Source organism: Lacibacter sp. H407, from assembly GCF_037892605.1.
Lineage (GTDB): Bacteria > Bacteroidota > Bacteroidia > Chitinophagales > Chitinophagaceae > Lacibacter.
Genome location: NZ_JBBKTU010000001.1, coordinates 2710560 through 2768230, shown reverse-complemented (window position 1 = coordinate 2768230; position 57671 = coordinate 2710560). Strand labels below are relative to the sequence as shown.

41 protein-coding genes and 1 pseudogene (1 of these 42 only partly in view) are annotated in these 57671 nt (G+C 39.8%); 7 read left to right on the top strand and 35 right to left on the bottom strand.

The window, feature by feature from the left end; genetic code table 11:
- Positions 1 to 794: the 3' portion of an alginate export family protein gene (locus WG989_RS12010; RefSeq protein ID WP_340429688.1), read on the top strand. 586 nt of this gene lie to the left of the window's left edge; only the last 794 of its 1380 coding nucleotides appear in the window; its start codon lies off the left edge, out of view; the stop codon is at positions 792 to 794.
- A 25-nt stretch (positions 795 to 819) separates the two neighbouring features.
- A complete protein-coding gene (locus tag WG989_RS12005; protein WP_340429686.1) occupies positions 820 to 1644 on the top strand; it encodes a pirin family protein in 825 nt (274 codons plus the stop codon).
- A gap of 42 nt (positions 1645 to 1686) precedes the next feature.
- Here the strand turns inward: WG989_RS12005 and WG989_RS12000 are convergent, their stop codons facing one another.
- From WG989_RS12000 to WG989_RS11960, 9 genes and pseudogenes are all read right to left on the bottom strand, one after another.
- Entirely contained in the window at positions 1687 to 2061 is a 375-nt protein-coding gene (locus WG989_RS12000) for a hypothetical protein (protein WP_340429685.1), read from the bottom strand.
- A gap of 6 nt (positions 2062 to 2067) precedes the next feature.
- Positions 2068 to 2550: an SRPBCC family protein gene (locus WG989_RS11995; protein ID WP_340429684.1), complete on the bottom strand. Its 483-nt coding sequence runs from the start codon at positions 2548 to 2550 to the stop codon at positions 2068 to 2070.
- Positions 2551 to 2607: 57 nt separating this feature from the next.
- A complete protein-coding gene (locus WG989_RS11990) occupies positions 2608 to 3186 on the bottom strand; it encodes a Crp/Fnr family transcriptional regulator (RefSeq protein WP_340429682.1) in 579 nt (192 codons plus the stop codon).
- 483 nt (positions 3187 to 3669) lie between these two features.
- Positions 3670 to 5856 carry a hybrid sensor histidine kinase/response regulator gene (locus tag WG989_RS11985; RefSeq protein ID WP_340429680.1) on the bottom strand — a complete coding sequence of 729 codons (2187 nt, stop codon included), beginning with the start codon at positions 5854 to 5856 and terminating at the stop codon, positions 3670 to 3672.
- A gap of 35 nt (positions 5857 to 5891) precedes the next feature.
- A complete protein-coding gene (locus WG989_RS11980) occupies positions 5892 to 6323 on the bottom strand; it encodes a response regulator (protein ID WP_340429679.1) in 432 nt (143 codons plus the stop codon).
- Entirely contained in the window at positions 6310 to 9120 is a 2811-nt protein-coding gene (locus WG989_RS11975; protein WP_340429678.1) for a PAS domain S-box protein, read from the bottom strand. The genes WG989_RS11980 and WG989_RS11975 overlap by 14 nt, the downstream gene beginning before the upstream one ends.
- 322 nt (positions 9121 to 9442) lie before the next feature.
- The gene (locus tag WG989_RS11970) at positions 9443 to 10081 is read right to left on the bottom strand and encodes a hypothetical protein (protein WP_340429677.1); all 639 of its coding nucleotides are present in this window, start codon (positions 10079 to 10081) and stop codon (positions 9443 to 9445) included.
- 161 nt (positions 10082 to 10242) lie between these two features.
- Positions 10243 to 10695, bottom strand: a pseudogene (locus WG989_RS11965) (S41 family peptidase).
- A 123-nt stretch (positions 10696 to 10818) separates the two neighbouring features.
- A complete protein-coding gene (locus tag WG989_RS11960) occupies positions 10819 to 11742 on the bottom strand; it encodes a LysR family transcriptional regulator (RefSeq protein WP_340429676.1) in 924 nt (307 codons plus the stop codon).
- 92 nt (positions 11743 to 11834) lie between these two features.
- Here WG989_RS11960 and WG989_RS11955 point away from each other — a divergent pair, with 92 nt between their 5' ends.
- The 3 genes from WG989_RS11955 to WG989_RS11945 all read left to right on the top strand — a co-directional run bounded on the left by WG989_RS11955 (position 11835) and on the right by WG989_RS11945 (position 14046).
- Positions 11835 to 13271 (top strand): NADP-dependent isocitrate dehydrogenase, encoded by a 1437-nt coding sequence (locus tag WG989_RS11955; RefSeq protein ID WP_340429675.1) that lies wholly within the window; start codon positions 11835 to 11837, stop codon positions 13269 to 13271.
- Between the two features lie 13 nt (positions 13272 to 13284).
- Positions 13285 to 13569: a hypothetical protein gene (locus WG989_RS11950; RefSeq protein ID WP_340429674.1), complete on the top strand. Its 285-nt coding sequence runs from the start codon at positions 13285 to 13287 to the stop codon at positions 13567 to 13569.
- 198 nt (positions 13570 to 13767) lie between these two features.
- Positions 13768 to 14046: a hypothetical protein gene (locus WG989_RS11945; RefSeq protein ID WP_340429672.1), complete on the top strand. Its 279-nt coding sequence runs from the start codon at positions 13768 to 13770 to the stop codon at positions 14044 to 14046.
- Positions 14047 to 14235: 189 nt separating this feature from the next.
- On the opposite strand, the gene WG989_RS11940 is transcribed toward WG989_RS11945, so the two are convergent.
- A complete protein-coding gene (locus WG989_RS11940; protein WP_340429670.1) occupies positions 14236 to 14703 on the bottom strand; it encodes a RidA family protein in 468 nt (155 codons plus the stop codon).
- Between the two features lie 368 nt (positions 14704 to 15071).
- Here WG989_RS11940 and WG989_RS11935 point away from each other — a divergent pair, with 368 nt between their 5' ends.
- Positions 15072 to 16133, top strand: coding sequence for a hypothetical protein (locus WG989_RS11935; protein WP_340429668.1), 1062 nt, complete (start codon positions 15072 to 15074; stop codon positions 16131 to 16133).
- Between the two features lie 214 nt (positions 16134 to 16347).
- Here WG989_RS11935 and WG989_RS11930 read toward each other — a convergent pair whose 3' ends face one another.
- The 4 genes from WG989_RS11930 to WG989_RS11915 form a co-directional block, all read right to left on the bottom strand.
- Positions 16348 to 17298, bottom strand: a complete 951-nt coding sequence (locus WG989_RS11930) for an alpha/beta hydrolase family protein (RefSeq protein WP_340429666.1) — start codon at positions 17296 to 17298, stop codon at positions 16348 to 16350.
- Between the two features lie 209 nt (positions 17299 to 17507).
- Positions 17508 to 18014 (bottom strand): VOC family protein, encoded by a 507-nt coding sequence (locus WG989_RS11925; protein ID WP_340429664.1) that lies wholly within the window; start codon positions 18012 to 18014, stop codon positions 17508 to 17510.
- Between the two features lie 720 nt (positions 18015 to 18734).
- Entirely contained in the window at positions 18735 to 19457 is a 723-nt protein-coding gene (locus tag WG989_RS11920) for a DUF6250 domain-containing protein (protein WP_340429663.1), read from the bottom strand.
- Between the two features lie 153 nt (positions 19458 to 19610).
- On the bottom strand, positions 19611 to 21650 hold the full coding sequence (locus WG989_RS11915) for a glucosidase family protein (protein ID WP_340429662.1): 2040 nt from the start codon (positions 21648 to 21650) through the stop codon (positions 19611 to 19613).
- A gap of 195 nt (positions 21651 to 21845) precedes the next feature.
- Between WG989_RS11915 and WG989_RS11910 the strand changes: the two genes are divergently transcribed.
- Positions 21846 to 23378, top strand: coding sequence for a hypothetical protein (locus tag WG989_RS11910; protein WP_340429661.1), 1533 nt, complete (start codon positions 21846 to 21848; stop codon positions 23376 to 23378).
- 191 nt (positions 23379 to 23569) lie between these two features.
- On the opposite strand, the gene WG989_RS11905 is transcribed toward WG989_RS11910, so the two are convergent.
- The 21 genes from WG989_RS11905 to WG989_RS11805 all read right to left on the bottom strand — a co-directional run bounded on the left by WG989_RS11905 (position 23570) and on the right by WG989_RS11805 (position 57517).
- Complete coding sequence (locus WG989_RS11905) at positions 23570 to 25183, bottom strand: sulfatase (RefSeq protein WP_340429659.1); 1614 nt, start codon at positions 25181 to 25183, stop codon at positions 23570 to 23572.
- A gap of 18 nt (positions 25184 to 25201) precedes the next feature.
- Entirely contained in the window at positions 25202 to 26728 is a 1527-nt protein-coding gene (locus WG989_RS11900) for a sulfatase family protein (protein ID WP_340429657.1), read from the bottom strand.
- Between the two features lie 37 nt (positions 26729 to 26765).
- The gene (locus WG989_RS11895) at positions 26766 to 27683 is read right to left on the bottom strand and encodes an alpha/beta hydrolase (RefSeq protein ID WP_340429655.1); all 918 of its coding nucleotides are present in this window, start codon (positions 27681 to 27683) and stop codon (positions 26766 to 26768) included.
- 187 nt (positions 27684 to 27870) lie between these two features.
- Entirely contained in the window at positions 27871 to 29751 is a 1881-nt protein-coding gene (locus WG989_RS11890) for a heparinase II/III domain-containing protein (protein ID WP_340429653.1), read from the bottom strand.
- Positions 29752 to 29839: 88 nt separating this feature from the next.
- On the bottom strand, positions 29840 to 30484 hold the full coding sequence (locus WG989_RS11885; protein ID WP_340429651.1) for an SGNH/GDSL hydrolase family protein: 645 nt from the start codon (positions 30482 to 30484) through the stop codon (positions 29840 to 29842).
- A 185-nt stretch (positions 30485 to 30669) separates the two neighbouring features.
- Entirely contained in the window at positions 30670 to 32379 is a 1710-nt protein-coding gene (locus WG989_RS11880; RefSeq protein ID WP_340429649.1) for a pectate lyase family protein, read from the bottom strand.
- Between the two features lie 42 nt (positions 32380 to 32421).
- The gene (locus WG989_RS11875) at positions 32422 to 33939 is read right to left on the bottom strand and encodes an alpha-L-fucosidase (RefSeq protein ID WP_340429647.1); all 1518 of its coding nucleotides are present in this window, start codon (positions 33937 to 33939) and stop codon (positions 32422 to 32424) included.
- Positions 33940 to 34082: 143 nt separating this feature from the next.
- Entirely contained in the window at positions 34083 to 35597 is a 1515-nt protein-coding gene (locus WG989_RS11870) for a sialate O-acetylesterase (RefSeq protein ID WP_340429646.1), read from the bottom strand.
- A 196-nt stretch (positions 35598 to 35793) separates the two neighbouring features.
- On the bottom strand, positions 35794 to 37152 hold the full coding sequence (locus WG989_RS11865) for a Gfo/Idh/MocA family protein (protein ID WP_340429644.1): 1359 nt from the start codon (positions 37150 to 37152) through the stop codon (positions 35794 to 35796).
- 90 nt (positions 37153 to 37242) lie between these two features.
- Entirely contained in the window at positions 37243 to 38619 is a 1377-nt protein-coding gene (locus WG989_RS11860) for a 3-keto-disaccharide hydrolase (RefSeq protein ID WP_340429642.1), read from the bottom strand.
- 32 nt (positions 38620 to 38651) lie between these two features.
- Positions 38652 to 39797, bottom strand: coding sequence for a glycoside hydrolase family 88/105 protein (locus WG989_RS11855; RefSeq protein ID WP_340429640.1), 1146 nt, complete (start codon positions 39795 to 39797; stop codon positions 38652 to 38654).
- Between the two features lie 49 nt (positions 39798 to 39846).
- Positions 39847 to 41421 (bottom strand): hypothetical protein, encoded by a 1575-nt coding sequence (locus WG989_RS11850; protein WP_340429638.1) that lies wholly within the window; start codon positions 41419 to 41421, stop codon positions 39847 to 39849.
- A 13-nt stretch (positions 41422 to 41434) separates the two neighbouring features.
- On the bottom strand, positions 41435 to 43003 hold the full coding sequence (locus tag WG989_RS11845) for a glycoside hydrolase family 28 protein (protein WP_340429637.1): 1569 nt from the start codon (positions 43001 to 43003) through the stop codon (positions 41435 to 41437).
- Between the two features lie 26 nt (positions 43004 to 43029).
- A complete protein-coding gene (locus WG989_RS11840) occupies positions 43030 to 44454 on the bottom strand; it encodes an alpha-L-fucosidase (protein ID WP_340429635.1) in 1425 nt (474 codons plus the stop codon).
- Between the two features lie 165 nt (positions 44455 to 44619).
- The gene (locus tag WG989_RS11835) at positions 44620 to 46008 is read right to left on the bottom strand and encodes a polysaccharide lyase 6 family protein (protein ID WP_340429633.1); all 1389 of its coding nucleotides are present in this window, start codon (positions 46006 to 46008) and stop codon (positions 44620 to 44622) included.
- A gap of 15 nt (positions 46009 to 46023) precedes the next feature.
- The gene (locus tag WG989_RS11830) at positions 46024 to 47259 is read right to left on the bottom strand and encodes a glucuronyl hydrolase (RefSeq protein WP_340429632.1); all 1236 of its coding nucleotides are present in this window, start codon (positions 47257 to 47259) and stop codon (positions 46024 to 46026) included.
- 8 nt (positions 47260 to 47267) lie between these two features.
- Complete coding sequence (locus WG989_RS11825; RefSeq protein WP_340429631.1) at positions 47268 to 49142, bottom strand: alpha-L-fucosidase; 1875 nt, start codon at positions 49140 to 49142, stop codon at positions 47268 to 47270.
- Entirely contained in the window at positions 49143 to 50315 is a 1173-nt protein-coding gene (locus WG989_RS11820) for an alginate lyase family protein (protein WP_340429630.1), read from the bottom strand. It lies immediately after the preceding gene.
- Between the two features lie 22 nt (positions 50316 to 50337).
- The gene (locus WG989_RS11815) at positions 50338 to 52488 is read right to left on the bottom strand and encodes a glycoside hydrolase family 31 protein (protein ID WP_340429628.1); all 2151 of its coding nucleotides are present in this window, start codon (positions 52486 to 52488) and stop codon (positions 50338 to 50340) included.
- Between the two features lie 9 nt (positions 52489 to 52497).
- On the bottom strand, positions 52498 to 55074 hold the full coding sequence (locus WG989_RS11810) for a glycoside hydrolase family 95 protein (RefSeq protein ID WP_340429627.1): 2577 nt from the start codon (positions 55072 to 55074) through the stop codon (positions 52498 to 52500).
- A 4-nt stretch (positions 55075 to 55078) separates the two neighbouring features.
- A complete protein-coding gene (locus WG989_RS11805) occupies positions 55079 to 57517 on the bottom strand; it encodes a glycoside hydrolase family 2 TIM barrel-domain containing protein (RefSeq protein WP_340429626.1) in 2439 nt (812 codons plus the stop codon).
- Between the last annotated feature and the right edge of the window lie 154 nt (positions 57518 to 57671).

The window sequence follows — 57671 nt, the reverse complement described above, 5'->3', positions numbered from 1 at the left end:
ATTTCTTAGCAGTAACACCTGTGCTTTCGAAACAATTTGCGTTTGATGATGTTTCGTTTAAAGATTACGTGTGGGGCGTGTATGGAACGGAGTATGTTATTCCAAAGAAATTATCAGTTGACTATTACTTTTTAAATTTCACATCCAATGGCAGGAGGTACAATTTTGTTCCGGGAAAAGAGAACCGGCAAAGTTTTGGTGTGCGTTTGTTTTCACAAAACAAGGGATTCAATTATGAGTTAGAAAGCACTTACCAAACAGGCAGTTTCAATGATCTCAACATTGCTGCTTACGGTTTGTCGGCTGATATAAATTATAAGCTTAATTCAAAACTGAATTTCATAACAGGTGTGAGTGCCAATTACATTTCAGGAGACAAAAACAATACAGATAATAAACTGAATACCTACAATTTACTTTTTTCAAAACCATCCTATGGTTTAGCTGCGCCCATTGGGTCATCAAACATCATAAACATCAATCCTTATCTGCGAATCAATCCCTTAAAAAAACTATCTGTATATACGGGAGTTTATTTTATGCAGCGCCAAATCAACCGGGACGGAACCTATTCGCCGGGCATGGCACAGGTACGGCCTTCACCTGCCAACCTATTTGAATCTGCTGAAAAGAACATCGGCACCCAATATGCTATAGAAACCACTTATGAATTAAACCAACATTTTTCATTTGCAGCTGATGCTGCTTTTTTTAAAGCAGGTAACTATGTAAAAGAAACCGGCAAAGGATTAGATATTTCCTATTTCGCATTTAAAGCGGCTTTCAAATTTTAATCGATCAATTTAAAAACATCAAAACATGCAAAAGGCTATTAAAAAAATTACGAAACAGGTATTACAACCCAATCACATGGGCTTTACATCGGTAGATATGTTTCACACAGAGTTTGACTTTGAACCTTTTCTAGTATTTACAGAGTTCCACATGGACAAAGCAATTTTCGGCCCTCACCCTCATGCAGGTGTTTCCGTTATGACTTACATGATGCCTGACAGCAAAGGATCTTTTTTAAACCGGGACAGCCGTGGCGATCACAGTATCATTGAGCCGGGCGGCATACATGTCACTCAAACCGGAAGCGGCATCAAACATGATGAAGTACCAACAATAGAGGGCGTTGACTGTCATGGATTTCAAATATGGATCAACCATGCTGATAAAGACAGGCTGGTGGAACCAAAAGCTTTTCATGCTTTCTCAAATGAGGTTCCTGAATACAATAGTGATGATATTAAATTAAGAGTGATACAAGGCTCCTACCAACAGGTTACATCACCGATTGATTTGGTTACAAAAACAATCCTGTTTGATGTTACATTGAATCCAAACGCAACCATTGAACTTGATGCAAAAGAAATGGCATTTATTTATCTGATGAAAGGAAGTATAACCATTGCAGGAAATGAAATCAGCAACACAGCAATGCTAAGCTTTGAAAAAGCCGGAGATAAGATTACTATCAATACCGGGAATGAAGCTGCACATTTCATCTTTGCGTCGGGTACTCCACACAATGAGCCCATTGTACATGGCGGACCTTTTGTAATGACTACTAACGACCAAATGAAAGCTACACAGGAACGATTACGACGTGGAGAAATGGGGGAATTATATTCATTGTAAGCGGCGATAAAAGAAGTAAGAATGAATCAGTCATCAGGTATATTACAAAGTAAATAAGTAGTTCCAATCAATGATGCCTGGCAATACAATCATCCAAACAATAAAAAATAAAGCCATCCCTTTTGGATAAGGCAAATTACTGAGTATTGCAGGTAAAGCAACAAATAAGATCCACGTAGTTTTATATAAAAGCTGGAAAAGCAAAACCAATTGCATCTTTTGTGGAAACCATAATCCCAAAACCGATAAGATAAATATCGCTCCCCACAATGCACCTGTTAATCGTATCACCTCTGAATAAGCAACACTATTGCTGAATATCGTTTTCTGTGCATGTAATGGAAAGAAGAGACTGACAATGCTAATCCAGCCTGCCACTAAAATATTTGCTAAATAAATTGTTTTCAACGCCAACATCAGATATCAATATTCAGCTTCTGCAATTAGTTTGATATTCTCCATAACTGAGGGGAGCATTTCCCTGTATCGTTTACCGATCTTATTGCCTAACAGTTTCCGTAACATACCGGTAAATTTCACATCGTGTGTAAACGTGACCATACCATCTTCGTTTTTCATATAACGGCTTACGATCAACCATCCGAACGGAATTTTCGTTTTTAATTTATAGGACCCGTTTTCATGAACATCTTCAATTACAAATTTTGACCCGGGGCCTTTATCAGGCAACAATTTTCCCTTGGCACCATCTTTAAATACGCCGACAAGGCGGGCTTCTTTTAAACCGGAATCCCATGCCTTCCAGTTTGGAACATCGGTCCATACTTTCCAGATTCGTTCAAGGCTTGCCGTTGTTGCAATGCTATGACTGAAATGATAGTTGGTTTGCTGCGCATGTGCTGACATACCCAAAATGATTAAACTGATTGAATAAATGAATTTCATTTTCTTAATTTGAAAAACAAAAATCAACCAGCTACCAACTAAATCACTTCACCTATGTTAACTTCTGGAGGCTCCAACGATTTTTTTCCGGATTCTGCTTAGCGACTGAGGAGCAATACCAAAATAAGAAGCCAGATATTTAAGTGGTATTCGCTGTACAAAACTGCTGTTGTTGATCAGCATTTTAGAATATCGATACTCAGCAGTTTCAGTTTGCAACTCTTGTAAAATTGATTCGGTATAAAACTGTACTTCCTGAATCAACTTCCGTATAAAAGTATTCCATGATTTAAGTTCCAATAAACTGTCAGCTTCTTGAAGTGCTATCTGCCAAACTGTAGATTGTTCAATAGCCTGGATGCTTTCAGTTGCCGGCTTCTCACTTGTAAAACTAAACTGTGATGTAAAACAATATGGAGCATGGGTAAAAAACTTAGTTACATCCTCACCATCCTTTGAAATGAAATATCGCATCAGACCGGTTTCTAAAAAATATAAATACCTGCATATTTTCCCTTCGCACAATAATATTTCATCTTTTTCAATAACCCTTTGCTCAAAACAATGGAAGATGACATTCCAATCTGAATCAGTGAGAGATACGTAACGTTCAATGTATTGCCGGAATGCGTGCATAATTTTCGGTTGCTTGAATTTATCAGACATAAATATATCAGAGCAAGAAGCAATAGTAATTACCCTTACATTATATTCAACTTTTGTTTATTTTAAAGGCACCCCCTGAATAAATAAACTAAACAGCTTCTACGATACTGGCGCAAATACAATGGAACAAAAAACCAAATATTGCCGTGGTTTGGATGTCATTTCACGTGTTAAAATTTAAGCTAACAAAACAGTCATCCCATAAAACAGAAACAGTAATAAATCACATAAAAAAAGAGATGTAAGAACCTTCTTATACCCACCAGGTTTCATATAATGAACCGCTGAGATTTTAATGAGCTAAATCCCAATGTTTGTTGCGACAGATATCAAGTCAACGGAAAATTTCCGAAATAATCCTGATTACATTACAATAGAATATAACTATTAATACAGCACTACTACATTTATAAAAATCACAAAGCAGTTTTCCGGAATATTTCTAAAAAAACATTACAATTTAAACTGAAGTATGAGTGAACAACCTTCCCCCGGTGCGCTTTTTAAAACCATAGCACCGTTGGAGATCGATGCTCTTGTTTGAATATTCAGGAAACCAACTCCTGCACTTTTTTTGGTGCTGTCAAATCCAATACCATCATCCTTTATCAATAATGTCAATTCATTCTTTTGCCTGACTGTTTGTATCACCACATTTTTTGCCTGTGCATATTTTAAAATATTGTTCAGCTGTTCCTGTACCGTCCGGTACATGGTAAGCTGAATTGCCTGAGAGATGTTGGAGTAATCGGTATCCCGGTATTGTTTTACAAATCTTATTTCTGTTTCATTTTCAATAAGCGTTACGATCTGTTCAATGCCTTCACTAAAATCAGTAATATCGAAACTTGGAGGTATGAGTGAGTGGCATAGTGAGCGGATTTCCTGAATCGCTTTTCCTACCAGATGATCTGCGTTTTGAATCGTCTCAGGAGAAATTGTTTTTTTCGAAAGACCAAAATAAAGCCGAGCCGAGGCGAGTATCTGGTTCACATTATCATGTAACTCTCTGCCGATGAATTCTTTTTCATTTTCCTGTGCGGTAATCACCGCATTCGTTATTTCTTTTTCTTTTTGAAGACGTTCTTCTTCGAGCTCCAGTTCGAGCATCTTTTTTTCAGTAACATCAATTGCGATAGCGAGAATGGCCGTTCTGTTTCGGTAGGTGATCCTTTGCGATGAAACCTGCATGTAAATAATTTCGCCGTTTTTCTTCAGGTGCTTCCATAAACGGGAAACATAAAATTCCCCTTTTTTGAGGGCCGATTTTGCAAATGCAACAATCGCAGGTATTTCTTCTTGCGGACGAATTTCCTTAATCGTCATTGTTGCCAGTTCTGCACGGCTATAACCGTACACATGAACAAACGTTTCATTCACTTCGGCAAAAGTAAAATCATCAATATTCCAGATAAATATCGACGCAGGATTATTATCGAACAGAAAACGATATTGTTCTTCCGATCTTTTCAACGACTCATCGGCTCTTTTCTGAGCAGAAATATCGCTTTGTATAGAAAAGTATTCCTGCAGGTTACCGTGCTCATCAAAAATCGGTTGCACCTGAAGGCTAATCCAGTATTTCGTTCCGTCTTTCCGGTAATTGATCAGCTCCGTTTCAAAGCTTTTTTGTTTTCGTAATTGTGATCGCATATAACCAACTTGCACGGAGTCGGTTTCAGGCCCTTGTAAAAAATCACCCGGTTTGCGTCCTTTAATTTCCGTTAACGTATATCCGCTAATTCGCTCAAATGCATTATTCACCCACTCGATACAATGATTTTTGTCAGTAATGATCACACCGTTTTGAGTTTCCTGAGCAATTCGTGATAGCTTTTGCAACTCATTGTTGATTTCCTTTTGCTGTGTAATGTCCTGTGTAGAGCCTATAATTCGAATAGCTTTCCCTGTTTCATTGCGTACGATATACCCTCTGTCAAACAGGCAAATGTATTGGTCTTCTCCATTTAGAAAGCGGTATTCCGATTCAAATACTTTTTGTTGCGGGTCTGAATGAAAAGCATGTACAATTTGCTGCATTTCCTTCAGGTCATCCGGATGTATGCGTCCAAACCAAAATTCATCAGCAAGGTCCTTCATCGTTGCAGGCAACTTTAACATCCGGCAAAATTGTTCTTCATTTCTGTAAACGGTATTACTGAGAATATCCCAGTCCCACACCATATCGTTCGTTGCCTGGCTTACCAGTGTATATCGCTCAACGCTGGCTTTCAGCTCTTCAAGGTTTTTTTTACGTTCTAAACTGTAATGCATCGAACGTGAAAGCAGCCTCTCGTCAAAATCACCTTTTAATAAATAATCCTGTGCACCCCTTGCAATTGCCTGCACTGCCACTTTTGCATCTTCTATTCCGGATAAAATAATAATAGGGATGGCCGGTTGAAGTTGATTAATCTTTTCAAATGTTTCTATACCCACACAATCAGGCAATGTCAAATCAAGAAGAATAATATGCGGATTGAATTCGCTGAGCATGACCACAGCAGTTGAAAGGTCGTCGGCAATGCGGATTTTTTTTGTGTCTGTTACAATCGACTTTAATTGCGTTGTAAGCAAAAATTGATCGCCGGGATTATCTTCAACAATCAAAACATGCAGATCAACTTTTTGAGATAGCATAGAAACAGATTAATAAATGAAAAATGTATACCTGCTCATGGTAACGTAACGATGCTGATCCAGAAATTTTCAATTGACTTTACCACTGAAATAAACGACTCCAGTTTTACAGGCTTTACAATATAACAGTTGGCATAACCGCTATACGACTCGAACACATCTTTTTCCGAAGAAGATGTAGTAAGCATAACAACCGGTATGGTTTTAAAGAGAGAGTGGTTCTTTATTACCCGCAACACTTCTTTTCCATTCATTTTCGGAAGATTGATGTCAAGCAAAATCATGTCGGGAGTTGTAGCATTGGTAAATGGCTCTTCTTTTAACAAGTATCTGATCGCTTCTTCTCCGTCTCTTACAATTGATAGCTCGTTATTGAATTTGTCTTGTTTAAACGCTTCCTGCGTCAGGTAAATATCACCTTCATTATCTTCAACCAATAAAATCTGTACAGGTTTAGTTATTGTCATCAGACTGTTCGTTTTTGTTTTTAAAAAAAGTGAGGAAAAACGTACTTCCTTTACCAGGCTCCGATTGTACCGATATCTTTCCTCCGTGCAAATCCATAATTTTTTTACAAATAGCTAAACCAATACCCGTTCCCGAAAATTGGTTCTGGTTATGTAAACGTTGAAAAATCATAAACACTTTTTCACTGTATTTCGATTCAAAACCAAGGCCATTGTCTTTGATGGAAATTTGTATTTCAGTTGAAGTAGTAATGCTTTTGATTTCAATGCGGGGCGAAGCGCTGCTGTTATACTTCAGCGCATTACCGATAATATTTTGAAGTAGTTGAAACATTTGTACTCTTCTCGTTTCAGGGAGTATGGGCAACTGTTCAACTTCGATGGTTGCGTTACGTGTTTGAATTTCCTGTTGATATATTTCAATCACGTCCTTTACTACATCATTCATATCTGTGTTACCCAGTTCGTCGAGGCTTCTGCCAGACCTCGAGTATTCCAGTAAATCGTGGATGAGGCGTCTCATTCGTTCTGCACCATCAACCGCAAAATGAATGTACTTATCGGCTGTTTCGTCAATTTGGTTTTTGTAGTTTTTCTCCAACAGCTGTAAAAAACTGCTGATCATGCGAAGCGGCTCTTGCAGGTCGTGCGATGCTACGTATGCAAACTGCTCTAAATCTGCGTTGGATTTCTCAAGTTCCTCTGCCCTTTTTTCCAATGTTTTGTTTAACTCTTGTAGGCGTTGGTCGGCTTTTTTCTGTTCTGTAATATCTTGTGTAGCTCCTATTAAACGAACCGGCTTTCCCGTTTGGTCACGCATAATATAGCCTTTGTCAAAAACATACGCATACTCTCCGTTTGCTTTTAAAAAACGATATTCATCCCACCAGTTTTGTTCGTTCGGATTTTCTAGCAATTCATTACGTCGTTTGAGAACTCCCTCAATATCGTCGGGATGCACTCGTTGATGCCAGAAATCATTGTTTTGCGATGCCTCCTCCGAACTGTAACCAAAATATTTTTCCAGTCCGGCGCCCAAACGTATTACCTGGTCTGTTGTTAAGTCCCAATCCCAAATCGCATCATTTGTTGCTTTGGCAACCAGATTGAAACGCTCATTGCTCTCTTCAATTTTTTGCTGATTGTTTTTCATTTGGGTGATATCTTCAATCATGCATAAGTGACGGGGTGATTCGCTTTCACGATGCACGATCGGTACGATCGACATTTGAATCCAAACAATGGATTGATCAGGCTTGATGTAGCGTTTTTGCATAGTAAAGCCAGGGATCTTTTTTTCATTCAGCAGTTTCATGTTGTCCAGGTCTTCCTGTATATCATCGGGATGTGTGATCGTCATCCAGTCAATTGACTTCAACTCTTCAATTGACCGGCCGGTGATAAAAGCAAACTTTTTATTTACATCGAGGATGGTGCCGGAGTAGGAATCGATTAACGCTATACCCAATGGCGCTTCTTCAAACATAATCCGGAATCGTTCCTCACTTTGCCGGATGGTTTGTGCAGAAAGTTTTGCAGTTGTAATATCTCTGCCGTAACAGGCAATACCAATAATATTGTTCGTTGAATTGAGAATAGGGTTAATGGTGGCTTCGGACCAACGTTCGGGCAAACCATTTATTGGCGGCACATAAATTTCAAAGCTTATCGTTTCACCCTTTAATCCCTGATCATATTTTTCCTTCCAGAAGGCAAGATAATCGATCGAAAAAAAATCGTTATTCAGCAAACGATCGCCGGTTTTTAACACCGTTCCCGTGTACGTCTTCAAGCGTTCCAAAAAAGCATGATTGGCTGTGATTAATTCGTAATTCGTATTCACGCTCCAAATAAGATCTTTGGTGGAGTTGATAAGAGCTTCCTGATTTAATCGTTCATATTCTTTTTCCTGACTCGCTTTTTTCTGCTCGGTAATATCATTTGAAACTGCAATAATTCCTGTTAGTTCTCCATCTTGATTTTTGATAGGAGAATAGATGCTGTAAACATGAATAACGTTTTGATGTTTGTTTTCAAGGGTAAGTTCTCCATACCAGCTTTTTCCGCCGGATAATGTGCGTATTAATTCCTCTTGTATTGCTTCAAATGCGGGGGTGCTGCTTGTGTTGATTGGAACCTGTTTGCCATTTACTTCATCTCTTGTCCAGCCGTATAATTCTTCTGCCTGATTATTCCAGTAAAATACGTTTCCTTCAAGATCGGTGGCAAACACCGCTTGCTCTATATGATTCAGCAAGTTTGATTGCAGGCGAATGAGTTCTTTTGTTTGCACTTCTTCGCTTACATCTCTGCTTATTCCAATAATACCTGCGATGTTTCCCTCTTCATCATAAAAAGGCGAGTCATGCACATGTACTTTAAAACTGTGCTGATCTTTGTGTTTTACGATGTACTCCCCCGACCATGTTTCTCCTTCCTGCAACTTTTCCATAATAGCCATGCCTTCGGCGTAAGTGAGATCAGAAGAAACAAACGCCATTACATTCCTGCCCATTACCTCTTCCCTGCTCCAGCCATAAAGAGTGGTTGCAAAATTGTTCCAGTAAATAATATTACCGGCTATATCTGTAACAATAACGGCTTGCTGAATCAGATCGGGAATGAAGGATTGAAGCGAATCAGAAACGCTGAGCTTTTCCTGCCGTTCTGATTGCAGTGTAAGCAGTTCTGTTTTTAAGTCTTGTATTTGCTTACGGTAATTGTGTAGAAGTATATCTACTTCATCTTTCGATAAATTATTCGATTGATTGCTACTATTTGGAGATCTATCATCCATTTCGGAGAAGTGCATTAATCCAAACCAGCTTGTGTGGCAGTTTTTGGGTATATACAAGGTAGCAAAATAACTGCCGGCTACAATTTTTTTTCAATCGCATTTCTTGTAGAACGGATACTACAACAAGTGTTAACTTTTATATGTTGTTGATAGTAATTTTTGTGTTTTCCTTTATGAAGTTATTATTGATAAAATAAATATGAAAGCAATGTTCCGCAGAACATAGTAATTTTTTTCAAAAAAATGGTGAAGACATTGCGCAACTTAAACACCTCATCAGCTAATACAAATCCTTGCGTCTGACTCCTGCCAACAATCTCGTTTATAAATAAATAACTTTTAGATAATCAATTACCAGCCCCACCTTCCGGCCGGCTCCAACACCAATTAAATTTCCATAAAATGGAGAAAAAGGCATACTGTAAAATTCTGCTCCGTTGATAAAAAACGTATACGTTCTTCCTGTTTTCCGGATCGTATACACATTAAACTCATTGGGATCAAGTTTCGTTTGTTGCAGTGAGCCTGGCTTAACCATACAACTATTCTGATTCTTACTGTTACAGACTTCGATCGACGCAAAACCATCTTTGGCAAATGTAAAATAATAGCCAACCATTGCTGCACGCCCCCAAAAGAGCATGCTGTAATAATCCTTATGTTCCGATTTGCCACTTACGATTTTAACACGTGTTTCAATCTGAAAATTTTTACGGGTATCAATTTTTATTTCCTGTGCTTCTCCATATGCATGTCCTAAAGCAGTTAAATAATAAAACCCACCTTCCATTTTTGCACTTGCTTCTTTGTTGGTACCAACAGTCCAGTTATGTTTATTATTATCAAAATTATCAAAGAAAATAATGTTTGATGACAACGTATCTGTTTTGTCTGCTGTAACTGTTTGTCCTGAACATTGAATGATCGTAAATGATGAAATAAGTACCAATAATGTTTTCATGTCTGACATTTCATTTGAATTGCAATATCATTATAACAGTGGCGAGTTGTTCGTTTTTTTGTTCAGTCGATCTTGTACCAGAGTTGGAAGAACCGGATAATGACTTTTCTCTTCTCACTGAATTTAAACCCAACAACTTTACCGGACTGTATTTATCCCTTTTATTTCTTCCTGACAATTCCAACCACTTGCTCAATCCTATCTGATTGATCATTAAGGGGAATGTCAGGACTTATCCCATGATCTTCATATTTCAACAGAGTTGATCTTCCTTTCATATCCGTGAGATAAAGTTCAAACATTCCGCTTGGCAGTCGTTCCCTTTTGCCATAATTGCTTCCATAACTCAGCATGCCCTTGGTTGTTTGTCCAACTGTAGTAACGTTTTTCAATTTCTTCAGTTGTAAAGTAAAAATCTCAGCTTGACTCAAACTTTGATTGTTTAGCAGAATATACAAGCGACCACTTTTTGAATACTTTTTCTACACCGAAAAATACTTCCGGGCTTCCTTCTTTGCACCTCCTTCATTGTTTCTGAGATCTATAATTAAGTTCGGGGCCCGCAAAGCATTTTTTATTGTCACATTATTTCGCTGAAAAGTTTGGATTCGCAGATATTGAATATCATCATCGTAGTTCTTTAGTTGAAACTTACTGATTTTTTTAGAAGATTTACATGATCTGTCTCCTTCAATTACTTCGAACTCTTGAATTTCAATGAATCTGCTTTGCGCAATTCAATACTGTTCATACCAATGAAATTTTGTAGCAGCGATATTAACCTTTTCTTTTTTGATATAGTGTAGAAAGGCCGCGGCAACAGGCGCATGTTGTTTTCCTTTGAGCCAGATCAGGCTCCAGGTAGTATTAACGGGCAATCCTTTTACGGATATGATCTGCAAGTCACCATTCTGTAATTCATTACGTATGCCGATTAACGGCATGACGGAATAACCTAAACCTGCAAGGATAGCCTGTTTCACAGCTTCGTTGGAGGTAAGCTCCATTTTCTTTTGTACAACAATGTTGTAACGGTTGAGAAAACGTTCCATTGCCTGGCGTGTACCCGATCCCTTTTCACGGAAAATAAGTGGCAACTCTTCAAACAATTCTTTGCTATATTCTTTCTTTTTAAACGTACGGTCAGCATTCCCCACCAGGAAAAGTTTATTGCGAATAAGATCTACTTTTTCAACATGTAACTTCTCGGGTAAAATAGATACGAGTGCAAAATCCACTTCATTATTTTCAAGACTCTCAACCACTTTCAGTTTATTAGTGACATCCATTACCATTTCAATTCCGGGATTCGCTTTTATAAAAGCTGATAAGAAATACGGTAACACATATTTACCTGTAGAAACGACCGAAATTTTCAGTCGTCCGCTAAGTTGTCCTTTGTACGCAAGTGTTTTATGGTTGATGGCGTGCACCTGCTGTAAAATCTGTTCTGCAGCTACAGCAATTTCTTTCCCAAAATCAGTTACATAAAGTTTACGACCTACCACTTCTGTTAATGGAATATCAAACTGATCCTGAAAGTTGCGCAGTTGAATGGAAACAGCCGGCTGCGTTAAATGCAATTCTTCCGCAGCTTTGGTAACACTGCATGTTTGCACCACTTTTAAAAACACCTGTAACTGATTGAGTGTATAGTTCATAAATAATATTTATGTATATCATAGTAAATATAAATAAAAACTTATGAATACAGAACTGCAATTTTGTGGCCACTAAAATCAAACTCTACACTATGACACGTATTACAGTTGCAAAAGGCGACGGCATCGGCCCCGAAATTATGGATGCCACACTCATGATCTTAAAAGCCGCAGGTGCACAACTTGAGATTGACGAAATTGAAGTTGGCGAAAAAGTCTATCTGGCAGGTAACAGCTCAGGTATTGCTCCTGAAGCATGGGACGTTATACGCCGCAACAAGATCTTTCTGAAAGCACCCATCACCACTCCGCAAGGAGGAGGTTACAAAAGTTTAAATGTAACGACCCGTAAATTTCTTGGGTTATATTCCAATGTACGTCCTTGCCGAAGTCTACATCCGTTTGTGAGTACCAAGCATCCGGTAATGGATATTGTGATCATCCGTGAAAACGAAGAAGATCTGTATGCAGGTATTGAACACCAACAAACGGATGAGGTGGTACAATGTTTAAAACTCATCAGCCGGCCCGGCTGTGAAAAAATTGTCCGTTATGCTTTCGAATACGCTCGTCAACAACAACGTAAAAAGGTAACTTGTTTTACGAAAGACAATATCATGAAACAAACCGACGGTTTGTTTCATAAGGTATTTGATGAAATAGCAAAAGAGTACCCTGAAATTGAAAACGAACACTGGATCATTGATATCGGTGCAGCAAAAATGGCTGACACACCGGAGTTGTTTGATGTGATTGTAATGCCGAATTTATACGGCGACGTGTTATCAGACGTGGCTGCCCAAATCACTGGCTCGGTGGGTCTTGCGGGCTCGGCTAATATTGGTGAAGTGTGTTCCATGTTTGAGGCCATTCACGGATCAGCACCAAGAGTAGCAGGACAGGATAAAGCAAATCCTTCCGGTTTATTGCAAGGAGCGGTGATGATGCTGAGCCATATTGGCCAGAGTGATGTGGCTGCTAAAATTCAAAATGCATGGTTACGAACCATCGAGGATGGTATCCATACCTACGATATTTACCGGGAAGGCGTAAGCAAGGAAAAAGTAGGCACCCGTGCCTTTGCTGAAGCCATCGTTGCCAATCTGGGCAAAGAACCCAAACAGTTGCAACCTGTATCCTATACCTCAAACAAACCACTGCAGTTACCAAAGTATCAACGTAAACAACCCGCTGATAAAAAACTGGAAGGTGTAGATCTGTTTGTGCACTGGGGCGGCCACTCTGCTAACGAACTGGCCGGTTTGCTGCAACCATTACAATCAGAAGACATTTCTCTTTCCATGATCACCAATCGGGGAATTAAAGTTTGGCCTGATGGATTCGAAGAAACCTTTTGTACCGATCACTGGCGCTGTCGTTTTAAACCGGCAAATGGCAAAACCATGCAGAAAGAGCAGATCATTGAACTGTTAAACAAAGCCTCACACCAACAAATTGATACCATTAAAACAGAGAACCTTTACAGCTTTGATGGTACGGCGGCTTTCTCTTTAGGTCAAGGACAATAATAACAATACAACTATGCAAGTCGAATTAATAAAAGGTCAGTTTTCGGGAACGGAAGCACTGGACATTCTTACACAAATGATACAGTTGAAAATTAAGTTCCACGAAAATAAAATTACTCAAGACAGTAACGAAGAAGATATTAAATACCGTGAAAGTCGGCTAAAGCATCTGCAACACGAACTGGCAGTAATTCGTAATTCGCTGGTCAACCAACATCAGCCGTTACAGATCAATGCGACTATTCATGTCACAACCAAAAAGCAGGCATATGAAACAGTTGTTGCTCTCGATTCTTAGTCTGCTTACAGGACTGACACTTTTCCTATGCTCCATTTTTGCAGAGCAGCAATCAACAAGTTTGTTACTGATGGCACTTGCGGTTGTATTTCTGGTGCTTACTATTGGTATTCTCTCAATTGATGAAAGCCAGATCCTCGTACAAAAAAGAAAAAGAGAAAAAAATATTTTCAATCAATAACCTCTTAATTAATTTTTATGAAAAGAGAACTTCATGCAGATTTGATTGACGGGCAATTTACACCGGAAGATGCCCGTGAACTGTTAATCGATTTGTTTTCAAGGAAAACAAATTTTCACGAAATCCAAAATTTCAGTGCCAATGAGCGTTTTGGCAAGGACGATCCCTTTCATATCAATAGGATCGACGCTTTGACCAAAAGCATGGATCAACTGAATAATTTATTTCGTGAAGTAGATGGGTCGGGTAAAAAGCTTGTCATCCGCTCAGTTGTTAGTATCGCTGTTTCAGACTAGGTTAAAAAAGGTATTGGCTTCATCACTTTAGATTTGGCGAAGCCAATACCCTTTCAAATTTGCTTCTTTAATTCCAGCCTCCTCCCAACACTTTATAAATATTTACTTATGTCCGCCCGGGTTCTCACGCAGTGGACCCCGGGATTTGTATATCCTAACTACCGGGGCCGAGGAAGATCTGTTAGTTTATCATTCGTATAATTCAACTACAATATAGATCGATGCAGAAAAATTGAAAGGTAAACTTGCTACTCCAACTGCTGTTCTTGTATGTTGTCCCTGCTCACCAAAAACCTGTACCATAAAATCTGAAGCCCCATTCATAACTTCAGCCTGGCTGGTAAATTCGGGAACACAATTGATCAGGCCATGTACAGCAATAATTTCTTTAACGGCATTTAATGAACCTGCAAGTTTTTTAACTGCAGCCAAACAGTTTATGACGCACATCCTGGCTGCTTCTTTACCTGTTTCAATATCAATTTCTTTACCCAGTTTGCCCTTGATAACCTTATCGCCAATACTGCATACCTGTCCGGCAGTAAAAACCAAATTCCCGGTTTTTTTAGCGGGAACATAGTTTGCAATCGGTAACTGCATGTCAGGAATAACTATTCCTAATTCATTCAACCGTTCTTCAATATCGTTTTTATCCATGTGTTTTATTTGAAAGTTGATTTCTTAAAATTAGGTTCTTTCTTTCTCAGGCAAGTCTACTAAAAGGGACTCGCCGTTGTTAATTTATTTGTTTCATTATGGCGGGTCGGTTGCACCAGACCCTCTCTTGCGCAGGTCGTTGACCTGTGCATTCCCGTTACTTGTTTAGCTATAGTTTGCAGATATTGCTTTAGTTACCAATGGCGACCTTTACCATGGTTCGTGAACACTAGAACCGGGCATTGGTATTTTCTACCATTTTATAGGTATTGCTGTTCATAAAACTTGCTATTATTTTTATAGTCCATCTCTGATTCCCCACTCCCGTTCCCAGGCATTTTTATTCTTTAACCATTAATTTATTTTTTATGAAAAGAACAGCCAATGCTTTAGCAATCGTAGTATTAGTTCTTCTGATGATCGCTTCATCTTGTAAAAAGGGAGATCTTACTGATAATGCTGAAGATACCCTTTTGGATAATTCGATGGTAAAAGCAAAAACAGTACAACCGGGTGTACCAGCGCTGCTGGTTACGGGCCTGGAGGAGTTGCAGGGAAGTACCGTTGGTCCTGACGGTGCGTTGTACGTTACCGCACCACTCGCCGGCACCATCTGGCGCATACATCCAAAGACCGGTGCCCGTACGATCTTTACTACCGGATTGCCAAAGCGCAACCCAGACCCGTTTTTCCAGGGTGCCGGAGTAATCGATGTGGCCTTCCGTGACTGGACTGCATATGCATTGGTTACCGGTGTTGGGTCGGATCTTGGTGGTGAAGACATCGTAGGCATCTACCGTGTGGATGGCCCTGATAGTTATACCATCATTGCCGATATCGGCGAATGGTCTATTGCTCATCCCCCGGTGCCAGACTTCTTCGTGCCCACCGGTTTCCAGTACTCGTTCATAGCTTACCGTGACGGTTTCATTGTGAATGACGGGCACCATAACCGCATACTTTATGTTACCCTCGATGGCAATATCACGGAAATGATCGCCTTCGGAAATGTTGTGCCCACCGGGCTGGCTCTGAGAGGCAACACGATCTACTTCACCCTGGCCGGTCCCATTCCACACTTACCTGAGGAAGCAAAGCTCATGGCCCTCTCAACAAAGCCGCTCACCGCAACCGAAATTGCCTCAGCCGCCGGGTTAAATGTTGGGTTATTTGTAGATGTGGAATTTGGCAGCGGAAACACTCTCTATACGCTTGCACAGGGCATCTGGGATGGTCCGTATGAAGGAGCACCCGCCATGCCAAACACCGGCGCACTCCTGAAGCTCAAAACGGATGGCAGTTTCAGCGTTATCGCAAATGGACTGAACCAGCCCACCTCACTGGAGTTCATCGGCAACAATGCCTACGTGGTTAGCCTCACCGGCCAGGTCTTGAAGATTGAAAATGTTTCGCCTGCTAATGTTCATTAACTGTACGTAGTAGAAACGAATTATGCAACTCTATGTCCGCCCGGGGTCTCACGCAGTGGACCCCGGGATTTTATATTCTAACTCCCGGGGTTGTTTACACCAAACCCCGACCGACGAAAAGAAAAAATACTGACAGACAACACTGCAATTAGAATTTTCATACGTTTTATACGATTGCAGTGTTAGATATACGATCAGCAATCTCTCACTTTTACTATTTCACTTCCAGCAACCATTTGATTGCTTCTGTCACTACTTCTGTAAAATGCGATTCACTGATGTTATCCTTAAATGCATGGTCATAATCGGGGTATTCTTTATAGATAAGATTGGATTTTTTATTCCGGATGAATGCCTCTTTTAATAATCTTGCAGAAGATGGCGGTGCTGTAAGATCTTGTGCTCCTTGTGCCAGATAGATCGGAATCGTCAAATCCAATAACGCATTCTGCAATCGTACATCCATAATGGACGACCACCATGCATAGGTATTCTCACGACCGTTATATGATTTTAAATAGGTTGGGTTTTTACGGATTTGATGGAGTGTATCCTGAAAGGCCGCTATATCCGTTTCAATTTCAGTTGCAGTTGCGCCCTCTGCTTTCTTTTGCAAATGAATGGCCGCCGACCATGCTTCACCAAAGTTCAACCCGGCACCATACGAAAGAATAGCTACCGCTTTTACATTCGGATAAAAACTTGCCAGCAAACCTGCCAGCAAACCACCCTCCGATCCTCCAATCACATACACCTCGCCGTTCCACCAACGCATATTTACCCGCATATACTGGAGCACACGCAGATAATCGTAAAGCTGCTGATGAACCGTATTGTTTTGAATAAAATCATCACGCAGGGTATCTCCTTTATCACCAAATTTTACACCCTGTTTTTCTATTACAAGCCCAACAGCCTTTGTGTTGAATGGCTGCAACAACCCAAGAAATTCTTTGGTACCTGAATTGTATCCGCTTCCCTGGCAAAAAATAACAACGGGCAACCTCACATCTCCTGTTGGTTTGTGATGATACACATCAATATGGCTATCATTCAGCCGTTGCACTTTTACATGTACAAACTCCTCAGTATGCTGAGCCTGTAAAATGGTTGCAAAAAAAGACAGATATACAACTGCGATAAATCGAATCCTTGAATCACTCATGATTTTTTATTAGATGATGTATTACATCTAAAAATAGACTAAAAAAGAAACACGTGATGACAGGATGATTATTCTTAGACACGTCTCCTGAAAGGGACCTGGCGTAATTACACTTCAACGCTGTATGACGAAACGTCCCCTGCGGGAGACGTTTCTGCGAAGGAATAGTTTAGTGCTTACTGTCCAGCCACAATTTTATAAACACACTGTTAGCGGTTCGTTCTACTGTTTGCAGGTATTGATTCTATAACGTGTATTTCGTTTCCATCAGGGTCTTTTATCATGATAGTTTTCGCACCGTAGGGCATTCTCTCAATAATCGGCTGTTTGTATTTACCTGATTTGTAATCACTGCTCACTTCCATAAGCCTCTTCACAAAAACATCCATTGAAATTACCATAAAACCTAAGTGTACAAAACCTACAAGTTCTGGTACTGAAGGTACGTCACGGATAACTTTAGTGGTGTCGTTGATCCACTGTGATAAATGGAGTTCAGTACCCTCACCCACTCTCAACCATTTTACAATGTATTGAGAGCTCGGAGGAAAGGGATACGGTATAGTGTCTGCCTGAAACACTTTGGTGTAAAAAGCAACACTACTTTCCAGGTTCTGTACATCCAATAGAGTATGGTTATACCAGGCAGTACTTTTTTGTGCAATCGCAAAGGATGCGATAAAGAAAAAGAGTAAAAGGAGGAAAGACCTTATCATTGGTTTATATTTTTCTTACAAAGTGAAGCAGAAGGAAGAAAGCATGAACGCTAACGGACAGGGCTTGCTGCTGTGCTGGTATTCATTGATCGTCCAGCCCGGAACCGCTGCTGATTGAAAATATGATGATTAAGTTAACAACAAAAAATAAATATAATTACGTCGGGTGGAGCAACTGCTCATAGCGAATAAAAAGATGAGAATATATTCGTCAGCCAGCATAGCAGCAAGCCCCGTTTTTGCCGGAATGTCGATGAAAGCAGGGAAATGCTTGGTTCGATTTTTTTTAAAAGAACGAATAGCATAAACACAAAAAAGCCACTCAAATTTGAGTGGCTTTTTGCGGACCGGACGGCTCCGAATCTGTTCGCTATAACTATCTGATAATCAAATCATTATAAGCTTCCAAAATATCAACTCACCAAATGACTCACCAACTTCATCTTACCTTTCTTTAAACAAATTGAATTGCTTCAACAATGCATCTATAAAATGAAGATAGTAAAAAATTTAAACTCAACTCTTACAAACAAGAATTCATTTTTTGGTATTAAAATCGATTGCAACATCTATCCAAATACTATCTTTCGTTACAATAACATCACCGGGTTTGCTGTGGCAAACAAACCAAAACTAATGAGCAATAAATAAACAGGTTTCATTAACCTTTTTATAATTGTCATTTTTCGGTTTTTGAGGATATCTCAATTTTCTTTCTACTTATTTTAATTTATAAACTTTAAAGTTTTCAAATGTTTGATGACTGGTGGTAGTCCGAAAACCAAAATATCCTTCCTTATAGGGAGCGGCATCTTTAAATTCCCAAAACAATATTTCATTTATAAAATATTGAACAAGCCCGTTGTCAACAACTATCTTAATGGCATATTTTTTATTTCCTTCTAACAGATGCTCTTTGTCTGTGTATTCTTTCAAAATTTCTTTCCCTTCGCTGCCAGCATATTTTCTAAAACGAGTTGTTGAGTTATCGTGCCCACCTATACCTGCATAATACAAATGCAGGTTATCGTAAGATGAAAATTTTCCATTTTGCTGAAACATTTGATCCGACTTTGGATTGGATGCCATCCAAAAAACATTTAAATCTGAAACCCTTTCGTTTTTACCAGCAGAGTCTATTACTGTTGCTGTATAAGTAATCATCACATTGCCCGATAATTTTTTCTTGTACCAAACGGTGGCGCCCTTGGCAGCATTGATATCCAATATACCGTTCCCGATTTTTAAAGTCGAACCAACTGGTTGTTCAAATTCTGCAATCCAGTTTTTAGTATCCTTCTGAAAATTATCTTCAAAAATGATGTTACCTGCGGCTTTATGTATACTCTGCGTACATGCAACATGAATACTAATCAGTATTAAAAAATAAATGAAAAAATCGCTGATTTTTCTTATCATTTTCATAAACAATTTATCTGCCATTTAGGTGAAGCTAGTGCTCAATTCGTAAATCTGCTGCTGTGATATTCTGGTTGCTCTTAGCAGATATCTATCTACACTAAGAGGCCTATATTTCCTGAGCAAAGAGAAACGATTATATGCTTAAAAGTACATTAATTCAAATACCCTATCATCTCATAGAATAACCTTTTGAGTTGCCCCTTCTTTAATCGTGTACTTCTTTTCCTGCCCTGATTTTTTTATTGTGATCACTAATTTTCCCGGAGCTGTTCGTGTAACTTCTATATCGAATACATTTCCAAACGAATGAATATTTCGCAAGGCCATTTGATTCCATTCTTTCGGCAAGCGAGGTGTGCAGGTGAAACTATTGAAGCCGGTCGGTCGCATACCAAAGATACCTTCTGTATAAATGCGGCAATACAAACCACTCTCTGCTGATAAATGACGTTGATTGCCTTCAGGATATGCTTCAACTGCATAGGGAACATGTTCGCCGAGTAACCTTCTGCGTGAAAAGTATTTTAGAAAAGCTAAGGCTTTTTCTGTTTCACCTGCTGCAAAAGCACCTCTTAAACCATACAAAGTAGAGCGATCCCAAAATGTTTTATTGCCTGCCAATGAAGCCAAGCCATCTTCCGTCCATAAACGAGGCGAGAACAATGCAGCAATGGTACCTGCTTTGCGTTCGAATATATCAACCGTTAATGGTGTAGTGATCCATGCACGTAACGTATCATTTCCTTTGTAATAGCGATACGTTTCAAAGCCATCGACTGTTGCTCCAAAATATTTTTCAATATTGGTACGCAGTGTTGCAGCTTCCTGTTGATATTGTTTCATTTGCTTAACAGGTATACCTAAAAGTTTACCAAGATATGCGGCCGATATCAATGCATCATAGTACAAAGAGCTCGTGTTAAGATTCGCTTTTCCTGCGGGAAATCTTCCTTCCAATTCATCACTATCAGAATACACTACTCCTTCTGCTGTTACTTTTCGTTTAAGATATTCCAGACACCATTCGATCAATGGCCACAATACTTTTGCTGAATCAACATTTCCATACGCCAGTGCATAACGTCCGGCACCATAAGCAATCATAGCCATATCTCCTCTGTCTTTTGCGCCTTGCCATACTCCTGCTCCTTCTGCAATAATAGAACTTGGAATAGCTTTGTACTGCGGGTTCATGTATTTCGCAAACATGCGGAACGAATTCATTGCCGACTTATTCCCAATTTCATCTCCCAGAAAAGCAAAAAAAGGATTGATGTATTCGGCCTGATCATTTGCCCAAATAGCAGCATAATAACGTAAGCCACCGGGGCCATGCATGTAGCCGCCCTTTGTGTTATAAATACTTTCTGTACCACGAATTTTTGCAAATGCAAACATGGTATTCAAAATTTTATCTGGTGTTTCAAGGATCAGGTTTGCTGTCATCTGTTTTACACGCATCTCCCTTGCATTTTCTTCTTTGTTGATGTCAACTGTAAGCAAAGGCTCCGCTGCTCTTGTAGCCTGATACGTTATTGCAAATACAGCACTATCCCCCGGCTGTATCGTTTTTAATCCTGCACCAACCGTTGAGATAATAAAATGATGCGGACCATTACTTGTGCGTTCGGCTGATGGACTTACTTCCCGTTTGAGATAGTCCATGTCCACACGGATCGGTTGTTTACCGGAATTGGTAAATACCAGTTTTTCAATGGCAACTGCTTTATCTACTGAAGGAAAATAAATACGCCTGAGTAATAATCCATCTCTTCCGATTTCACTATTGATTTGCATGATGCCGTTATGTGTGATGCTGATAACTTTCTCCTGCATATCTGTTTGTAATGATGCATTATGTACACCTGCCTTGAATAACCTGTCGTTAATATAAATTCTTGGGAGATCATTATCTTCAACGTTATACGTCATGTGAGCAATGGTACGCTGCGGCAACAATCTAAAGGAAGGAAAAACCATTGTACGAGACAGCTTTGGTTTGGCACTGCTGTCAACTCCATACTGCATCCACATCGCTACCTTTTCTCCGGCCATTTCAATATGATCGCTATGCGGTATCCTTCCATTGATCGTCCACTGAATACTTCCATCAGGTTGTATTACCCAGCGATCATTTTGCTCAGCTAGTGTATACGACTGGGCACTTACACCAAAACTCATGACCATTAAAAGAAAAACAAACAGAATCCGCATAAAAGTGCATTGATGATGTTGCAGCAATAGAAAAACTTGCTGATTAACTAACTTTAGCGAAGTTCTTCCAGACAGGGGAAACCACGGGTATTTTATTGGCTTATTATTCAACTATTCTGGCATGCCTGTTCATATCATTAAAAAAAGTCGGAATCTTATACCTGAATTTATTGTATCACTTTATCTATAACTACCATGTTAAAAAAACGAGTTGCTTTTACATCGTTCATTATCGTTCTTGCGTTTCAGCTGCTTTCCGTAAGTCACGGAGTTTTCCATTGGGAATCTTCGTTTCTGAAAGTAAATAAAAACGGAAGCATTAGTTACAAGGCCGATGAAAAAGGGAATGCGATTCCTGATTTCAGCAGAGTGGGTTTTTATGGAGGAGATAAGAAAATTCCCGATGTATCAATCGTTAAAACCGTATCCCCAACCGGCACGGATAATGATGAACGTACAATTCAATCTGCCGTTGATGAGGTGGCAAAGCTTCCATTGGATAAAAACGGTTTTCGTGGAGCGATCTTATTAAAAAAAGGAACGTATAAGATTCCTCAGAGTATCCGCATATCTGCCAGCGGAATTGTACTTCGTGGAGAAGGCGATCAACCGGAAGGCACAAAACTTATTTCTACTGCAAAAAAGCAAGTATCGCTGATCACGGTTGCAGGAAACGGCAGTATCAAAGAAGTAAAAGGCAGCCGGGTAAAAGTAACCGACGCTTATGTTCCTACAGGAACATTTTCGTTTACCGTTGCTGATGCCAAAAAATTTAAAAAAGGCGATAAGATCATTCTCTTCCGGCCAGGCACACAAAAATGGATCGATGATTTAAAAATGAATCAGATTGAAGAACGTCCGGGCACCAAACAATGGCGGGCAAAAGAATACGATCTATCGTTTGAACGCATCATCACCAAAATTGAAGGCAATAAAATTTCGATCGATAATCCTGTAATGATGCCGATGGAAACACAATATGGTGGTGCAGAAATCTATAACTACAGTTTTGAAGGACGTATCAAACATGTTGGCGTTGAACATATTTATTTTGAAAGTGAATATGAAAAAGACACTTCTGAAAATCATGCATGGAATGCAGTTGCATTCAGTAAAATTGAACATAGCTGGGTTCGTAATGTAACAGCAAAATATTTTGGTAATAGTTGTGTAACCCTTGATGGAAGTGCAAAAAATATTTCTGTATTGAATAGCAATTGTTACGATCATAAATCAGTGATTACAGGAGGCCGCCGGTATTCGTTCAATAATGACGGTCAGTTGAATCTGTTTATGAATTGTAAAGCAACAGACGGAAGACATGACTACGTAACAGGTGCAAGAACATGCGGCCCGAATGTTTTTTACAACAGTACAGCTGCCAAAACACATGCTGATATTGGACCACACCACCGGTGGTCAACAGGTACATTGTATGATAACATTACGACCGATGGTGAAATTAATATTCAAGACCGTGGTAATTGGGGAAGCGGTCATGGCTGGGTTGGTGTAACGCAGGTTGTTTGGAACTGTACAGTGAAACGAGCCGCCGTACAAAACCCATGGGTATCGGGTAAAAACTATTGTATTGGTTTGAAAGGAGAAAAATATGATGGTCGCTTGAAAGGCAGACAGGATGCTGAATGGGAAGGCCAGAATAAAGATGGATTGCAACCAGCCTCGTTGTATGTAGCACAATTGAAAGCACGAAACGCCAAGCCTTAATACAAGAACATTTACTTCTTAATTATAGATGTTAAAAAGGTGCATCATATTACATGATGCACCACGACCCGAAAACTGCTGCTATACGAAAACTATTATGATACTAATGTACCGTCATTAATTTCGTTTTATTGAATTCTTCTTGGCAAAGCATTCAGCAATATTAACATGATTGCTTCCCTTGCGAATCATCAATTGCTTCTTTCCTGTGATTTGAAAAATAACAGCATTTCATTTTTCATTTCTTTACTTACCGCAGCATACTTTTTATCATTTGCCACATTCACTGTTTCTAACGGATCCGTTTCATAATCATATAGCTCGGTGGCAACTAAAATTTTTTCGCTGAAAGGACGATTGCTTCGGAAATCATTTCCCATCCATACTGTAAAACGATATCGTTGATTGCGAATAGAATAACCCATTAAACCCGTACTGCTATATCCTAATTGAGCAGCTTGTTCTTTTTTCATACTTCGTGGATATTGGCTTACTGCAAACTCTTTCACTTTTACATCCGGATTTTTCATAACTGCTACCTGACTTTTTCCATCCAAATGAGCAGGCACGTCAATCTTAGCCAGGTCGCAAAGTGTTGGAAAAATATCCACAAATTCAGAACTCGAGTTTGTAACCGAAGGCTTTATACCCGGCGCCGAAATAATCATCGGCGTGCGGGTTGCCTGCTCAAAGTTCGAGTGCTTGCACCACAGATTATGATCACCCAAATGCCAGCCATGATCGCCCCACAGTACAATAATGGTATTTTCAGTAAGTCCCAGCGAATCGAGTGTGTGAAGTAAAATACCTACCTGTGCATCCATGTATGAAACAGCTGCATAATATCCGTGAATCAATTCCTTTTGTTTATCGTTTGGCAATGTAATACCAAACTCTTTTTGCCTAGTCGTTTCGATTATTTGTGGAATATCAGTGTAAGCACGTATTTCACCCACATCATGAAAAGCGATATCAACTGCGTTCAACGATTTTTCCTGATGCGCAGCAAGTGGTAACTTATCTCGGTCGTACAGATCCCAATATTTTTTGGGTGCCACAAAAGGGAGATGTGGTTTTGAAAAACCAACGGCAAAAAAGAACGGTTGATTTTTTTGTTTTAACTGAATCAGAATATCTTTTGACTGCAACGCATTGGCACCATCGCCATATGCATTATCGGGCACATCAACACACTCTACCGTTGGCCGAACTTTGCTAACAACAAAATCATTCAGCTCTTTTTGGTTCAATCCTTTTGCAAGTCCTTCTTTTTGATATTTTTCTGCTAATTCTTTTGTTTCTTTTGACTGATACCGACCAAGAGCAGGCCTTCCGTTTTCAGGAGTATAATATTTATTGTTAGTTGAGTAATATGGTACTGTCCAGGAAGGAGCATCTAAATCATCATCTACACAACGGGGATCATAAACTTTCCCAATACCTTGGGTACTATATCCGTTCGCAGCAAAATGCTGGGGCATGGTAAGAATGTTGGGATTCATATCCCGCATCTTAGTTTTTAAATCCCATACTTTGGTATAGTCGGGTCGCATGCCGGTCATAATGCTTGCACGTGTGGGACCACAAACAGCCTGCTGACAATAATTTGATCGAAACATAGTGCCTCGTTTTGCAAGGCGATCGATATTGGGTGTTTTAATCATGGTATCACCATAGCAGCCCAATAGTGGTTTTAAATCATCGATAGCGATAAATAATATGTTCGGCTTAGGTTCGGCTGTTTGTGCAAGTCCAACATACGCTACCGAAATAAAAAAAGCGAGTACTATAAATATTTTTTTCATAATGCTTTATTTGAAAAGTTAACGGCTAACTGTTCTTTCACTTGTTCGATATTTCTGAAGCAGTTGTTTCATTTCTTTTACTATTTCAGGATATTTTTCGAACAAATTCACCCGTTGCTCCGGATCATCTTTCATATTGAAAAGAATTCCTTCGGTAGAAAAATCGGTATACCCTCTTAGCTTTTTAAAAGATTCCGGCATTTCACGTTGGCTGCCGGTTGAATTATTAATATAGAGCCAATCTCCTTTGCGAAGTCCCCATCTTTCTTGGTGGGTGTTATGTACTGTGGCTTCCCTGAGTGGCGATTTGTATTGCTTTCCAGTTAACACTGCTGTTAGATTATAACTATCGGGTGCCGCTTTTTCATCTAAATCAATTCCTGTAATCTTGGCAAGTGTAGCCATTACATCTACCTGTGAAATTACTTCATGTGAAATCGAACCGGCTTTGATATGTCCGGGCCACTTAAAAATAAAAGGTACGTGATGACCACCTTCGTACACATCCTGTTTCAAACCACGATCATTGCCCATGCTGAAATGTCCAAACTTCTCTGCACGTTCCCATGCATACCGTTCCGTACCATTATCGGCACTGAAAATGATGATGGTGTTTTCGTCCAGCCCTTTATCTTTTAAGGCCTGCAATACTTGCCCTGCTACCCAGTCGGTTTGAAAAACAAAATCGCCATAAGCACCTGCTTTCGATTTATTATCAAACTCATCGTTGGGAATAATCGGTGCATGAGGTGATGGCAGGGGTAAGTAAAGAAAGAATGGTTCATTTTCCTTTCGGTTGTTAATCCATTCAACAGCCTTTTTAGTAAGTGTAGGCAATACATCGTATGGATTCCAGTCTTTTACTTTTGGCCCCGGTCTGAATTCCCAGTTTCCCTCTTTGGTTTTGAAACCGATATTGCTTTCAAGCATAGTTTCTGTTGGATACTCCAGGAAACGATCATTTTCAATCCAGGCATATGGGGGGAAATTAATGGTACCATCGCCAAAGTAATAATCAAAACCACGTGAAAGCGGGCCACCTTTAACCGGCTTACTCCAATCAATGTCCTGCGGTTGGTAATATTTAACCTTTTTCCCGAATTGTTCAGTTTCGGCTGAAGGTTTATTTTTAAATTCCCAATCCCATCCCAAATGCCATTTACCAATACAAGCGGTTGTATAGCCTTTGGTTTTTAATACCTGGGGCAACGTAATATCCGAATCTTTAAAAAAAGGTTTACCAAATGAACTTACAATACCATGTTGCCTTCGCCAATGATACGTGCCGGTGAGAAAAGCAAAACGACTGGGCGAGCATATACCGGAGGAACTGTGTGCATCGGTAAAACGCATCCCTTCCGATGCCAGCTTATCGAGATTAGGTGTGGGAATTTTTGAATCTGGATTTTGGCAATTCAAATCACCATAACCCATATCATCAGCATAAATGATAACAATGTTAGGCAGCTTTGCTTTTTTCTGATTTCCCTGTGCCATTATTGTTAACGCCACAAAAGGAGCCAGTGCCATGAGAAGTTTTTTCATACCATTATTTTTTAAAAATTTGCTTTGAAAATATTGTTTACTGCATTTTAAAAACCGAGCGGGCAAAGGCATACATCTTCATCGTAATATCTTCATACCTGTCAGAACCGCCTTTACCATAAAAAGCATGCACATAATTTTCATAGATATTTTTTTCTGCACGCCCTCCTTTTTTCGATACAGCATCGCAAAGTGCAACTGATTGCAAATAGGAAATGGTGAAATCAGCCGTACCATGAAAAACAATCACTGCAGGAATGTTTGCAACTTTTTCCGGAATAGCATGAATAGGTGAAATAACCGTACGGTTTTCCTGCTTTGGATATTCCTTCAGATAAGGAGAACTTCTTCCGAACGTTCCCTGAAGATTACCAGTGAAATCATAAATTCCATTGCAGCCCATAAAGAGTTTGCAACCGTTCCCGTTGTGTTTCATAGCAGCTAACGATGCTAACGGAGTTCCTGCCGAACCGCCTGCGTAACCAAAACGTGTCATATCTAATCCCCATTCTGCAGCATGTGCTTTTATAAATTCAAACGCATCCGCCATTTCCTGCATACCCTTATTAAAAGTACCGCCTTGCGACATGAGTGAATAACTTATTCTTACTCCTGCAATACCCCTTGATGCTAAATAGGTCGATTGATTGTGAAACGAAGTGAGTGTGCCATTTGCCCATCCGCCTCCATGTACATAAATAATAAATGGATGCGGACCTTTGGATTGTTTAGGAATATCCACTTCCATATACAGCGAAAAAGTATCGTACGTTTTATATGTAAACTTCAACGTAGTGCATTCCGCATAATCTTTTTCACTGATTAACTCGGGCTTGTAACGGGCAAGAACTGTATAAGCATCTGCAGGCAATGCGCTGCAACCTCCTTCGATTAACGGGCAAATTTTAGCTGAATCTTTCAATGCATAATTCCCCTCCGAACCCGTTAAAGCCATGCCGTACCGGTTTTTCTGAGCAAACAGAAATGAGTGACTGCAATTGAATAAAAAAAACAGCAACAACATACATTTTGCTGAGCTTGTTTGAAAATTTACACTACGCATAATCTTTTACTTTTATAATCATCATGACATGTGTTTTATTTGATTGCAACGATCCAACGTTGAATAATATTTTCTATCATTAACGAATAGGCTTCATCTGTTTAATTTCAAATTCTTTTTCGGGCATTAAATACACTTTGATTTTTTTTGTTTCGTTCGCCGGCAAATCAAATTCAAACCCAAACAATGAAACTCCGGGGTTGGGCAATTCGAATGACAATGTTGGGGTTGCCGGTTTAAAGTACGAACGAAGTTGAATTGCACCGTCAATCTTTACAAATAGTTTTTTATCCCCGAAGATCAACAAGAATGTATTCGGCGAAATTTCAGTTACGCTCGATGCCTGGGTGGTCATGTTCCATTTAATCGTTGCCGGCTTATCATTTGCAGCAATATTATCTTCCACCAACACATACGATTTATCAATTAAAGCCACCGTTCTTTTCGCTTCTTTTAAAGTATGGGTAAATAAGGTTGACAAGTTGGAACGAACGAACATCAAATTTTCATCATTCGAAAATTGTTCGATCAGCACATTCCCACTTACCAAATGTTTTTCGTTGTTTATTGTTAATGTGTTGTGTGCAGCATTTCCAATTCGAAATACATCCCAACGTTGACTTTCCTGTGCCCTATTAAATAAAGCAATTCCATTTTTTTCCAATGTTTCGTATTCGTGCATACCCAAATCCAACCCCCATTTCACGCCCTGCGCTTCGAAGTAAAATGAACCGCCATCCATGTGTGCATGATTCACTGAAGGTGAACCACCTTTAAAACCAAGATACAATGCATCCTTATCAGTCCATGAACTACGCATCACTGCAACAGGTGTTTCACTTTTGGTGACCCACATCAATTCCTTCGGTTCTACGGTAGATGAAAATGAAGCTTTTGTTGGCACACCCCAAAGTATAGCCAGCGGAAATAATCTGTCCTTCACAAAGTTTTGTTTACGATCTGCCTGGTATAGCTTGTATTGGTTAAGCAGCAGCTTGGGATCGTTGGTTTTACTGTAAAACCAAAACACTGCGGGTTGCAGATTTGCTTTTATTCCACAATCGGAATGTGCGAAATGTTGAAGTGTAGGCGTTATCATCACCTGTGAGAAAAATCCGGTTTGCATAAATCCGGGCATAGCCGCAAGTCCAAAGTTGTTCTTGTAAATTTTTTCAATCGCATCTAAAAACAAACAATTAAAGGTTGTTCCATAGGCCCAATAACTCACCCCTTCTGGATAAGAACCATCAGGAGCATATACTTTCATTGTATTGGGCAATGATTTGATAGAGCGGTTAAGTAACCGAACTGCGAACTCCGGATTTTCTTCATACACGGCTAATGCACCTAACGAAATCCCTGCATTGCAAACCTGATTCCAGTTATTATCTCTATTTAGCCATGAGTTGTTTTTAGTTAGCAGCGAGAGGTTTAATCCTTTTTCAATAATGGCCGTTTTTATTTGTACACGATTTTCTTTGCTCAACAAATCATAATTCCAATCGTACCCTATTGCTAAAGCCAAGGTCATTTCTGCCACGTCCAAAAAATGACTCGGATTCCAATCAACAAACGAAGCTGCTTTCAACATTTCCTTCACTGCCCTGTCGGAATATTTTACATCACCCGTCATGCGATACGCATAACTCAGTGAAAAAACTTTATGGAGTACATCTCTGGAAGTGCCTAACAATCTTCTTCCAATCATTACCCTTTCATTTACGGGTTGCGCCAGCATTTCGTTCGACTGTTTAATCACTGCTTCGTGCATACTTGTCCAGGCTGCGTCTTTTTTAATATTATTCAACAGCGTTTTTTCGTCGCCTTTTAACAAAAACAGACGGGGATGATCTGGAACATTCATTTGCACAGAAATTGAATCCTGTGGAGTAGTGCCAATTTGTGCTGATCCGCCATAATGGAACATCGCTGCCAATAAAACCATTATTATTTTATTCATATATTCTACGATTATCAATCCTTGTAATAAGAATTGTTAGGCACCAAACACATCGTCTCAATTCATTCATTTCACGCTGCCAGTATTTTTATCTGGTGGCTGCTTTTATAACTTTCGAAATATAAGATGCAAGTAACTCATATCCTTCAGGTGTGTAATGAACATTTCTCGGTTTTGAATTTTGCGGATGAATGGTCAGCGAGGCTGTATATAAATCAATGACTTCAATGCCGTTTTTTTTCATCACTTCCTGCGCAACTGCGTTGTATTTCGCAGGATCCTCTACTTTTCTACTAGATGAATTTTGCGGCACAGTAGTGGTTGTAACAAAATAGAGTTTGGCAGTGGTTTCACGCAGTATGCCAACAATGGTTTCTAAATTTTTTCTGTACTCTTCCAATGGAACAGAAACTTTACCGTTCACTACATCGTTCTTATTAGCCGAATCTTTATACATCATATCATGCAAACCGAAATTGAAAAGAATGACATCCCACTGCCTGTTATCCAACCACTTTTCAACACTTGCCACACCTCTTACTGTTGATCCCCCATTACCCGGATTATGGGTTACCAAAATGTCGGGAGCCAACGACTTTTCTAAAAAAGGTGTGTAGCCCATCGATATAGAGTCTCCAATAACAAGCAGCTTTTTAGCCTGCTTTTGTGCTGCCGCAACGCAGATCAAGCAACTGATTAAAACTCCAAATAGTTTAAAGGAAATGTACTTCATGTTTAGATTTATTTAAATGGTATTCAAGTTTCAGCATTCATAACATGCACTTCTCTTCTCCCGAAGCCATGCTTTCATTTTGGTATTCACTCCAATACCTTTTCTTTGGTAAATGCATATTTCCAATCATCTGTTATATACGCTGTGTTTGACTATATTATATTTCACGAGTAACAACCAAATGCTCATCTTATTTTCACGTCCCTGAACATATACATGTTATCGCTAATCCGCAGCGTTTTGCCGCTTATAGTCGTCACGTTTCTCAGTACAACTTCCTTCGTTTTTACATAAGGAAACTTCTCCTGACACGAATCATCTTTCATCTTAGGATTGAAATTTGAAAAAATAGCAGGTCCTTGATAATCTGCCGGATGTTTCGAGTCGTCGATTCGCAAGTTTTCAATTGTAATTCGTTCCGGCATATAACAGGTGTAACCGAAATCATGCTGACCAGAATACGATCCGCTGATCAAACTGGCACTGGAAGTTTTGCCGCCGGCAGGAACGAAAACACAGTTGCGAATGATGAGCTCTCCCTGCCACGTACTACCGTAATCGTTGCGTAGATTGACGAAGCTTCTGCTGTAGACGGTGGAGTTCTCCACGATAAACTTTCCGCTGCCAATTGCATTGATTCCCTGATGCCCTAATGTAGAGTTGCGGATAGTTGCATTTGCAACGCCTTGATGTGCATCAAATCGGGAAAATGTACAACTGTCGTACAAAATATTTTTACAGAAATTGGAGCCCATGATTCCCCAGTACTTGTTATCGTTGATATCGTTTGTTTGGCGACAGTTTACGATTGAAACATTCAACGCTCTGGATGGAGAAAGGTCATAGCTGCCCATAGAAACCGGAACGCCTGCGTTACCAATTGTTTGATACACTTTATGTCCGGTGAGCAGCGTGTTCTGCACCCTTACATTCGAACAATCTCTGATAGTAATAAAGCCGGCATAAGGCGCTCCCTGATCTCCCTCACCTGTAACACGATGTTCAAGCCCTGATAGAATTACATTGGAACGTTTGATGATAATGCCCCGGCTGTAATACGTGTATTTCGATTCTGCTCTGTTGGCTATTGTAGTGAAACGTCCACCTGAAATGGTCAACGTTGTCTCATCAATGGGAAGAGCTGTAATGTCAGTAATTTTTTCAAAATCCCAAATGATCGGGGCATTCATATCAACGTTCCCGTTTTTATCCACCATGAAAATATCTGTTTGTGAAGAACCATTGTTTTGATTCGCTCCAAAACGGATATAACGTTTTACGTTTGTATCGGTAACAGTTATCAAACAAGTGCCGGGCAATGACGCATCAATTTTCGTTTGATTTTTTTTAAGTGATGAAATGCCTTTGAGCTTGAACGGTTGCTTCATCGAACCAATGAGAAAGATATGTGCTTCCCGGTTTTCAACATTGGTATCATCAATGATAAAAGCTGCTTTACCGAAATCTGTATTTGTTTGAACAACTGCTGTACGGTTTTTTCCACCAATAAAATAGGTGTATCCATCATCTGCTTTTACAGGAAGGTTATGCTGATTGGCGTAGGCATGTGTTGCAGCAATAGCATCGATGTCGTCTGCTTTTCCATCGCCCTTAGCACCGAAATCACTATAGCGCACCAATCCATTCGTTTTAAATCTAGCAACATCTTTTGGTGAAACATTAATCAGTAATTCCCCTTTTTCATTTGTTTGCACACTGGTTTTATTTTGCGTTGATGTGATCACCACATTTTCAACTGTGCTTTTCGGCTGTGCATTTGCAATAGACAATACACTTGTAAATAAGAAGAAAAATGAGAGAATGTGTTTTATAGTATAAAAACCATATCTGAAATCAGCAGAAACAAGAGAGCGATATAAAACTTCTTTACACATAAATATAATTTACCAAATTATCATCATCGTTCGAAATGTTTTCTACAGATATACGGCAATTACATCCACCAGATTACTTCTTTGTGTTGCCGGTATTGCAATAGTCATCTCCGATTTTTCTTTGGAGAATTGGAATTTCATTTTTTTCCCATTGGATTGAAACACCACCTTACGTGGTTTTGTTATTCCGGTGAGTGTTACAACTACATCTTCATTAGGAAGAAGGTCTTTGTCGTTGGAACGATTGTCTTTAAAAGTTGGCACGAGGTATAAATAGCGTTTGTTTCCCTGAACCGATGCCAGTACTGACGCATTTTCTGTAGCAGGTAACGGACGAACATTATAAACAGCATCCTTATTCAACTTCATCCACTCAGCAAGTTTCTGCATATTACTGTAAGCTTCGGGCGCCAGACTGCCATTACCCATTGGACCAAAACCTAAAAGGTAGTTGATACCCCACGCTCTGCACTTAACCAATTCGCTGAGTACAGATCCTAATGCTTTATACGGTCGTTCCACATATACCCAGTTTCCATTCCATGGATTGCAGAACTCTGCCCAGCTTATATCTTGCGGCCTACTCTCGGGCAAACGCCGTTCGTAGGTAATAAAATCACCCTTACCATGCATTCGTGGGTTTATCAGAATACCGGGCTGCAGTTCCCTGATGCGTTCCTGCGTAATCACCTTATCAGCATTCGGAATTCCCGGTTTTCCATCGAACCAGATCAAATCTATTTTTCCGTAGTTGGTCAGCAACTCTTCTACCTGTCCTTTGACCATCCGGGCATATAAAGCATGATGTTTTTTTTCATCATCGGGATTGATGATATTGGTACGGGGTTTCAAATCGGTCCCCAACGAGGGAAACTCAGGATTTAAACTTTTTACCCGGTGATACATAAAATTCATATAATCTTTATCGAAATACCAATCCGGACCGGTATAGTACAAACCTACTTTCAAACCTTCTTTACGACAAGCTTCTACAAAAGGACGAACTAAATCTTTGCCTCCCATATAATTTTTGGTGCTGAAACTTCCGTATGCGCTGGGCCATAACGCAAAGCCTTCGTGATGTTTGGTAGTTAAAACAACATAGGTGAACCCGGCCTCTTTAGCTTTTTTTATCCATAGTTCCGGATTGTATTCATCAGGATTAAAATCCTTAGCCATTTCCCAATATTCCAGGGGAGTAATCTCCGGTTTTTTCCCATTCAAATTATAATCCATGTCACGAATTATCCGATTGCGTTCATCCTGATTGTCGATGCGGGTAACACCCAACGGGCGTCCCGGTATCATAGGCCACGAAATGTTCATGGCACGAACCGATGAAATTCCCCAATGAATAAACAAACCCAACCCTGCATCCGGAAACCATTGTGCATCGGGATGCAGCGTGTGTTCTTTTCCTTCTTGTCTCTCAATTCCTATTTGTGAGTGTTCTTCTTTAACTCCATCACGCTTTGTGTTTTGAGCCGACAAGTTGTTACTCACTGTTACCAGTATCATTAGCGTATAAACAGAAAATACGGTTACATTTTTTCTTAACATAATGACGTTTTGATATGTAATTGAAATTATTACCAGCCGGATGAAAATGTACTAATATTGTTTTGTGCAGAAAGCGTTGAACTTAACACGCTCCCGATGGCGAATAATATGAAAATTTTTCTCATAAATTTTACAACTTACTATCAGTTAAACTCTGATCGAAACGATGATGCCGGAAGTCCATCTTTATTAAAAAGATTGATGTGAGGATAATTGAACCAACCCATACGCACAGCGGTTGGATGTTCAATACCTATGGCCGAAACAATAACTTTGTCTCCTTTAATAACAGCTTTTGCAGGAACGTATTTTTTATCGGCGCCTGCAATTTCAAAATCTCGCAATTCACCGTCTCTTGCTTCCAATCCTTTTCCTGTAAAATCGAAATCAACTTCAATGGTATTACCCACCACTTTCATTGATTTATAAATTGGGCCGGAGTAGGTTATTTGCTGACCGTAAGCAATGGCTTTTGCACCCAATGCCAACCGATGACCCACCGGTTGCTTTAGTGCAGGATGGCTGTCTAACGAATCACCACAATCTGCTAAAACAGCCATCGATGTATAGGGCACTTCTTTAAACGTCAGCATTTGGGCCTCTCTAATTTCGGGTGTGTAATCAAATTTTGGAGCAATCTGTACAAAAAGAAAAGGCAGTTTTTCAGAACCCCAACCTTTCCGCCATTCTGAAATCATCAACGGGAACATGATGCGGTATAAATCTGCCCGATTACGGTCTGCCTCTCCCTGATACCAAACAATACCTTTGATTTTATAAGGAAGCAGAGGAGCTATCATGGCATTGTAATGACCACCATTTCGTCCACTGAGATAGGGATGAACAGGGGTTTGAGGTTTACGGGGTAAAGCTGTTTTGTTCAGCTCTGCAATTTTTGTTTCCTCTTTCCATTTTTGCAACAATGAAGTTGAATCTTTTTTAAACTTTGCTAAATCTGCATCAAAGTTTTTTACAGATTTATAAAAAGCATCCACACCTTTTTTTAACACAGGATGTTGCTGTTGTGTTTCACGTGATGTCCATTTGTCGATAGCAGTACCACCTACCGAAGAAAATAATAAACCAATGGGCACAGATAAATTTTGATGAATTTCACGTGCAAAGAAAAATCCCACTGCTGAAAAATCAATGACCGTTTGCGGATCACAAATCACCCATTTCGAGTTCACATCATCCACCGGATTCTCGGTGGAGTTTCTTTCTACATAGAATTGTCTGATTTGCGGAAAATTAGCAAAGGCCGCCTCTTCCACCCAATTCACAATTGGTTTTTGCCCACGACGAAGTCCAAGTTGTCGTTCCATGTTTGATTGTCCGCTTAAAACCCATACATCGCCAACCAACACGTTTTTTATTTCAATCTTATTGTTCCCCTGAATGATCATTGTAAAGGGGCCACCGGGCTGTAGTGGCTGAAGTGCAACCTCCCACTTTCCATCCTTTGCAACTGTATTTACTTTTTGACCGCAAAACTCAAGAGAGATTTTTTCTCCTTCGTTTGCAGTACCCCATACAGATAGTACAACTTCACGTTGCAATATCATATTGTCACTGAATAATGAATTTGGCTTTACGTCTGCCTTCAAACTCATTATTAAGCAAACAATTGCGATTGACAGCAGAACTATTTTTTTCATCTGTTTTTTTTTATATCTAAATGGTGAATAATTAACTCAACTATGAAAAACATTTATCGACTCTGTTCAATTGAAAATTGGAACGATTACAAGGCACACCTATACTCATCATAATTCTAACATAAAATCTTACAACCGCTCTGCACATGTACCTCTTAAAATAACTTCCATCAATATGAATAAATACTTCTGAGAATTAATATTTAAATACTTTTCCATTGGCCATTACTTCCTGTGTCTTTTCATCAAAGGTTACTTTGGCACCTGTTCTTACTGCAGCATTCGTCATGATCGTTGCAATGGAATGATAATAGCCTGCTTCAACCGGAGCATTTGGTTGCTTACGGCTTCGCATACATTCCATAAAATTGCGCATGTGATTACTTGTTAATCGGTCTGCACCTGTGTTGGCCGATGCAACAACTTTCTCTTCCAAATCCGTCAATTTCATTTCAGGAAGAAGGTTGGGTTTCATATCCATTGCCCTTGCATGATTTTGCTGAAGCCCTCCTTTCGGTGAAATTGTATTTGTATTCAGATTTAATTCACCTCCATTTGCATAGTAGATTTCAGCTGGCTTTTCATCACCATTATGCATACGTGAACCAAAGGTTACCTGGAAACCTGTTGTAAGATCGTTCTGCGGACCATAATCAAAAACAGCAGTCGTTGTATCCCAGTTTCTTCGTCCATCCTTCCACATATAAATTCCACCATTGGCAACTACACTGCGTGGATGTTTTAATCCGCTAAACCAATGCACCGTATCAATTTGATGACTCATCCATTGACCGGGCATACCCGATGAATAAGGCCAGAATAAACGATATTCTAAATATTTTCTTGGATCCCATTTTTCAAACGGGCGGTTCATTAAAAAGCGTTTCCAATCGGTATCTTCCTGTTTACATTTTGCAACCAATGCAGGTCGTCTCCAACGGCCGGGTTGATTTACATTCCATGTTAATTCAACCATAGTGATTGGCCCAAAATTCCCTGACTTTATAAACTCTGCGGCTGCAGTATAATTTCCACCACTGCGGCGTTGCGAACCTACCTGTATAATTCTGTTGCTGGCCTTGATGATCTTTAAAGCATTCCTGTTGTCTTCCATTGTTTCAGCAAATGGTTTTTCAACATAGGCATCTTTACCGGCTTTCACTGCTTCAATGGCATGCAGTGCATGTTGAAAATCGGCGGTGCTTACGATCACTCCATCAAGATCTTTGATGCGATAGAGTTCATCATTATTCACACAAGTCTGCACATCATGTCCCAATTTTTCTTTCAGAAAACTTTGTCCTTCTTCCCTGCGCAACTTCCACAGATCACTTACTGCAACAATATCGAAATTCAATTCTTTGTAATGATTTAAAAAAGAAGGAAATAACGCCTGGCGAAAACGATCGGAATAACCTACCACACCTAAACGAACCCGATCGTTTGCCCCAATGATATTTCCATAACTTTTAGCACTGAAACCAAATGTTGCAGCATATACTGCTGCTGATGCTTTCGCAGATTGCTTGATAAAATGGCGACGAGATAGAGACATAATCGTTTATTTATTTTTAAATGTATAATTCAAACTGATGCTTCTTACTTTTCTAAGTAAACAGGGTCATATTTTTTAGTCATCTCATTTCTACCACTTTAATTCTTTTATTTTAATGCTCCTGTACATAACAGCATTGCCATGGTCTTGCAACAGGATATGTCCTTTCGGCGCTTCGCCAAAATTTTTCCAGGAAACATATTTGCTGATGGCAACAAGATCTTTAAACTGCTTTGAGCCCCGGATGTATTCCAGCACCTTTATGCCATTCAAATAATGCTCCACCTTGTCATTCGGATAGACAATGATTCTTGCAAAATTCCAATCACCAATGGGACGAAGAAAGCGTTTTTGTTTTTCGGCCTTCATCAGATCGTACAGCGAAGCCAGCGTCCTGTTTCCATCACGACCTAATTTTGCATCCGGATGCAAAGTGTCGTCCAGCACCTGGTATTCTAATCCTATTGCTGATCCGCTGCTTTGTTCTGCAAGTGTTACAAAATATTTCACACCGCTGTTTGCGCCGGGTGTTAATTTAAATTCAAATGAAAGATCAAAAGCTGCATATTGATCTTTCGTAACAATGTCGCCGCCATTTGTCGATTCCTTTCCTTCTGCATCAACAACTGCTAATGTGCCGTTACTGATCTTCCATCCTTTTTCAGGGAACGTATTCCCCTTTGCACTTCTCCAGCCATTGTTTGTTTTTCCATCAAACAACAATCGCCATCCATTCATTTTTTCATGCGCAGTTAAATTATTGGGAACAAAATTCGAAACATACACATTGGTTGGAAAAGGGGTTGGTTTCAATCCGGTTGTTTTGATGCGCACATTTTTAAAACATACTTTCTTTCCTGCATGATCTGCTGAATTGATGCCATGCACCTGCAACCCAATAAATCCTTTTGCATCAATGGTATCAACAACGTAAGCTGCAGCTATTCCATTCACCCATGTTTTCATTTCATTACCGATGCATTCAACTCTGTAATGATTGTATTCACCTTTTTTATACGCATTTTGTGCCTGCGGATTTAATTGCATTGGATATAACCACAGCCTTCTTCCTTCATCAAAGATACCTCCGGTCCACCGGCGTGGTGTTGGATCAATTTCACATTGACGTCCATACACTCTTCCCACACCATTAAACGCTTTGGGATCAAAATGGCTGCGTGTTTGAATACCGGCATTGCCTTCTTCATCTTCTAACCAGATCTCTGCTTCGAGTATAAAGTCACTATACTCTTTTTCCGTAACTAAAAACGTGTTGCGGGAATTCATCACGGTACGTCCTACAATCACTCCGTTTTCAACAGTATACGATGCTGTACCTGCCAAACGTTTCCAGCCGGTAAGATCTTTCCCATTAAAGAGATTGATCCATCCATCCGTTTTTGATTGTGCACATAGCAGAGATGAAAAAAATAAAGTGCTGATAAAGAAAAAAAGTCTTGATTTCATAAAGTGATTTTTTAATCTTTCAATAAAAGCAATTAACGTAACAATGCAGTTGCACACCACAAGACAGGTGCCTGTCCATGAAGGTCACCTATGTTTCGTTTGCGGTCAATGTAATACTGCCGCTCATTCTTTTTATTCGTTCCTTCACACACTTCAGTGATGTCATCATTCTCATTGATGTAGGTGATTAACTTCAACCATGCCTTTCTTGCTGCAGGAGCATAAACTTTCATATCGAGCCATCCGTTCTTTACACCAGTAATAAATGCAAATGCAAACATTCCTGTACAGGAAGTTTCTGCCCATGATGCCGGATCATCGATCAACTGACGCCACATTCCATCTTCGGCCTGATATTTTAATAACGACGTCATCATCGTTTTATATCCCGTCATTATTCGATTATAGTTGGGATTATTTTTTGGTAATGAACGAAGCAACTCACTCATGCCTGCAGCCATCCAGCCATTGCCACGTCCCCAAAAGAATGGAACATCGGGTGCGTGATAAAAAAGACCGTTCGGCATTTGTAAAGAATCTAAATAAAGAACCATTTCTCGTGCAGCACGGTTGATATATGCAGTATCACCCGTTGCAAGATAAGCTTGCGATTGTACAGCTGTGATCATAAACATATCATCGATCCACATCCTTGTTTGCCAGGTCATTCCCTTATTATAATAATAATGCGACTCTGGTTTTACTCTTGGTCCTTCCGGCGGACCCCATTGCTTATCAGCAATATGTTTTCCTAAGGTGAGATAGCGTTGATCTTTTGTTTGCATGTACAGCTCCAATGGTACAGATCCAAACACTGTGTAATCAACGTGGTCAGGTTTTGGAATCAATGTATCTCTGCTGCCAAACAAAGGTTCAAAACGCTGCGCCAGTTGCTCAAGCAATTTTTTATCGTTCGTTTGTTTTGCAAATGTTAAAGCACCATACCATGTACAGGTTTCAGGATACGTTATGACACGAGGTGGTACCGGACGATTAAAATTTGTATGCGGCGTTTCGATGTAGTGATCACTGACACGTTTCCCGATCTCCTGCGGAGAGGAACCTTTAGGCCAATTTTTAAATTCTTGGATGTTGGTTTTTGATTGTGCAATTGTTAACACAGGTAACGAAACAATTACAAGACCTGCCATTATTTTTTTCAACGCTATATGTTTCATTCCTTGAACGTTTAGTTTGTATTTATAAATCAAAAACAGACAAATGAAATTAATCAGTGTACCCTATATTGATCAATGCCTGTTTGCCTAACCTCTCTTTTAATTGAGAAAGATAAAGACTTACCGGGGCTACAGGAATACCATGTGAATCATAAATGCCTTCGGGCTGCATTGGTTGATTATTATAGCTGATAGAGCCGGTTTCGTTTGAACCGGGAATCGCTTTCTTTTGTTGCTCACCAATACTTCCAATCACCCAATTAGCTGAGCCCGGCGGCATTTGATTAAGATAAGATTTTGCTTTACAATTCCATGCAACAGCCCAGCCAATCGTCCATCCATGACCCGAACCCATTACACCACGATTCATAAAATCAATTCCACCATCAGGCACATTGCATCCGTCAATTAATAATCCTGTTGCCCAACGTTGATGTGGTTGAATCCATCCATTACCACGAAATGTGCAATTCAATACAACTACAGGTCCGGTTACTTTTGCACCTGTTCCGAAGAAGAAAAGATTATCGCCTTGAATTGTACAGCGGTTAAATAAAATCTGTTGACCACTTCCATTTAAATCAGCAGGCTTTGCTGCGCCAATGGTTGGAAGGTTATGCATGATGCTGACATTATCAATAGTAATTCGCCGACCAGTAACGCTAATGCTGTTGACCGTATTAAACACGTCAATATTTCTTGCCCAGCCATCTGACAAGCCACTCATCGTGAATGCACGGTGATGACCTTCATCTATGGTAACAGATTGTGCTGCGGCAAGAATGCGGAAGTTTTCCATCCCGATCTGTGTAAGTAAACCTGTAGCTGTTATTTTTTGTACGGTAACTGCCGGCGAAATATATTTTGAATCATACGAATCATTCAACGACACATCAACCGTGATTTTATTTTTTTCAATTTTTGCAATGGTTCGCTCAGTTGTAATATCACCACTGATCCATGTTTGCTTTTTTCCACTACGTACCAATTGATGCATGCCCATAAACTCGATCCATGTATCATTGATGGGTCTTGTTATACGAATAGTATCCCCTGCTTTCAATCCTGAAGCATCGGCAACTGTAAATGAAGTTGAACCGGAAGGAACATACGAATCAGCCATCGTTGTCGCTTCTCCAATAACTTTCCATTTCGCATCCCCCCTTACAGAAACAGCAACATGTGGTTTCCCAATCAAATTAAGGACTGTACCTTTTTCATCTGAACCACTTCCTCGAAGCACCACGCCACTTGTATTAATAACCAAAGGCTTTTCACAATCGTACACACCCGGCTTTAATAAAACAGCTCCCCTGAAACCATTCACCAACTTCATTTTTGATACTTCATCAATCGCTTGTTGAATAGCTGCCGAATTATCTCCCGGAACCGGGCTCAAAGTAATTTTCACTTCAACAGAAGGAATTTTTACACCACCGCCCATATAGCCGGCATATGAAAAGTCCATGATCTTATCCCCGGTCTCAAGAGTTTTATAAACCAGTTTACCCTTTGCATCAGGATACACCCATTGACTTTTTGCAGAAGTTTGAGCCGTACCGGTTTCTATGATTGCTAAAGCAATCACGAGGAAAAGAAAAAAGAATCTGCTTAGTTGTTTCATTTAATGAGGTTTGTTATTTAGTTCCCGGCAAGCTGATTGTTTTTCTGATTTCTTTTGTTTTATTCTTTGTTACAGTAACAGACTTACTTTCGACCCCTTCAACTTTTACAAACAAACCTGCACTGCCTTTCACTTCATTATTCTGAATCAATGCTCCAATTACATCCTCTAAACGTATGATTGCTTCTCCGCCTTCCGTTGCAGGAATCTTCCAACCACTTACTTCAATATCTTTTCCATCTTCACAAATAAAAGCAGGACGCAGATCATTGTTCTTTAGTTTGAATGTAACGTTGATGAGCTTCAATCCTTTTACATGCCGTGCCCAAACACCATAAGCTGGAATGGTAGGCCCAAAGGTTTTTACTTCAGGATATTGATCAATTGCCTCGGGAACAACATGTCTCGAATTTTCTACAGTTCCCGTTCCGAGCAATTCAATTTCGATATTCTCCAAAGTAAGATTCGTTATATAATGACCGGGCACGCCTGTAATTAAAATTCCAGACGCCGGTTTTAATTGTGCACTGTCTGAAGCTCTTGCCTTTACATTGCGGATCACAACATTTTCAAATGTTCCTGTTTGTTGTTTTGTATCCTGCCCTTTTCTGAAAACATTCAATCGTGAACCTAATCGAAATAACATAGGAGTTCGTACATCATCCATTGTGATATCAGTGATCTCAATATTCCGCAGATGAGCGCCATCAACGGTCAACAATTTAATGCCACCGTTTCTTGTTTCGTAAATATGGCAATTGCTGATCTTAATATTTTCAAAAGGCGCCATTGATTCTGTTCCCATCTTAATGCCCGCCTGCGAACTCTTTAACCGCATTCCTGATACAACAATATTTCTATTGGCCATCTTGCTGGATGTGGTCTTAAACACCAACGCATCATCACCACTAATGACATCACAATTTTTAATAACTACATCTTGACAGCCATCAATACCAATACCATCATTGTGAGCAACACCAACGCTTAAAATTTTTACATTTTCAATACTGATATTCCTTGATTGGAAATAATGCGACGTCCATGCAGCTGCATAATTGAGTGTAACATCCATTACTGTTACACCGGTACATCTTACAATACGAACTAAAAACGGGCGACGTCCCCAACGTTGACCTTCGGGTCTTGTATCTTTTAAAATATGTTCTGCTTTTAATTTCGACCCTTGTCCATCAATAGCACCTTCACCCTCGATACCAATGTTCTTTGCATCAACTGCTACCAGCAAAGCCCAGCCAACATCAATGCCCAATCCTTCTGTGAAAGGATCAAGATTTCTGTATTGCTCTAAATCTGTGCTGCCCAGCAAACGGGAATCTTTGTTGAAATGCAGCGTAACGTTATCTTTTAACTCGATAGTGCCTGATAAATAAATGCCGGCTGGAAAAATTACTTTGCCGCCTCCACTCCTGGTGCATTCATCAATTGCTTTTTGAATAAATATTGTGTTCAGCGTTTTACCATCGCCAACAGCTCCGTATTTTGTAATATCAAAATCGGCTGCCATTGATACAACAGCTGAAATAAAAACGACCAGGGCTAAAGAGATTTTTTTGATCATACTTCACGAAAATTGAACCGCTTTATTTAATCAATCTCACCTGCTTTCATTTTCTCTTTTGGATTGAGTGATGCTGCATCTACGATTCCTTTCACTTCAACTTTAATAACAGTTGCATTTGCATCTACTGCTTTTTCAGGAACTGTAATCAGCAAACCATCGTTATTCTTTTCTGTTTTTAACGCTGTTCCGTTCGCCAATAATTTTGCAGAAACGATTTGGTTCTTTAAACCGGGAATAGAAAGCTTTCCATCTTTTGGCCATTCAAATACAGAAAAGTAAAGTGTGGTATTCCCGTTGCTTTCTTTCTTGGTGCAACGTCCCCATGTAAATAATCCAAACGGACTTGCCTTTGTACCATAAATCGATTCACCATTCACTTTCATCCATGCGCCCACTCCTTTCAGCAAGTCAATACTCTCTTGCGGAAATGTTCCGTCTGCTTTCGGTCCAACGTTTAATAAATAGTTACCACCTTTTGATGCAATGTCAACTGTATTTTGAATCAATGTTTTTAAACTCTTCCATTTGTTGGCATAACTTTTATAACCCCATGTTTCATTCATGGTCATGCAGGTTTCCCAATCTTTTCCATCAAGCTCATTCAGGTTTGGTATACGCTGCTCCGGTGTTTTAAAATCGCCGGGATAGTTAGGCCGCTTTAATCGATCGTTGGTAATTATATTCGGCTGAAGTTTTAATAATGCATTTAATTTTTCTGCAAACTCATCCGTCATACCGGTTGGCGTATCCCACCAAAGCACAGCCACATCACCATAATTGGTAAGTATTTCACGCACTTGTGGCACAGCAACTTCATCAATATATTGTGCCATGGTTTTTGTTGTTTGCAACGGATCCCAATGCCCGCTGTTGGCAGCAGTGTATGCATCAATTTTTGCTGAATCAGGATTGGCCCATCCTTCCGTTGTAACTTTTCTCGCAGCGGAACCACCCGGGTTATTCCAATCTTGCGCATGTGAATAATACAATCCAAGTTTGATCCCATGTTTCCGACAAGCCTCAGCTAATGGTTTGATCAAATCCTTTCCATAAGGAGTAGCATCCACGATATTCCATCTGCTGGCTTTGGAATTGAATAATGCAAAACCATCATGATGCTTTGCCGTGATGACGATATATTTCATACCTGCGTTTTTGGCCATCAATACCCACGCCTCCGCATCATACTTTACAGGATTGAATTCTTTTGCAAATGCCTGATATTCTTTCACCGGAATTTTTCCACGGTTCATGATCCATTCACCAATACGGTCAATTTTTTGTCCATTGTAAGTGCCTGCGGGCACTGCATATACACCCCAATGGATAAACATGCCGAGTCGGGCCTCCCGCCACCATTTCATACGTTCATCATTTGCATTTGTTTGAGCAAATAGAGACACAATAGAATAGCAGCATACTAACAGGAAGAAAAGTATCTTTTTCATATTTGCAGGCGATTAGTTTAACTGACGAGAAATAAGCTCGCCAAGATGCAACTAACCAATTATTTCAATTGGCCGGTTGCGGTGAAATAACTATCTATTCAATTATTTTGGCAGTACGAATCACTAAATCACATCTACCTGTAATATCCGCTTAAAGGATTCAATTTAGTTTTTCTTTCCAGCCATAAAACCAACATCTTCCGGGTTTAAAATTCTTGCTTTCACAGATGTAGACGACATTTCATCTGCACCGGCATCTAACAGATCTGTTCGTAGCTGACCGTCCATGTCAACCACAACCGTACGATAATTTCCTTTTGCTGCATTAATAGCCGGGCTTCCTTGTTGAAGATGATATTTACCCGATGCATCTCTTGTCAACTTCGGATCAATCATGCTGAAACTTCCGGCAGGAAGATCGCCTGCACCGGCTGTATTGAAAATCAGGTTTCCTTCAGCAGAATGACTTGTTGCCGGGCCAACAATAGAAACTGCAGCACCACCACCCACAATAATATTATTTGCTATAGTAATATAGGTTGAACCTAATCCATTAGCTCTTGCTGTTTGGGCAATATTGATTTTGTTGTTCACCAATGTATTGAATGCAATGATCACTCTGTCGGGACGATCGTGTGATGTAAGTGGTGCACCATCTGCTACTTCTGCTCCACCATTCCCGATGTTGATACCCATACTGCAGTTTTCAAAATGATTACTGTGAATGAGATGATCATCACCAAAAATGCGGAGACCGGGTGTATTGATAAAATAGTTCCCGTACACCTGGTTAAAATTTCCATGACGCAACGTGAATTGAGCCGGAGAATTTCGAATAGTGTTATACCTTATTGTTACTCTTGATGCTTTGATGGAGATCAATTCATTTTCACCATCACAATCTTCAAACAGGTTGTATTCAACAATGCTGTTGCTGGAAGAAAGACTGAATCCGCTTAATCCAAACTGAAATGCTTCTGCCCCATTGCGGTTTCCCTGGTTCTTTTGTTTTTTAAAATAGTTGTGATGTATGAACAATCGTTCAGCAATTTGTTTGCCAACACCTTTTACCGCAATGAATTTTCCCAGCGAATCCTTGTTTTGAAATGTATTGTAGCTAACCTCATGATCGCTGCCTGCAATAGTCAGATAGTCGCCGGTGCCCGGTGTTTCAAAAATATTATTGGTCCAGTGACAAAATGTTGAACCGGCCGAACATCTTGCTTTGGAAGCTGCATGTGTAAACTTAAAGCCACGGATGATAATGTATGCAGCAGGGCTTACTAAATTAAACCCGGCAGCTCCGGCTATTTCCGTCTTGCCTGCATCTTCTGCTTCAATGATAATGGGTTTTGCTTTTGTTCCTGCACTATTGATCAAAATATCAGTTGTGGTTGTATAGACACCGTTCTTCAACACAATCACATCGCCGGGCTTTGCAGTTTTGATCGCCTGCTGAAGCTCTTCAATCGAAGCAACTTTTATATGATGGGCAAACAGGTTTCCTGTTGCAAGCAAGCAGAAAAATAAAACGGTCATTAACTTTTTGATCATGTGGCTTAATTGCTTTTAAAACAACGGTTTCTTTTCTTTTAATTTCTTTGAACGCAACAACGCTTCGAGGTAATAATAATCGGCATAGTTCAATGGCACATCTACTTCGCTGTTAGACGGTTTGGAACCCGTACTGTGCAACAGAATAAACCCTTTATTTTCCCCAATCGCAGAACGATAACTGTTGGTGAGGTTTTTCACCACAGTATTTGCTATTTTTTTATACTCTCTTCCATTTTTACTATAGATACTTAATTCATACAATGCCGAAGCCATGACGGCTGCTGCTGACGCATCTCTTGGTTCATTGGGAATACCGGGAGCATCATAATCATAATAAGGAACAAAATCTTTTGGAAAATTTTTATGCTTTGTCATAAAAGCAGCAATCTTCTCTGCCTGTTGTAAATACTTTTCGTCTTTGGTAAAGCGATAACACATCGTATAACCATACAAGCCCCATGCTTGTCCTCTTGACCATGCTGATTCATTTGAATAACCCTGATGCGTTGTTTTCTGCGTTACTTTACCTGTTATGGAATCATAATCCAACACATGGTACGAACTGTAATCACTACGGAAATGATTTTGCATGGTTGTATTTGCATGACTCACAGCAATTTTATGAAAAGAAGAATCGCCGGTTAATTGTGTGGCAGCAAATAACAATTCAAGATTCATCATATTGTCGATGATCACCGGCGTCTTCCATTTGGCACGGTTATCCCATGATTTGATGACACCGGTATTAGGATTAAATCTTGTTGATAATGTTTTTGCAGATTGAATGATCACTTCTTTATAATGAGCGTCGTTTATTAGCCTGTAACCTGTACCAAAGCTGCAATACACTTTAAAGCCCATATCATGTGTGATGCCATTTGTTTTTTCCCGCTCAATTTTCGCCGTATATTTTTCTGCTTCAGTTTTCCATTCGTTATTGCCGGTGTATTCATATAAGAACCACAGCTGTCCTGGGAAAAATCCGCTTGTCCAGTCTCTTGATGAAACCAATTTTAACCTGCCACTGTCTAAAGTTCTCGGTGAAACAAGCTCCTGCCCTGACCCGCCAGGCGATACACCAACCGTTGCAGCTGAGCCTGTTGCTTTCGCTTGGGGAATCTCTGCCAGCATCACTTTTGTTTGCTTCTCTGCATCAGCGAACACTTTGTTCACTTTAACCTTTTGGGCATCGCTGTTCATTACAATTCCTGCAACAGCTATCATGGTCATTAAGATCGTTTTTTTCATCTGTTCGTTTATTTATCGATAAGTATAAGTTGTATTTCAAGCAACTTCATCAATTCTGGTTTTTGAATTTTGAGGGGCTTTATTGTTAAGACATGTTCGCCACCACTGAATGAAAAGTCTGCTACAGTCTCTGTAATGACTTCCGTTGCTGTTCCGTTCTTTACTTTATTAGTACCTGCAAGATTTACTCCACCTGTCAACAGCTCATATTCACCGCCGCTTATTTCTCCCGCAATATATTTTATGACCACTTTGTATCGTGCTGCTTTACTCAAGCGGATCTTCCAGGAAACAGATTGTTCCAATGATTTCCACCCGTCAACGAAATAGCGGTTGGTTTTACCGTCGCCAAAACCAAATCCTTTGCCGTTTAACATAGCATCAAATGCCAGCAATCTTGTCTCGTTACTATTTGGCGCAACAAAACGTACCGAATCAACAGATGGCTTTTCATTTAACTCAAGCACAATAACCGTGTTTATTGAATCAATACTGTTAGCAGGTAGGTTGATCAGTACATCTTTCTCATTCAAACGTGTTGTTATTAATTGCTTTTTAGGATCAGCAAGCATATGGGTTTTTGCAATAGCTGATTTTAGACCGCCAACATATAGTTTTCCATCAGCAGGATAGTTGAATACATGGAGATAAATTTTGTTACCCTTCAAAGTTGACACTCCCCAACTTTGGAGTGGAAGCGGACTTGCTGCTGTCCCATAAATACTTTCTCCATTCGTTTGCAGCCATTCACCAATACCCTTTAGAATCTGCTGATCGTTGCCATCAAAGCTGCCATCACCTTTCGGACCAATATTCAACAATAAATTGCCGCCTCTTGATGCAGCACTCGCAAGCAATTGTATAAAATGACTGACAGGTTTATGACTGTTATCGAATTGATGATAACCATAACTTTCATTGGTAGTAGGTATGGCTTCCCAATCGCCGGTTACAGGAAAAAATTCAGAAGCACGATCGGCTGTGTTTTTATAATCGCCAAAATTTGCTGCCGCATTTCTAACCAATCTTCCATTTACGACAACATTGGGATCTGTTTCCCTGATCGCTTTTAAGATGCGTATATTTTCTGATAAAGGCAGCTTATGCGGTGTATCAAACCATAAAATATCCGGATGATACTTTGTAAGCAATTCCTTTATTTGCGGAATTGCTTTTTCATCAACATATTTAATTGCTTTTGGTAACCACTCCGGATGTGCATCAAACCAATTGGCACCGCCTAGCAATTTATCACCACCGGGATTATTGTATTCCCAATCATTGCCCGGTGCATCGGGATGTTCCCAATCAAAGGCATGTGAATAATAAAAGCCGAATTTCATTCCATGCTTTTTGGCTGCTACTGCCAACTCAGCCATCGGATCTCGTTTAAAAGGCGTTTGATCAACAATATCAAAATCAGAAAAATTTGAATCATACAATGCAAACCCATCGTGATGCTTTGCCGTAATGATGAAATATTTCATCCCCGCTTTTTTGGCATTCAATATCCATTCTTCTGCGTTAAATTTTTCAGGATTGAATTGATGCGAAAGATTGAGATAATCGTTTCGTGAAATTTTTTCTTTGCGCATCAGGTGTTCTGCATAGCCGCTCACTTTCTTTCCCTTCCATTCACCACCTGGTAATGAATAAATACCCCAGTGAATAAACATGCCGAACTTCGCTTCTCTCCACCAGGCTATCCGTTGCTCCTGTGTTTTCATTGACGCCGTCCACCATCCATTCTTTGCTTCATCAATCGCTTGCTGATCCCGTTGCTTTGCACGGTTGAACATTTCTTTATCCTCATCACCTGCTGTTTGTGCAAAACCGGCATTGATCGCAGATGCAAAAATGATATAGAATATAAATTGTCTCATTTAATTGATCCAGATTAAAGGATTCCGTACCGGTAAATTCCGGATCACCTCTTCCACTTTTGGAGAATGATCTAGTTTTTTCCAAGTCTCCAGCCATTCTTTGTTCTTATATGCATTCGCCCCAAATAATAAAAATGGTTGTGCCACCGGCCAATCATTCCAATACATCACATCCGGCTTTAAAGGCCATTTAGTTTTGTCTGCGATGAAAGGATGTAAATATTCAATCCCTTTCTTGATTGATCTGCCGTCTGCTGTTTGATACTCCCAGAGATTATCCTTTTCAGATGAAAGCAATTGACAGATCGTTGTCATAGCATCTAAATTAAAAATGGAATAACCATAAGGTTTTGTTCTGCGCAACTCCTGAGGAAAACTTCCATCGGCTGCCATCTGGTTGGGAAGTAACACATTTTTATAACGATCGCTGCAGAATTTCATCAAGGTATCATTGCCAGTAAATTTTGAAAATGCTGCCACCTGCATCACCCAACAGGTACCATGATTGTTGGTTGCGTTCATTTCATCCTTTCCGTACTTATGTGTGGTAAGCCATTGCAAAAACGCATCGAACCATTTTTTTGAAGCAGCTAAAACTGTTTGATCCATTGAAGGAGCATTTTTCATTGCTATCAATCCTTGTGTTACTTCTATTAATTGAATAGCATCAATAACTCCGATTCCCCTTCCTGTAAACCGACCTTTGATGGCCTGTGCATACAACAAATGCGGATGCATCATGGTAGCAGTATCGGCAAACCATGCTTTGCAATGCAGTGTTGCATGTTTTACATATTTCGCATCGCCTGTTAATTTGTAAGCAGATGCCAATGCACCTATCACTTCACTCAACCGTATCATTGCATGACGATGGGCAACAAAATTATCAGGATTGGTCATGCCGTCTTTTTGTATATAAGGACTGTCGGCACTAACAGGATTGGGCCACCAATAATCACCTTCGCTGTAAAAATCATGTTTGCCTCCGGCACTTCGTGGCGATGATTGTGCAGTAACTGTTATAGGTTGTTGCTGCAAAGCCCACTCGGCTTTACTCAATACTTGATTTCGCAACACATCTTGCACTTCCTTATTGTAAGGAGAATGCCCAAGCTTTTGTTGTGCAGAACAAGCCGAGACGAACGCTACTATAAAAATGAACAGCAATTTCATTGTGTTGATTATTTGATTCCGATTAGCCGGGTGTCGTCATAAATTTCCAGGTAATGTTTCCAACTGAATTAGGTTTATTTTTTTCCGGAGTTGAGATCGTGCCTTTTAATTTTCCTTTTTTATCCTTTTCAACTTTTATTTCCCGGAAAGTGTATTCACCTTTTTCATAGTTGAACGTTTCACCATCATCATCGTATAATTTATAGTTACCTGGTTTTTCGCCGTAGTATCTGATTTCCAGATCAACCTTCTCTCCTGCTTTTGGCGCTTGTAATCTTGCGGCCATCATGGGAATGATTCCACCATCTTTTACATAGACCGGTATTTTATCAAGACCCGGAGTAACAGAAATAACTTCACCATCACCTGCATACGCACCGGTATAGAAATCGTACCACTTGCCTTTTGGCAACACAACCTTTCTTGTTGTTTGTCCCGTAAACACGGGAGCTACCAATAAATATTCACCAGCCATGTATTGATCTTTGATCTCTTTTGAAGTTGCTTCAGCATATGGATTCTCTTCGAGATTTGCATTCACTGCTTCCTTTTTTACCTCCTGTTTAAACCCTGCTTCCAACGCCATCGCACGGAAAGGCGGTGTTCCCTCAAAATGATATTTTGCAAATTCGCTGTACCAGTAAGGCATCATCTGCATACGGAGTAACGAAAATTCTTTTACCTGTGCTGCTACTTCGGGATAAGACCATGGCTTTGTACCGCTACTCCATGCGTTGATCATCGCCATTGGTGAAAACACAACTGTTTGAAAACGACGTAACCATTCTTCACCCGTTTTAGACGCTCTTGCTTCCGGTGTCCACAACACACCAGCGAATCCACTATTAATTAATGCGGTGATAAAATCTTCGTGATTGTAATAATCATTATAGATCACAAACGGAAGTGATACGCCACCGGCATTGTTTGCACGTACCAATCCATAAGTGCGTTGATTTTTTTGATGATACATCTCTGCTGCATAACGCATCGCTAATACGCCATACGTACTTCTCATTTGTTCACCGCTTATGCCGGATGGAAATGTTGCAACATCGGGCCAGAGATAATGATCGTATCCATCCACTTCATCAATTTTATATCCACTTACTCCAATATCAACTTGATCTTTTTGTAATTGACCAAAGAATATTTTTCTCGCTTCAGGAATGGTAAAGTCAGGTGCTTCACCCACCCATACTGTATGCGATCCTGTATACTTTGTTATACTGTTATAAAACGAAGCTTGCTTTGAAACATATGGATTGATCCATAAATTCAAACGGATGCCTTTGTCTTGCATTTCCTTTACAAACTTCGCCGGTTCCGGATAGCGCTTCTTATCCCACTCAAATGTACCAGGATAAGCTTTGCTTTGCCAACCTGGTTCGAGCCCGATAAAATCTAATGGATATCCTTTCTCTCTAAATGCATCTGCTTCTGCTTTTACTTCTTCAGCAGTAAACAACGATCTTACCCGTTGTGTAAAACCTAAACCCCAACGTGGGGGCAACACACCACCACCATTAAATAAATTAAACCGGCGTACGGCATCTAATGTTGTTGGTCCTGCAAATACATAAATTTCAACTCCTGCAGCAGGGACTGAGATTTCAACAGCATCGGAGTAAGGACGTGAGCTCCATGATCGATCAGTATTGCGATCTTTTTCTACCGGAGGATTCTTGCTGTCTTTTCGAACTGCTGTTCCTGCATATACATTGATATATCTTGCCGAGTTGATAAACACACCATAACCCTTTGATGAAACATAGAATGGAACAGGCGCATGTGTTCTTCCATTATCTTTTCCTCCATAATGATCCATGTGCAGTTGCAAGATCTTTCCCCGCTGATGCACGGTTTGAAAATTCAAACCGAAACCATAGAGTTGTTCTTCTTTCTCCAATGGAAAACGTAAAAATGTTTTTCCATCGGTGATGGTTCCTGCAATATCATTTTGTACAAATGGAAATGCTGAGGCAACAATTTTTGCCAACGCCTCTTTATTCGGCGTGGCACCGGATGCTTTCAAAAGGTCGTATGCTTCAGGCTTGCCAACAATACCTTTCCATACTCCCGGAGCAACTTCTGTCCATTGAAGAGCTTGTGCTTTTGTTTTAAAACTTACACAAGCAAAAATTATTATTATCAACCACTTATAATAACGCATACAATTCATTTATAAAGGAACAACCGTATAAGTTTTTCCTTTCTCTGTTATAAAATCAATCACATATCTTTTTGCAACAGGCAATTCAACTAATGTTGCAGCTTCATTCTTTTTATAAAGAGGTTTGCCATAGCTTGTATTCAATCCATTGCTATTATCTCCTTTCGCAGCTTTTGACTTCACTTCCACTACTTTCACCGGCTGCAATGAACTTATTCTGCAAACACCTCCATTTCCGGAATAAATTTTCGTCTGTGCCAATTTTCCGTCTTTCCAATTGATCGTTACAGTAAAATTTCCTCTTGCTTTAATTCCCTTCACTGATCCTGTCTTCCATGCAGTTGGTAAAGCAGGCAGTAACGTCAATTCACCATTATGACTTTGCAACAGCATTTCTGTGATGCCTGCGGTTGCTCCAAAATTTCCGTCGATCTGAAATGGAGGATGTGCATCAAATAAGTTCGGGTAGGTTCCACCGCCGCCCATTGTTTCTCTTGCTTCTCTTGGATTGATATAGGTGAACGCATCACTCAAGATTTTATATGCATGATCACCATCCTGTAAGCGTGCCCACCAATTGATCTTCCATGCCATGCTCCATCCGGTGCTCACATCGCCACGATGAAACAGCGATTGCTTTGCTGCTGCAGCCAACTCCGGTGTAGTCGTTACATTCACCTGGCTGCCGGGATACAAACCAAACAAATGAGAAAGATGACGATGTTTATCTTTCGGATCATCCCAATCATTAAACCATTCCTGCAATTGACCATACTGACCAATATGATAAGGATATAATTTTTCACTTACCTTGATCAATTCATTTTTAAATGTTACATCAATTTTCAACAGATCAGCAGATTTAATTACAGCAGTAAACAATTCACGAATGATGGACATATCCATTGTACTCGCCATGCTCAACTGATATTCTTTCCCTTTTATCTTAATTGTATTTTCTGGTGAGGTCGATGGATTGGTAACGAGATATCCAGACTTGGGATCAACAATCAACCAACGTAATAGAAATTGTGCAGCACCTTTCATTAACGGATAAGCTTCTTCTTTTAAGAATTTCTTATCGCCCGTAAATAAATAATGTTCCCACAAGTGTGTGCTGAACCAACCACCAGCCATTGGCCAGCAACTCCAGCGTGGCATTGATCTTGGATCATTCCAAGTTCCACCTGGCGGTGATGTCTTCGCCCACAGATCAGAGTTGTGATGAGTTACCCAACCTTCGTTGATATTATAATTTACTTTAGCAGTAACAGCTCCATTCACTGCCAGTTCTTTCATGAAATCAAATAACGGTTGATGACATTCTGATAAATTGGTATTCTCAGCCAACCAATAATTCATTTCAGTATTAATGTTCGTAGTGTAGTTGCTGCCCCATGGTGGTTGCACATGATCATTCCATATTCCCTGCAGGTTCGTTGGTCGTGAGCCGGGCCGTGTTGAAGCGATCATTAAATATCTTCCAAACTGATAATATAATGTTTGCAACTGGTAATCATCCGGCGATGTCGCATATTGTTTTAATCGTTCATCTGTTGGTTGTTTCAGCTTTGCTGTATTTGTACCAAGGTTTAATTGCACCCTGTTAAACAAAGACTGGTAATCTTTGACATGAGCAGCTTTTAATTGTGTATATGATTTTTGCAAGGCTCCGTCGAGATTTGCTTTGGCTTCAATGGATGGATCCTTCCCTTCTTTTCCTGGAGATCTATTAAAGCCATTAAAGCTCGTTGCAGCAGAAAGATAAATTGTAACCGAATTTGCGTTTGTTACGAACAATTGACCCAGCCCTTGTTTTACAACTCCTCCTTCATTTATTACTTTAACTAGCACTTCAAAGTTCATTCCTTCGCCATTCCAATCATCATATTCTATCTGTTTGGATTCATAGTCACGATTAGCGACATACTTCGGAGCTTTGCCCTTTAATTTTAATAAGTTCTCTTCACGCATGGCTGAGAGAGGGGGATATAAAACCACCTCGTATTTTAATTTGCTGGTAAGTGACAAAGTAAAATTGAGAGCATCCTTTTTATCAGCCGTTATCCTGATGATCATTATTTTATCAGGATGACTGATAAATGTTTCCCGTTGATAATTTACGCCATTGATCTTGTACTTAACAGTAGCTGTTGCATTACTGATATTCAGGTCACGGTAATAAGATGAAGCAACAGTATCACTTAATTTATTTTCAATCCACAGATCTGCCATGGTTAAATAGCGTGCAGAATAAGGTCCATGCATTTTGCGCCACGCTGTTGCAGCGCTGTCATAATTTCCTTCAAATACCTGCTTCCGTACATCTTCTACTATCGCCGGACCACCCACTGTGTTACCCGGATTTGGATAACCCGACCAAAGTGTGTTATCATTTAATTGAAAATGTTCTTTTGCAATACCACCAAAAACCATCGCTCCTGTTTTTGCATTACCTAATGGTAATGCTTCTTCCCAAATGGAAGCAGGTTTGTTATACCACAATTTCAAATTGGGATCAACTGTTGTTTGCGCTGAAACAATTTGTGTGATAAACAGCAATGCGATCGTTAAATATATTTTCATCATCTTATAAATTAATAAACACCGTTGGCACTCCTTCTACTTTTGCGCTTACAGCTGATTTGCCATTCTTTGTTTTTACAGAAATCGTTGCTCGTCCGTTATACAGCTGTACATAATTTGAACCGGATGATGTGCCTTGATTATCGATCAACTCTCCATCACCCGTTAATCCGAAACGTATCCAGTTTGCTGCATCAAGACATTGCACATTTTTATCATCCAGCAATTTCGCTTGTAAAGTGATGACGCCGTTCTCTTCTTTTACCTTTTCGATCAGCAATTTTGCAGGTTTGTCCCATTTCTCCGTTTGGTATTGAAATTTGATTGCATCTTCCACAATAACCTTTCCTTTCCTGGCAATCACTTTTACATCATTGGTTCCATTGTTCAACACCACATTCCAACGTAAACCCGCTGCAGGAAAATCCTGGCTGTTTCTTTTCTTGCTGCCCATACTTTTTCCATTCACAAATAATTCCGCTTCATCGCAATTGGAATATACTTTGATCATTTTTTCTTCGCCATCATTTCCCCAACGTACGGGCCATGAATGTCCATAGATATGTACCATGGGCTTTGTTGTCCAGTATGATTGAAAAACATAGTAAGATTCTTTTTTTGTGAGATCTCTTTCCACCACACCTTTCTGGTTCATGTAAGGAACAGGATTATCAGGCCGAACAGGTGTAGAAAAATCTTTGAAGGGCCACTGTGCAGTACCCGTTAACCACGGCATTGTTTCCTGTTCTTTCAAATGCCAGTCAATTAAATTACTGATGTATGATTCACTCCAGTCGCCATCTTTTGAAGCTCTTGCAGAACCACCGATCAATGATGCGTCACCTGCACGTTCATCAGCACCAACACCGGTTTTAATATTACGTAATCCATTGTCGGGATTTTCTGAATGACGACCAGCATGACTATCACCACCCCACTCTACATGCAAAAAGTGTTTTACCTTTTTCATTTCAGCTTCCGATACTTCTTTGTACTCGGTATAAATTCCTCTGTACCAACCGGCCCATATGGAGGGAGAATATACATCCACAATATCCTTACAAAAATCACAGCGACGGATGGCTGTTTTGCGTGATGGATCAAGTTTATGTGAAAGATCATTCAGCTCCTTCATAAACGTTCTGATCTTTTCTTTATCAAATTCAGGAAAATCTCCTGGCCAATCATTTTCATTTCCTAATCCCCAGATAATAACCGATGCATGATTGTAATGCTGCTCGATCATATTCGTGAGCATTCTGCGGGCTTGTTCTTTATATACATCGCCACCCAAACCACCACGACACCAGGGAATTTCTTCCCAAACTACAATGCCCAAACTATCGCAGAGATCTAGAATAATTCTTGATTGCTGATAATGACCCAAACGAATAAAGTTTACGCCCATCTCTTTCATCATGATCATTTCTGTACGCATCTGCTCTTCCGTCATTGCTGCCGCAACACCAGCATGATCTTCATGACGATGTGTGCCTCTTAACAATAGGCGTTTACCATTCAACATGAACGGACCTTTCTCAACAAATTCAACATGACGGAAACCGATCTTCTCTGTTTGCTTGTGTTCACCTGCAGCTACTTCAACGCTGTACAACTGCGGTTGATCAGTTGACCACAGCATTGGTTTCGAAACAACAATATCACCAATACTTACCTCATTGTTCGCTATTGTTACATTCTTTGCAAACTCATTGATCAATTTTCCTTTCGGATCAAATAACTTAACAGTGACAGTTGTAGTTGTTTGTTTTCCAGGATTATAAAATCTTGTGCGGATATTTACCTTTCCGCTTTTACCATTTTTATCCGTTTCCGCAAATGCAAATAATTTATCAATAGACAAAGCAGGTACATAAACTAAATTGAGATAACGATAAATGCCACCATATAAATTAAAATCAGAAAGATCGGAAGGGATTAACTCCAAGTCACGTGAATTGTCTGTTCGTATTGAGATAGGAATTTTTCCTTTGAACTGATTTTTGAATGTGTCCAGCTTTTCAAATGCTTTCACAGCATCCGTAATATCAATTGTAAACTCATCGTAACCGCCAACATGTGAGCCCACTTTTTGATCATACACATACACATCTGTTTTTTGTCCGGCACCTTCAAAATGTAATAAGGTGCGTCCATTAGAATATGGATTCTGAATGGTTAATTGTGTACGATACCAGGCCGGGCCCTGGTAATAATTTACATCTGGATCAACTGCATCTGTTGCATTTACACAATGTGGCAACGAAACATTTGTCCATATCGGTAAATCTTCAGGATTACCTGCTTTCACCGACCTTACTGCTTCCCATATGCCACCTATATCCTGCTTTAGAAATTGCCAGTTGTTATTGAGCCTTGTTGATTGTTGTGCAAATATTGATACACTCAACTGCAACAGCAGAAAAGAAAAAATAAATCTCATTTTCATTCACTTAATTATTTCGATTAAAATCCTAAAAACACAGTTTCTGTTCACAACGATGGATTGTTTATGAGACGGCTAAAAACAAACAATGGTTGTTGCAATAAAAATTACAACAACCATTTTGAAGTTGGATTATACTACAATCGAATTC

What these genes read in the sequence shown, in the direction of transcription:
- WG989_RS11950 (WP_340429674.1), top strand. Translation starts at nt 13,285, where the DNA reads ATGCAAGTCGAATTAATAAAAGGTCAGTTTTCGGGAACGGAAGCACTG.
- WG989_RS11825 (WP_340429631.1), bottom strand. Translation starts at nt 49,142, where the DNA reads ATGAGACAATTTATATTCTATATCATTTTTGCATCTGCGATCAATGCC.
- WG989_RS11880 (WP_340429649.1), bottom strand. Translation starts at nt 32,379, where the DNA reads ATGTGTAAAGAAGTTTTATATCGCTCTCTTGTTTCTGCTGATTTCAGA.
- WG989_RS11900 (WP_340429657.1), bottom strand. Translation starts at nt 26,728, where the DNA reads ATGAAAAAACTTCTCATGGCACTGGCTCCTTTTGTGGCGTTAACAATA.
- WG989_RS11815 (WP_340429628.1), bottom strand. Translation starts at nt 52,488, where the DNA reads ATGCGTTATTATAAGTGGTTGATAATAATAATTTTTGCTTGTGTAAGT.
- WG989_RS11990 (WP_340429682.1), bottom strand. Translation starts at nt 3,186, where the DNA reads ATGCACGCATTCCGGCAATACATTGAACGTTACGTATCTCTCACTGAT.
- WG989_RS11930 (WP_340429666.1), bottom strand. Translation starts at nt 17,298, where the DNA reads ATGAGTGATTCAAGGATTCGATTTATCGCAGTTGTATATCTGTCTTTT.
- WG989_RS11835 (WP_340429633.1), bottom strand. Translation starts at nt 46,008, where the DNA reads ATGATCAAAAAGTTAATGACCGTTTTATTTTTCTGCTTGCTTGCAACA.
- WG989_RS11995 (WP_340429684.1), bottom strand. Translation starts at nt 2,550, where the DNA reads ATGAAATTCATTTATTCAATCAGTTTAATCATTTTGGGTATGTCAGCA.
- WG989_RS11980 (WP_340429679.1), bottom strand. Translation starts at nt 6,323, where the DNA reads ATGACAATAACTAAACCTGTACAGATTTTATTGGTTGAAGATAATGAA.
- WG989_RS12000 (WP_340429685.1), bottom strand. Translation starts at nt 2,061, where the DNA reads ATGTTGGCGTTGAAAACAATTTATTTAGCAAATATTTTAGTGGCAGGC.
- WG989_RS11870 (WP_340429646.1), bottom strand. Translation starts at nt 35,597, where the DNA reads ATGAAAAAAATAGTTCTGCTGTCAATCGCAATTGTTTGCTTAATAATG.
- WG989_RS11960 (WP_340429676.1), bottom strand. Translation starts at nt 11,742, where the DNA reads ATGAACTATACACTCAATCAGTTACAGGTGTTTTTAAAAGTGGTGCAA.
- WG989_RS11875 (WP_340429647.1), bottom strand. Translation starts at nt 33,939, where the DNA reads ATGTTAAGAAAAAATGTAACCGTATTTTCTGTTTATACGCTAATGATA.
- WG989_RS11885 (WP_340429651.1), bottom strand. Translation starts at nt 30,484, where the DNA reads ATGAAGTACATTTCCTTTAAACTATTTGGAGTTTTAATCAGTTGCTTG.
- WG989_RS11970 (WP_340429677.1), bottom strand. Translation starts at nt 10,081, where the DNA reads ATGAAAACATTATTGGTACTTATTTCATCATTTACGATCATTCAATGT.
- WG989_RS11845 (WP_340429637.1), bottom strand. Translation starts at nt 43,003, where the DNA reads ATGATCAAAAAAATCTCTTTAGCCCTGGTCGTTTTTATTTCAGCTGTT.
- WG989_RS11935 (WP_340429668.1), top strand. Translation starts at nt 15,072, where the DNA reads ATGAAAAGAACAGCCAATGCTTTAGCAATCGTAGTATTAGTTCTTCTG.
- WG989_RS11940 (WP_340429670.1), bottom strand. Translation starts at nt 14,703, where the DNA reads ATGGATAAAAACGATATTGAAGAACGGTTGAATGAATTAGGAATAGTT.
- WG989_RS11865 (WP_340429644.1), bottom strand. Translation starts at nt 37,152, where the DNA reads ATGTCTCTATCTCGTCGCCATTTTATCAAGCAATCTGCGAAAGCATCA.
- WG989_RS11905 (WP_340429659.1), bottom strand. Translation starts at nt 25,183, where the DNA reads ATGAAAAAAATATTTATAGTACTCGCTTTTTTTATTTCGGTAGCGTAT.
- WG989_RS11840 (WP_340429635.1), bottom strand. Translation starts at nt 44,454, where the DNA reads ATGAAAAAGATACTTTTCTTCCTGTTAGTATGCTGCTATTCTATTGTG.
- WG989_RS11955 (WP_340429675.1), top strand. Translation starts at nt 11,835, where the DNA reads ATGACACGTATTACAGTTGCAAAAGGCGACGGCATCGGCCCCGAAATT.
- WG989_RS11860 (WP_340429642.1), bottom strand. Translation starts at nt 38,619, where the DNA reads ATGAAATCAAGACTTTTTTTCTTTATCAGCACTTTATTTTTTTCATCT.
- WG989_RS11890 (WP_340429653.1), bottom strand. Translation starts at nt 29,751, where the DNA reads ATGAATAAAATAATAATGGTTTTATTGGCAGCGATGTTCCATTATGGC.
- WG989_RS11805 (WP_340429626.1), bottom strand. Translation starts at nt 57,517, where the DNA reads ATGAGATTTATTTTTTCTTTTCTGCTGTTGCAGTTGAGTGTATCAATA.
- WG989_RS11910 (WP_340429661.1), top strand. Translation starts at nt 21,846, where the DNA reads ATGTTAAAAAAACGAGTTGCTTTTACATCGTTCATTATCGTTCTTGCG.
- WG989_RS11985 (WP_340429680.1), bottom strand. Translation starts at nt 5,856, where the DNA reads ATGCTATCTCAAAAAGTTGATCTGCATGTTTTGATTGTTGAAGATAAT.
- WG989_RS11810 (WP_340429627.1), bottom strand. Translation starts at nt 55,074, where the DNA reads ATGAAAATATATTTAACGATCGCATTGCTGTTTATCACACAAATTGTT.
- WG989_RS12005 (WP_340429686.1), top strand. Translation starts at nt 820, where the DNA reads ATGCAAAAGGCTATTAAAAAAATTACGAAACAGGTATTACAACCCAAT.
- WG989_RS11915 (WP_340429662.1), bottom strand. Translation starts at nt 21,650, where the DNA reads ATGCGGATTCTGTTTGTTTTTCTTTTAATGGTCATGAGTTTTGGTGTA.
- WG989_RS11925 (WP_340429664.1), bottom strand. Translation starts at nt 18,014, where the DNA reads ATGATAAGGTCTTTCCTCCTTTTACTCTTTTTCTTTATCGCATCCTTT.
- WG989_RS11850 (WP_340429638.1), bottom strand. Translation starts at nt 41,421, where the DNA reads ATGAAACAACTAAGCAGATTCTTTTTTCTTTTCCTCGTGATTGCTTTA.
- WG989_RS11975 (WP_340429678.1), bottom strand. Translation starts at nt 9,120, where the DNA reads ATGGATGATAGATCTCCAAATAGTAGCAATCAATCGAATAATTTATCG.
- WG989_RS11855 (WP_340429640.1), bottom strand. Translation starts at nt 39,797, where the DNA reads ATGAAACATATAGCGTTGAAAAAAATAATGGCAGGTCTTGTAATTGTT.
- WG989_RS11820 (WP_340429630.1), bottom strand. Translation starts at nt 50,315, where the DNA reads ATGAAATTGCTGTTCATTTTTATAGTAGCGTTCGTCTCGGCTTGTTCT.
- WG989_RS11895 (WP_340429655.1), bottom strand. Translation starts at nt 27,683, where the DNA reads ATGGCTTTAACGGGTTCGGAGGGGAATTATGCATTGAAAGATTCAGCT.
- WG989_RS11830 (WP_340429632.1), bottom strand. Translation starts at nt 47,259, where the DNA reads ATGAAAAAAACGATCTTAATGACCATGATAGCTGTTGCAGGAATTGTA.
- WG989_RS11920 (WP_340429663.1), bottom strand. Translation starts at nt 19,457, where the DNA reads ATGGCAGATAAATTGTTTATGAAAATGATAAGAAAAATCAGCGATTTT.
- WG989_RS11945 (WP_340429672.1), top strand. Translation starts at nt 13,768, where the DNA reads ATGAAAAGAGAACTTCATGCAGATTTGATTGACGGGCAATTTACACCG.